General features: G+C 71.4%; 52 protein-coding genes (1 of these 52 running past the window's edge). 10 read left to right on the forward strand and 42 right to left on the reverse strand.

The genetic code is table 11. From position 1 onward, the window contains the following. The first annotated feature begins 472 nt into the window (after positions 1-472). Both ACFV18_RS29105 and ACFV18_RS29110 read left to right on the forward strand, forming a co-directional pair. A complete protein-coding gene (locus ACFV18_RS29105) occupies positions 473-1,216 on the forward strand; it encodes a DUF4166 domain-containing protein (protein ID WP_380488222.1) in 744 nt (247 codons plus the stop codon). A 41-nt stretch (positions 1,217-1,257) separates the two neighbouring features. Next, entirely contained in the window at positions 1,258-1,899 is a 642-nt protein-coding gene (locus tag ACFV18_RS29110; RefSeq protein WP_380488223.1) for a TetR/AcrR family transcriptional regulator, read from the forward strand. A gap of 59 nt (positions 1,900-1,958) precedes the next feature. Here the strand turns inward: ACFV18_RS29110 and ACFV18_RS29115 are convergent, their stop codons facing one another. The 3 genes from ACFV18_RS29115 to ACFV18_RS29125 all read right to left on the reverse strand — a co-directional run bounded on the left by ACFV18_RS29115 (position 1,959) and on the right by ACFV18_RS29125 (position 5,977). After that, complete coding sequence (locus ACFV18_RS29115; RefSeq protein ID WP_380488224.1) at positions 1,959-3,482, reverse strand: CoA-acylating methylmalonate-semialdehyde dehydrogenase; 1,524 nt, start codon at positions 3,480-3,482, stop codon at positions 1,959-1,961. A gap of 106 nt (positions 3,483-3,588) precedes the next feature. Next, a complete protein-coding gene (locus tag ACFV18_RS29120; protein ID WP_380488225.1) occupies positions 3,589-4,380 on the reverse strand; it encodes a hypothetical protein in 792 nt (263 codons plus the stop codon). Between the two features lie 82 nt (positions 4,381-4,462). Then, complete coding sequence (locus tag ACFV18_RS29125; protein ID WP_380488226.1) at positions 4,463-5,977, reverse strand: gamma-aminobutyraldehyde dehydrogenase; 1,515 nt, start codon at positions 5,975-5,977, stop codon at positions 4,463-4,465. A 196-nt stretch (positions 5,978-6,173) separates the two neighbouring features. On the opposite strand from ACFV18_RS29125, the gene ACFV18_RS29130 reads away from it, so the two are divergent. Continuing rightward, positions 6,174-7,820 carry a PucR family transcriptional regulator gene (locus tag ACFV18_RS29130; RefSeq protein WP_380488227.1) on the forward strand — a complete coding sequence of 549 codons (1,647 nt, stop codon included), beginning with the start codon at positions 6,174-6,176 and terminating at the stop codon, positions 7,818-7,820. A 26-nt stretch (positions 7,821-7,846) separates the two neighbouring features. On the opposite strand, the gene ACFV18_RS29135 is transcribed toward ACFV18_RS29130, so the two are convergent. From ACFV18_RS29135 to ACFV18_RS29155, 5 genes are all read right to left on the reverse strand, one after another. Then, positions 7,847-8,467 carry a hypothetical protein gene (locus ACFV18_RS29135; protein ID WP_380488228.1) on the reverse strand — a complete coding sequence of 207 codons (621 nt, stop codon included), beginning with the start codon at positions 8,465-8,467 and terminating at the stop codon, positions 7,847-7,849. Next, positions 8,464-9,492, reverse strand: a complete 1,029-nt coding sequence (locus ACFV18_RS29140; RefSeq protein ID WP_380488229.1) for a WXG100 family type VII secretion target — start codon at positions 9,490-9,492, stop codon at positions 8,464-8,466. Before ACFV18_RS29140 ends, ACFV18_RS29135 begins: the two co-directional genes overlap by 4 nt. Next, entirely contained in the window at positions 9,489-9,803 is a 315-nt protein-coding gene (locus ACFV18_RS29145) for a WXG100 family type VII secretion target (protein ID WP_380488230.1), read from the reverse strand. Before ACFV18_RS29145 ends, ACFV18_RS29140 begins: the two co-directional genes overlap by 4 nt. A gap of 120 nt (positions 9,804-9,923) precedes the next feature. Further along, a complete protein-coding gene (locus ACFV18_RS29150) occupies positions 9,924-11,282 on the reverse strand; it encodes an aspartate aminotransferase family protein (RefSeq protein WP_380488231.1) in 1,359 nt (452 codons plus the stop codon). Between the two features lie 126 nt (positions 11,283-11,408). Beyond that, positions 11,409-12,854, reverse strand: coding sequence for a gamma-aminobutyraldehyde dehydrogenase (locus ACFV18_RS29155; RefSeq protein ID WP_380488232.1), 1,446 nt, complete (start codon positions 12,852-12,854; stop codon positions 11,409-11,411). A gap of 266 nt (positions 12,855-13,120) precedes the next feature. Here ACFV18_RS29155 and ACFV18_RS29160 point away from each other — a divergent pair, with 266 nt between their 5' ends. From ACFV18_RS29160 to ACFV18_RS29175, 4 genes are all read left to right on the forward strand, one after another. After that, positions 13,121-13,594 (forward strand): Lrp/AsnC family transcriptional regulator, encoded by a 474-nt coding sequence (locus ACFV18_RS29160; RefSeq protein ID WP_014138339.1) that lies wholly within the window; start codon positions 13,121-13,123, stop codon positions 13,592-13,594. After that, positions 13,591-14,985, forward strand: a complete 1,395-nt coding sequence (locus ACFV18_RS29165; RefSeq protein ID WP_380488233.1) for an aspartate aminotransferase family protein — start codon at positions 13,591-13,593, stop codon at positions 14,983-14,985. Before ACFV18_RS29160 ends, ACFV18_RS29165 begins: the two co-directional genes overlap by 4 nt. 215 nt (positions 14,986-15,200) lie before the next feature. Beyond that, positions 15,201-15,908, forward strand: a complete 708-nt coding sequence (locus ACFV18_RS29170; RefSeq protein ID WP_380488234.1) for an ABC transporter ATP-binding protein — start codon at positions 15,201-15,203, stop codon at positions 15,906-15,908. A gap of 12 nt (positions 15,909-15,920) precedes the next feature. Continuing rightward, a complete protein-coding gene (locus ACFV18_RS29175) occupies positions 15,921-17,060 on the forward strand; it encodes a hypothetical protein (protein WP_380488235.1) in 1,140 nt (379 codons plus the stop codon). A gap of 74 nt (positions 17,061-17,134) precedes the next feature. On the opposite strand, the gene rlmN is transcribed toward ACFV18_RS29175, so the two are convergent. From rlmN to rpsB, 7 genes are all read right to left on the reverse strand, one after another. After that, positions 17,135-18,235, reverse strand: a complete 1,101-nt coding sequence (gene rlmN, locus ACFV18_RS29180; RefSeq protein WP_380488236.1) for a 23S rRNA (adenine(2503)-C(2))-methyltransferase RlmN — start codon at positions 18,233-18,235, stop codon at positions 17,135-17,137. 51 nt (positions 18,236-18,286) lie between these two features. Then, the gene (locus tag ACFV18_RS29185; RefSeq protein WP_380488237.1) at positions 18,287-18,475 is read right to left on the reverse strand and encodes a hypothetical protein; all 189 of its coding nucleotides are present in this window, start codon (positions 18,473-18,475) and stop codon (positions 18,287-18,289) included. Between the two features lie 98 nt (positions 18,476-18,573). Beyond that, entirely contained in the window at positions 18,574-19,440 is an 867-nt protein-coding gene (locus ACFV18_RS29190) for a phosphatidate cytidylyltransferase (protein WP_380488238.1), read from the reverse strand. A 142-nt stretch (positions 19,441-19,582) separates the two neighbouring features. Continuing rightward, positions 19,583-20,140, reverse strand: coding sequence for a ribosome recycling factor (gene frr / locus ACFV18_RS29195; RefSeq protein WP_380488239.1), 558 nt, complete (start codon positions 20,138-20,140; stop codon positions 19,583-19,585). 82 nt (positions 20,141-20,222) lie between these two features. Beyond that, positions 20,223-20,978 (reverse strand): UMP kinase, encoded by a 756-nt coding sequence (gene pyrH / locus ACFV18_RS29200; protein ID WP_380488240.1) that lies wholly within the window; start codon positions 20,976-20,978, stop codon positions 20,223-20,225. A 286-nt stretch (positions 20,979-21,264) separates the two neighbouring features. Beyond that, positions 21,265-22,104 (reverse strand): translation elongation factor Ts, encoded by an 840-nt coding sequence (tsf, locus tag ACFV18_RS29205; protein WP_380488241.1) that lies wholly within the window; start codon positions 22,102-22,104, stop codon positions 21,265-21,267. A 131-nt stretch (positions 22,105-22,235) separates the two neighbouring features. Continuing rightward, positions 22,236-23,078 (reverse strand): 30S ribosomal protein S2, encoded by an 843-nt coding sequence (gene rpsB / locus ACFV18_RS29210; protein ID WP_380488242.1) that lies wholly within the window; start codon positions 23,076-23,078, stop codon positions 22,236-22,238. 786 nt (positions 23,079-23,864) lie between these two features. On the opposite strand from rpsB, the gene ACFV18_RS29215 reads away from it, so the two are divergent. After that, entirely contained in the window at positions 23,865-24,272 is a 408-nt protein-coding gene (locus ACFV18_RS29215) for a M23 family metallopeptidase (RefSeq protein WP_380488243.1), read from the forward strand. Between the two features lie 7 nt (positions 24,273-24,279). Here the strand turns inward: ACFV18_RS29215 and ACFV18_RS29220 are convergent, their stop codons facing one another. The 18 genes from ACFV18_RS29220 to proS form a co-directional block, all read right to left on the reverse strand. Then, positions 24,280-24,927 (reverse strand): TetR/AcrR family transcriptional regulator, encoded by a 648-nt coding sequence (locus tag ACFV18_RS29220; RefSeq protein WP_380488244.1) that lies wholly within the window; start codon positions 24,925-24,927, stop codon positions 24,280-24,282. Positions 24,928-25,049: 122 nt separating this feature from the next. Next, positions 25,050-25,931 carry an RNA polymerase sigma factor WhiG gene (gene whiG, locus ACFV18_RS29225; protein WP_380488279.1) on the reverse strand — a complete coding sequence of 294 codons (882 nt, stop codon included), beginning with the start codon at positions 25,929-25,931 and terminating at the stop codon, positions 25,050-25,052. Between the two features lie 1,368 nt (positions 25,932-27,299). Beyond that, complete coding sequence (dprA, locus tag ACFV18_RS29230; protein WP_380488245.1) at positions 27,300-28,454, reverse strand: DNA-processing protein DprA; 1,155 nt, start codon at positions 28,452-28,454, stop codon at positions 27,300-27,302. Positions 28,455-29,021: 567 nt separating this feature from the next. After that, complete coding sequence (locus tag ACFV18_RS29235) at positions 29,022-30,674, reverse strand: YifB family Mg chelatase-like AAA ATPase (RefSeq protein WP_380488246.1); 1,653 nt, start codon at positions 30,672-30,674, stop codon at positions 29,022-29,024. Position 30,675: 1 nt separating this feature from the next. Next, complete coding sequence (locus ACFV18_RS29240) at positions 30,676-31,146, reverse strand: YraN family protein (RefSeq protein ID WP_380488280.1); 471 nt, start codon at positions 31,144-31,146, stop codon at positions 30,676-30,678. 293 nt (positions 31,147-31,439) lie between these two features. Next, positions 31,440-31,766: a DUF2469 domain-containing protein gene (locus ACFV18_RS29245; protein WP_030458804.1), complete on the reverse strand. Its 327-nt coding sequence runs from the start codon at positions 31,764-31,766 to the stop codon at positions 31,440-31,442. Between the two features lie 56 nt (positions 31,767-31,822). Continuing rightward, a complete protein-coding gene (locus tag ACFV18_RS29250; protein WP_380488247.1) occupies positions 31,823-32,296 on the reverse strand; it encodes an NUDIX hydrolase in 474 nt (157 codons plus the stop codon). 70 nt (positions 32,297-32,366) lie between these two features. Then, positions 32,367-33,116, reverse strand: coding sequence for a signal peptidase I (gene lepB / locus ACFV18_RS29255; RefSeq protein ID WP_380488248.1), 750 nt, complete (start codon positions 33,114-33,116; stop codon positions 32,367-32,369). 167 nt (positions 33,117-33,283) lie between these two features. After that, positions 33,284-34,207, reverse strand: a complete 924-nt coding sequence (gene lepB / locus ACFV18_RS29260) for a signal peptidase I (protein ID WP_380488249.1) — start codon at positions 34,205-34,207, stop codon at positions 33,284-33,286. Positions 34,208-34,412: 205 nt separating this feature from the next. Beyond that, positions 34,413-35,381, reverse strand: coding sequence for a signal peptidase I (gene lepB / locus ACFV18_RS29265; protein ID WP_380488250.1), 969 nt, complete (start codon positions 35,379-35,381; stop codon positions 34,413-34,415). Between the two features lie 31 nt (positions 35,382-35,412). Next, positions 35,413-36,216, reverse strand: coding sequence for a signal peptidase I (gene lepB, locus ACFV18_RS29270; RefSeq protein WP_380488281.1), 804 nt, complete (start codon positions 36,214-36,216; stop codon positions 35,413-35,415). A gap of 365 nt (positions 36,217-36,581) precedes the next feature. Then, positions 36,582-36,932 (reverse strand): 50S ribosomal protein L19, encoded by a 351-nt coding sequence (gene rplS / locus ACFV18_RS29275; protein WP_030458810.1) that lies wholly within the window; start codon positions 36,930-36,932, stop codon positions 36,582-36,584. Positions 36,933-37,087: 155 nt separating this feature from the next. Beyond that, on the reverse strand, positions 37,088-37,906 hold the full coding sequence (trmD, locus tag ACFV18_RS29280; protein ID WP_380488282.1) for a tRNA (guanosine(37)-N1)-methyltransferase TrmD: 819 nt from the start codon (positions 37,904-37,906) through the stop codon (positions 37,088-37,090). Between the two features lie 5 nt (positions 37,907-37,911). Next, on the reverse strand, positions 37,912-38,679 hold the full coding sequence (gene rimM, locus ACFV18_RS29285; protein ID WP_380488251.1) for a ribosome maturation factor RimM: 768 nt from the start codon (positions 38,677-38,679) through the stop codon (positions 37,912-37,914). Positions 38,680-38,838: 159 nt separating this feature from the next. Continuing rightward, positions 38,839-39,078, reverse strand: a complete 240-nt coding sequence (locus ACFV18_RS29290; RefSeq protein WP_043916171.1) for an RNA-binding protein — start codon at positions 39,076-39,078, stop codon at positions 38,839-38,841. Between the two features lie 2 nt (positions 39,079-39,080). Beyond that, complete coding sequence (rpsP, locus tag ACFV18_RS29295) at positions 39,081-39,509, reverse strand: 30S ribosomal protein S16 (RefSeq protein WP_099902879.1); 429 nt, start codon at positions 39,507-39,509, stop codon at positions 39,081-39,083. A gap of 302 nt (positions 39,510-39,811) precedes the next feature. Then, positions 39,812-40,390: a hypothetical protein gene (locus ACFV18_RS29300; protein ID WP_043916169.1), complete on the reverse strand. Its 579-nt coding sequence runs from the start codon at positions 40,388-40,390 to the stop codon at positions 39,812-39,814. A gap of 422 nt (positions 40,391-40,812) precedes the next feature. Continuing rightward, positions 40,813-42,225, reverse strand: coding sequence for a proline--tRNA ligase (gene proS / locus ACFV18_RS29305; RefSeq protein WP_380488252.1), 1,413 nt, complete (start codon positions 42,223-42,225; stop codon positions 40,813-40,815). A gap of 245 nt (positions 42,226-42,470) precedes the next feature. Between proS and ACFV18_RS29310 the strand changes: the two genes are divergently transcribed. Then, on the forward strand, positions 42,471-43,307 hold the full coding sequence (locus tag ACFV18_RS29310; protein ID WP_380488253.1) for a class I SAM-dependent methyltransferase: 837 nt from the start codon (positions 42,471-42,473) through the stop codon (positions 43,305-43,307). Here the strand turns inward: ACFV18_RS29310 and ftsH are convergent. The 7 genes from ftsH to ACFV18_RS29345 form a co-directional block, all read right to left on the reverse strand. Then, positions 43,294-45,198 carry an ATP-dependent zinc metalloprotease FtsH gene (gene ftsH / locus ACFV18_RS29315; protein ID WP_380488254.1) on the reverse strand — a complete coding sequence of 635 codons (1,905 nt, stop codon included), beginning with the start codon at positions 45,196-45,198 and terminating at the stop codon, positions 43,294-43,296. The two genes, ACFV18_RS29310 and ftsH, sit on opposite strands and share 14 nt — an antisense overlap. A 68-nt stretch (positions 45,199-45,266) precedes the next feature. Next, positions 45,267-45,803 carry a GNAT family N-acetyltransferase gene (locus ACFV18_RS29320; RefSeq protein ID WP_380488255.1) on the reverse strand — a complete coding sequence of 179 codons (537 nt, stop codon included), beginning with the start codon at positions 45,801-45,803 and terminating at the stop codon, positions 45,267-45,269. A 305-nt stretch (positions 45,804-46,108) separates the two neighbouring features. Beyond that, positions 46,109-47,662, reverse strand: coding sequence for a signal recognition particle protein (gene ffh / locus ACFV18_RS29325; protein WP_380488256.1), 1,554 nt, complete (start codon positions 47,660-47,662; stop codon positions 46,109-46,111). A 103-nt stretch (positions 47,663-47,765) separates the two neighbouring features. Next, positions 47,766-50,150 (reverse strand): [protein-PII] uridylyltransferase, encoded by a 2,385-nt coding sequence (locus ACFV18_RS29330; protein WP_380488257.1) that lies wholly within the window; start codon positions 50,148-50,150, stop codon positions 47,766-47,768. A gap of 2 nt (positions 50,151-50,152) precedes the next feature. After that, positions 50,153-50,491: a P-II family nitrogen regulator gene (locus ACFV18_RS29335; RefSeq protein ID WP_380488258.1), complete on the reverse strand. Its 339-nt coding sequence runs from the start codon at positions 50,489-50,491 to the stop codon at positions 50,153-50,155. Further along, on the reverse strand, positions 50,488-51,804 hold the full coding sequence (locus ACFV18_RS29340; protein ID WP_380488259.1) for an ammonium transporter: 1,317 nt from the start codon (positions 51,802-51,804) through the stop codon (positions 50,488-50,490). The genes ACFV18_RS29335 and ACFV18_RS29340 overlap by 4 nt, the downstream gene beginning before the upstream one ends. 172 nt (positions 51,805-51,976) lie before the next feature. Beyond that, a complete protein-coding gene (locus ACFV18_RS29345) occupies positions 51,977-53,431 on the reverse strand; it encodes a hypothetical protein (RefSeq protein WP_380488260.1) in 1,455 nt (484 codons plus the stop codon). A gap of 434 nt (positions 53,432-53,865) precedes the next feature. Here ACFV18_RS29345 and ACFV18_RS29350 point away from each other — a divergent pair, with 434 nt between their 5' ends. After that, positions 53,866-54,531, forward strand: coding sequence for a bifunctional DNA primase/polymerase (locus tag ACFV18_RS29350; RefSeq protein WP_380488261.1), 666 nt, complete (start codon positions 53,866-53,868; stop codon positions 54,529-54,531). A 90-nt stretch (positions 54,532-54,621) separates the two neighbouring features. On the opposite strand, the gene ftsY is transcribed toward ACFV18_RS29350, so the two are convergent. Continuing rightward, on the reverse strand, positions 54,622-55,902 hold the full coding sequence (ftsY, locus tag ACFV18_RS29355) for a signal recognition particle-docking protein FtsY (RefSeq protein WP_380488262.1): 1,281 nt from the start codon (positions 55,900-55,902) through the stop codon (positions 54,622-54,624). A 24-nt stretch (positions 55,903-55,926) separates the two neighbouring features. Continuing rightward, positions 55,927-57,503, reverse strand: the 3' portion of a protein-coding gene (gene smc, locus ACFV18_RS29360) for a chromosome segregation protein SMC (protein WP_380488263.1). The gene runs 2,005 nt beyond the window's last position; the window shows 1,577 of its 3,582 coding nt (coding positions 2,006-3,582); its start codon lies off the right edge, out of view — the gene reads right to left on this strand; the stop codon is at positions 55,927-55,929.

Consider the following 57,503-nt stretch of genomic DNA (forward strand, 5'->3'; position numbering starts at 1 on the left):
CAGCAAATACGAACGGAGACGCGAAAGGACGCGACCCGTCACGGATCAACCGAATGGTTCTCAAGGATTGGCCGCCCCGGGACCGTCCACACAGATGCGTGTCCGGTGCTCCCTGCCGAGCGACCAGTGAACACTACGCCGGATCCGCCCCAGGCGCAAACGCCCCCTTCCCCCGCCTTGCCATCACCCAACGGCGGCGACTCTTGAGCAGTCGCTCAAACCTCTGCCATGATGAACGCGCCAAGCGTTGAGCGATCGCTCAAACTCGCGGCGGGGGGACATCCATGCCTGGTCAGGGGCGGCACCCGACCAAGCCGATCTATGTGGAGCTGTCGGACATCTGCCGTCCGCCCCACCCTCCGGCGCCCCGCCCGTCCGCGCCGTCCGCCCGCCCCTCGACAAGCCAGAGCCACGGAACCCCCTGCCAGACCAGATCAGGCGGGAACCTCGGCGCGATCACCTTGGAGCAGCCATGACCGCCACCGACACCATCACCGTCCCCGACCCGGCCGGCTCCCCCGCCGCCGCGACTCCCACCCGTTCGATCTTCCACGCAGCGCTCGGCGCGGACTTCGAGCGCCTGCATCCGGAACTTCAGCGCCGGTTCGGTTTCTCCAGTGCGGACGGGATCGCCTGCATCGGAACCGGGCGGATGGATCGGGTCGAGCGGGGTTCGCGGCTGCTGGTGCCGTTTCTAAGCGTGGGGGCGCGCCGCAACGTCCTGTTTCCGGACCAGGGACGGGACATACCGTTCACGATCGCCAATTACGCGTACCGGGACGGGTTCGGCCGGGAGACGGTGACCTTCGTGCGGACGTTCCAGTTCACCCGGCCGCGGCGGTTCGACGCGACGATGGTCGCGGCGCCCGGCCGGCCGAGGACGGTGCTCGACTATCTGGGGACGCATCAGCAGCTGGCGGTGGATCTGCGGCTGGGGGTGTCGACGCGCGGCGGGTTGGTGATCTCTTCGGCGGCGCAGCGGGTGGCGTCGCTCGTTGGGGCGCCGGTGGTGCCGGAGTTGCTGACGGGGCGGGCGGAGTTGCACGAGTGGTTCGACGACGAGGCAGGGCGGTTCCGGATCAAGGTGCGGGTGAGCAATCCGCTGGTGGGGCTGGTGCTGGGCTACCAGGGGTGGTTCACGGTGGAGTACCCGCAGGTGGGGGCGGAGGGCATTCCGCGTCATGTCCGTCCGGTGCGCGAGTGTTTCCGGATATAGCGCCTGCGCCCGCACAATCACCGGCGGCTACGCTGCGGCGCATGAGCGACACACGTGAGCGGTTGATGGATGCGGCGATCAGTGCGCTCAAGCGGCAGGGGATCGCGGGGGTGTCGGCGCGGACCATCGCCGGGGAGATCGGGGCCAGTCAGGCGCTGGTGTTCTACCACTTCAAGACGGTGGAGGGGCTGCTCACGGCGGCGGCGCTGCGCGAGACGGGTCTGCGGCTGGGGCGTTACCGCGAGCGGTTCGCGGAGGTGGGGTCGCTGCGCGAGCTGCTGACGGTCGGCCGGGAACTGCACGCGCGGGAGCAGGAGGAGGGGAACGTCGCGCTGCTGGGGCAGTTCCTGGCGGGGGCGACGGGCTATCCGCAGCTCGCGAAGGTGACGGCCGAGGCGTTGCGGCTGTGGACGGTGGAGATCGAGGCCGTCCTGGTCCGGCTGTTCGCCGGGCATCCGCTGGCGGAGTTCCTCGACCTGAAGGGGCTGGCGCAGGCGGTGACGGCCGGGTTCGTCGGTCTGGAGCTGTACGAGGGCGTGGATCCGGCGGGGGCGGCGGGGGCGTTCGGGGCGCTGGACCAGCTGGGGGTGCTGGTGGAGGTGGTGGACGGTCTCGGCCCGGTGGTGTCGCGGGCGGTACGGGCGACGGTGCGCCGGCAGGTGAGGAACAGCGGCGCGGAGTAGCGGAACGCCGAACGGCCGGCCCCGGGCAGGGGGCCGGCCGTTCGAATCACCGTGCGTTCTCAGCTGTTGGTGGGGAAGCCGAGGTTGATGCCACCGTGCGAGGGGTCGAGCCAGCGCTGGGTGACGGCCTTGCCGCGGGTGAAGAACTGGACGCCGTCGGCGCCGTAGGCGTGGCTGTCGCCGAACAGCGAGGCCTTCCAGCCCCCGAACGAGTAGTAGGCGACGGGGACGGGGATCGGCACGTTGATGCCGACCATGCCGACCTCGACCTCGTTCTGGAAGCGCCGGGCCGCGCCGCCGTCGTTGGTGAAGATGGCGGTGCCGTTGCCGTACGGGTTGTTGTTGATCAGTTCCAGGCCCTCGTCGTAGGAGGGGACCCGGACGATCGACAGGATCGGGCCGAAGATCTCGTCGTTGTAGACGGACATGCCCGGCTTGACGTGGTCGAACAGGGTGGGGCCGAGCCAGAAGCCGTCGGTGGTGGGGGCACCGGAGGCGTCCTCGCCGGTGATGGCGTGCTTGCGGCCGTCAACGGCGAGTTCGGCACCGTCGGCGACGCCGGACTCGACGTAAGAGGTGACCTTGTCGCGGTGCTGGCCGGTGACCAGCGGGCCCATCTCGGAGTCGCCGTTGCAGCCGGGGCCGACCTTGAGGGTGGCCATCCGCTCCTTGATCTTGGCGACCAGCTCGTCGCCGATCGGGTCGACGGCGACCAGCACGGAGACGGCCATGCAGCGCTCGCCGGCCGCGCCGAAGCCGGCGTTGATGGCGGCGTCGGCGGCCAGGTCGAGGTCGGCGTCGGGGAGCACCAGCATGTGGTTCTTGGCGCCGCCGAGGGCCTGCACGCGCTTGCCGTAGCGGGTGCCGGTCTCGTACACGTAGCGGGCGATGGGGGTGGAGCCGACGAAGGAGACCGACTTGATGTCGGGGTGCTCCAGCAGGCGGTCGACCGCGACCTTGTCGCCGTGCACGACGTTGAAGACGCCGTCGGGGAGGCCGGCTTCCTTCCACAGGGCGGCGATGAAGTTGGCGGCGGACGGGTCCTTCTCGGACGGCTTGAGGACGACCGTGTTGCCGGCCGCGATGGCGATCGGGAAGAACCACATCGGCACCATGGCCGGGAAGTTGAACGGCGAGATGATGGCGACCGGGCCGAGCGGCTGGCGGATCGAGTAGACGTCCACGCCGGTGGAGGCCTGCTCGGTGAAGCCGCCCTTGATCAGCTGCGGGATGCCGCAGGCGTACTCGACGACTTCCTGGCCGCGGGCGATCTCGCCGAGGGCGTCGGAGTGCACCTTGCCGTGCTCGGAGACGATGATCGCGGCGAGTTCGTCCTTGCGGGCGTTGAACAGCTCGCGGAAGTTGAAGAGCACCTGGGTGCGCTTGGCGATGGACGCCTTGCGCCAGGTGGTGAAGGCCTGGGCGGCCGCGGCGACCGCCTGGTCGACCTCGGCGATCTCGGCGAAGTCGACCTGGCCGGTGGTCTGGCCGGTGGCCGGGTCGAAGATGTCGCCGCGGCGGGGCGCGGTTCCGGCGGTGGCGACGGACTGGCCGCCGATCCAGTGCGTGATGTGCTTGCTCAAGGTCTCTGCCTCCGACTGTCCACGGATGTCCCGCGCTCGTTGTCCAGTCTGCTCCGCGCACCTGGCCCGCTCAACGAGCACCCTGACGGGGAAGCGCGATTCACCCTTACAGGTCGTCGGGAGCGTCGCCGGGATCCTGGTCGGATCTGTCGTCGGCGGCCTCCGCGGCGTCCAGATAGGGATCGTGCAGGCCGTCGGCGAGTTCGGTGGTCTCCAGCAGGTCGAGCCGCAGGTCCTGGGCCCAGGTCTCGGCCCACTGCCGGGTGTCGGCGGCGCCGGACGGGAGCAGCGCGGCGGCGCTCTCCAGCCGGTCGGCGAGCGTCCCGGGGGTGAATTCCTCGTCGAACGCGCCTGCCAGGGCGAGGAGTTGGCCTTCGCGCAGCCGGGCGGTGAGGGCGTGCAGGGCGAACAGGTCGGTGGGCAGGGCGCGTTCGCAGAGGGTGAGGACGGCGAGTGCGGCGGTGTCCTCCAGCGCGGCGACCGGGAGCGGGGCGCGCTCGGGCAGCACGGGCGGGTGGCGCAGCGGTTCGCGCCGGAGTTCGATGCCGAGCGCGGGCCGGGCCGGGCCGGGGAGCCCGAGGCCGGCGGTGTGGCCTGCGGTGACGGCGAGTTGGTGGCGGCGGGCGGTGCCGGGGGCGTCCTCGACGTGGTGACCGGCGGCGCGCAGGGTTTCGGCAAGTCCGGTGGCGAGGTCGGCGAGTGGCGGGCCGCCGGCGCAGACCAGCAGCGGGTCGGTGCCGTGCAGGCGGACGGGCAGGCCGTGCAGGCGGAGCGCGTCGGCTCCGGCCAGTGCGAGGGCGTGCTGCAGGCAGTACGGCTGGGCGTCGGTGAGCAGCCGGGTGCGGTCGGCGTGCGGGTCCAGGGTGGGTGGCCCGGGGTCGGCGGTGCTGGTGTCCATGGGGACAGTGTGGGCCGCCCGGCCTGGGGAGCGCGGGCGGCGCAGGCGCGCGGAGGTGTCGCGCACCTGCGCCGGCGCGGGGTCAGCGGTCGCCGAAGATGGTGCGGTGCCAGTCCTTGCGGGCGACCGCGGTGGTGTCGAACATGACGTGCTTGACCTGGGTGTACTCGTCCAGCGAGTACTGCGACATGTCCTTGCCGTACCCGGAGGCCTTGTATCCGCCGTGCGGCATCTCGCTGATGATCGGGATGTGGTCGTTCACCCAGACGCAGCCGGCGGCGATCTCGCGGGTGGCGCGCAGCGAGCGGTGGATGTCGCGGGTCCAAGCAGAAGCGGCCAGGCCGTAGGGGGTGTCGTTGGCGAGTCGCAGGCCCTCCTCGTCGCTGTCGAAGGGCAGCACGACGAGCACGGGGCCGAAGATCTCGCCCTGGACGACCTCGCTGTCCTGGGTGGCGCCGGTGATCAGGGTGGGGCGGTAGTAGGCGCCGAGGGTGAGGTCGGTGCCGTCGTGGCCCTTGCCGTCGGCGGGGCCGCCGGTGACCACGGTGGCGTAGGAGCGGGCGCGTTCGACGAAGCCGGCGACGCGGTCGCGGTGGGTGAAGGAGACCAGCGGGCCCAGGTCGGTCTGCGGGTTCATCGGGTCGCCGAGGCGGATCGCGGCGTACAGCTCGGCGACGCCGGCCACGAAGGCGTCGTACAGCGGGCGCTGGACGTAGGCGCGGGTGGCGGCGGTGCAGTCCTGGCCGCTGTTGATCAGTGAGCCGGCGACGGCGCCGTGCACGGCGGCGTCCAGGTCGGCGTCGTCGAAGACCACGAACGGGGCCTTGCCGCCGAGTTCGAGGTGGGTGCGCTTGACGGTGGCGGTGGCGATCTCGGCGACCCGCTTGCCGACGGCGGTGGAGCCGGTGAAGGACACCATGGCGACGCCGGGGTGGCCGATCAGGTGTTCGCCGGCGGTGCGTCCGGCGCCGGTGACGACGTTGACGACGCCGTCGGGGATGCCGGCGTCGGTGCAGGCCTGGGCGAACATCAGCGAGGTCAGCGGGGTGATCTCGGCGGGCTTGAGGACGATGGTGTTGCCGGCCGCGACGGCCGGGAGGATCTTCCAGGCGGCCATCTGCAGCGGGTAGTTCCACGGCGCGATGCTGCCGACCACGCCGATCGCCTCGCGGCGCACGTACGAGGTGTGGTCGCCGCTGTACTCGCCGGCGGCCTTGCCTTCGAGGTTGCGGGCGGCGCCGGCGAAGAACGCGGTGTTGTCGATGGTGCCGGGGACGTCGAACTCGGTGGACAGCTTGATCGGCTTGCCGGTCTGCGCGGTCTCCACCCGGGCGAACTGGCCGGCCCGCTCGCTCAGGATGCCGGCCAGCCGGTTCAGCGCCTCGGAGCGGGCGCCGGGGGTGGCGCCGGACCACTCGGGCAGCGCGGCCCGCGCGGCCGCGACCGCGGCGTCGACGTCGGCGGTGCCGGCGAGCTCGACCTGCTGGACGGTGCTGCCGTCGGCGGGGTTGACCACGCTGAACGGCTCGCCGCCCGAGCCCCGGGTCAGGCGGCCCGCGATGTACTGCGCACCGTCGTTGAAGCTGGTCAGGTCCATGAGTTGCCTCCATTGCCTACTCGACCCGGCCGACGATGCCTCGATTCGGGTGCCCGCGGCAAGCGTCACTCAGCAACGGCCCTCTCGACGGTCCTTACACGCTGCAAGGCTTCGTCCGGGCACCCGACAGGGCGACAGGGCGTCGCGGAAAGACGTGATTCACTTGACACCCTGAAACCCCCTGGAGGTGTCCGCGATGCTGCCCACCGTCGCCCGCGTGCTCGATCTCGACGTGATGCGGCGCGGCCTGCCCCAGGTGGTGGCCGGCGCCTCCGCGCTGGAGCGGCCGGTGCGCTGGGTGCACGTCAGCGAGCTGCCGGACCTGGCGGGCCTGCTGCACGGCGGCGAGCTGGTGCTGTCCACCGGCATCGCGCTCCCGGAGGACCGGGACGGCCTGGCCCGGTACGTGCGGGAGCTGGCCGAGGTCGGGGTGGCCGGGCTGGTGATCGAGTTCGGCCGGCGCTACTTCGACTCGCTGCCGCGGGCGCTGGTGGCCGCCGCCGAGCGGCACAACCTGCCGCTGGTGGTGCTGCGCCGGGAGCTGAAGTTCGTCGCGGTGACCGAGGCGGTGCACGCGCTGGTGGTGAACGCGCAGCTGGAGCAGCTGCGGGTGTCCGAGGCGGTGCACCAGGTGTTCAACGAGCTGGCCACCGAGGGCGCGGAGCCCTCCGAGGTGGTCCGGCAGGTCGGCCGGATGGCGGGCGCGCCGGTGGTGCTGGAGAACCTGGCGCACCAGGTGCTGGCGCACGACACGGCGGGGCGCGGCGAGCAGGAGCTGCTGGAGAACTGGGAGCACCGCTCGCGCGGCGTCAACCCGCCCGGCCGCACCGGCTACGACCCGCGCTCGGGCTGGCTGGTCACCACCGTCGGCGCGCGCGGCCAGGACTGGGGCCGGCTGGTGCTGGTCGACGAACCGGCGCCGCTCCCCCCGGACGTCCCGCACCGGCACGCGATGCTGCTGGAGCGCGGCGCGGCCACCCTCGCGCTGAACCGCCTGGTGGTCCGCGACCGCGAGTCGCTGGAGCGGCAGACCCATCGCACCCTGCTGTCGGGCATCCTCACCCACGCGCTCACCGTCTCCGAGGTCTCGCTGCGCGCCCAGGCGCTCGGCGTCCCGTTGGAGGGCCGCCGACTGGTCGGCGTGGTACTGAGGCAGCGTCAGGGCCCGCTCCCCGCCGCCCTGGAGGCGCAGGCCCGACTGCGCGACTTCACCGAGCTGGCCGCCACCGCGATCCGCTCCGCCCGGCTCTCCGCCCTGGTCGGCGCGCTGGACGACGAAGGCGTGGGCGCCTTGATCGCACTGGGCTCGCAGCAGGACGAGCACACCTCGCTGGAGTCCTTCGCCGCGGCGCTGCGCCGGCTGTCCACGGAGGCCGGCCGGGACGGCGCGGCCGCCGAGCCGGTGATAGCGGTCGGCTCCTCGGTCGGCTCGGTCCGCGACGCCCGCCGCGCCCTGCTGGAGGCCACCCAGGTCGCCGACGCGGCCCTGCACGACGCCCCCGGCAGCCGCGCCGCCTACTACCGCCTCCCCGACGTCCGCCTGCGCGGCCTGCTCCACCTGCTGCGCGACGACGAACGCCTGCAGACCTACGTCGAACGCGAACTCGGCCCGCTGCTCGCCCACGACGCCGAACACGGCGGCCAGTTGGTGCAGATGCTGCGGATCTACCTGGAACAGGGCCGCAACAAGTCCGCCGCGGCCGACGCCGCCCACCTGTCCCGCCCGTCCTTCTACGACCGCCTCCACAAGGTCGAACGCATCCTCGGCGTCGACCTCGACCAGGTCGAGTCCTGCCTGTCCCTGCACGTCGCGCTGCTGGCCCTGGACGCGGTGCGCCGCTGACGCGATGTCGGCGGCGCACTCTGCGGTCAGCGCGGGCCGAGGGCGACCAGCGGGTTGAGCTCCTTCTCGGTGATCTCCAGCGCGGCCTTCGAGCCGTCCGCGAAGTGCAGGTCGGCGCGGTTGGAGAGCCAGGTGTGCCGGGGCTCGACCCGGACCAGATGGGCGTAGGGCAGCTCGCCGAGCGCCCGCAGGGTGCGGCTGACGCCGCTGCCGGCCAGCAGGATCCGCCGGTCGGTGAAGACCATCAGCACGTCGTCGTTCTCGTAGTTGCCGTCGGCGGAGCGCACCGCGACGACGAACCCTCCGGCCTGGCTCTGCCATCCGCCGGTCAGGCCGCGGCCGCGGAAGAGCCGGCGGAAGGTGCGGATCACGCCCCAGGTGCAGTCCTCCACCAGGTCGGTGAGGAACTCGCTGAAGCTGACCAGCACGTACAGACAGCCGAGCCCGGCTTCGGCGACACCCCCGGAGTGCGCCTTGCGGTAGCGGCGCGGGGGGCGGCGGATCAGGTCGCAGAGGTCGGTGTCCACGATGCCGCGCACCTGCTCGCCGGGGGCCAGCAGGTGGGCGATCTTCGGCAGGTGCTCGCCGCCGTGCTGGACCGCGCCGGGGAACGACGGGGCGCCGTAGGGGTGGTGGTACTGGCTCATCCGAAGGCCTCCTCGATGCGGGTCCGCGGCACCCGGTAGGGCTGCTGGTGGCCGGGGCCGTTCAGCGCGGCGGTGACGGTGTCGACGTTGTTGTCGTCGCGGAAGGTGTCGCCGAGCAGGCCGCCGTAGTCGCCCGCGCCGATGCCGGCGCCGATCACCGCCTTGGTGCCGCCCTTGATCGGGGAGAACACCTGCTTGACGCCGATCTGCACGCCCGCCTGCACCAGGCGCTCTTCCAGCGCCAGGTTCTCGGGGTTCTTGATCACGCCCAGGCCGGCCTTCCACGGCTTCTTGCCGATCTTGCGGACGACCTTGGCCGCGGCCTTGGCGTCCTTGAAGCCCTTCCAGGTGCGGTTGACGGTGCGCAGTTCCCGGACGGCCTTCATCATGTCGCGCAGCGCGTCGGCGAGTTTGACCGAGACCCGTTCGACCCGCGCGATGTAGATCGCGATCTCCGCCTCCACCACCAGGGCGTCCACGATGGTGGCGAGCCCGACGGTGACGATGTCGATGATCACCATCGCGGCCAGGCTGACGATCAGGGTCTCGATCGCCTCCCGGATGATGCCGATGATCAGGTCCTCGGCGAGCTTGCACTCGGCGGCGGCCTGGCTGATGATCTGCGCGACCTGCTCCATGTCCTTGGCGGTCGCGTCGATGCCCTCGACCACCTGGCCCATGTAGGTGCCGAAGGAGTCGGAGGCGGCGCCCTGCCAGCCGTCGGACAGCGGCGCGGCCCCGCCCCGCAGGTCCGCGGCGATGGCGTGCATCTCCTTGGCCTGGTTCTGCCACTCCTGGGCGGCGGCGGTCAGCTTGGCCAGGTTGCCGGTGACCTTCTCCAGCGCCTCCATCATGCCGGTGGCGTCCAGGGCGGCCTTGACGATGTGGTCGAGCCCCGCGTCCAGCCCGTCGCTCACCGGGTTGCTCAGGTCGGGCAGTGGCGCGGTGAGCGCGTCGACCTGGTCGCGGGTCCACTTGTAGGCCTCGCCGACCTGGCTGAAGTCGCTGAACGCGAGGGTGCTCATCGGTGGCCCCCCAGTCCGGCGGCGATTTCGTGGTCGAGGTCCCGGTAGTTGCCCGCCACCGACTGCAGCGCCTCCCCGGCGCCGTCCAGCAGTTCCGCCAGGTCCCCGAAGTTCTGCTCCTCGGCCTGGGCGTGCTCCCGGTATGCCTCGTAGAGCTCGTCGGCGTCGGGCAGCTTGCCGAAGTCGCGGGACACCAGCGGCACCGCGGCCAGCCGGGAGCGCACCGCCTCCACCCGGGCGACCTGCTCGCGAATCAACTGCCCGTAGCCCTCCAGTTGTTCCGGATGGACCTGAAAGCCCTGTTCCCCCATGACATCCCCAAGATCGCGCCAAGATTCAGCCGATCATCGTACATAACCCCGCGTGCTGTGCTGCTGACAGCACGAAGGCCCCCGGGCGGCCGCCCGGGGACCTCCTTCGCCGACGTACCGTCAGACCGTGTGCGCGTCCGCGAGGGTGAGCACCTCGTCCAGCACGGCGAGGCCGGTCTTGGCGTCCTCCTCGCTGATGTTGCACGGCGGGACCACGTGGAAGCGGTTCATGTTGATGAACGGCCACAGGCCGCGCTGCTTGCAGGCCGCGGCGAGCTGTGCCATCGGGGCGTTGTCGGCGCCGGCCGCGTTGTAGGGCACCAGCGGCTCGCGGGTCTCGCGGTTCTTCACCAGGTCGAGCGCCCAGAACACGCCGAGGCCACGGACCTCGCCGATCGACGGGTGACGCTCCGCCAGCTCGCGCAGGCCGGGGCCGAGCACGTTCTCGCCGATGTGCTTGGCGTTCTCCACGATGCCCTCCTCGGCCATCGCGTTGATCGTGGCCACGGCGGAGGCGCAGGCCAGCGGGTGGCCGGAGTAGGTGAGGCCGCCGGGGAACACCTTCTGCGCGAAGGTCTCGGCGATCGCGCCGGAGATCGCCACGCCACCGAGCGGCAGGTAGCCGGAGTTGACGCCCTTGGCGAAGGTCAGCAGGTCGGGGGTGATGCCCCAGTGGTCGGCGGCGAACCACTCGCCGGTGCGGCCGAACCCGGCCATCACCTCGTCCAGGATGAACACGATCCCGTACTTGTCGCAGATCTCCCGCACGCCCGCCAGGTAGCCGGCCGGCGGCACCAGGATGCCGGCGGTGCCGACGACGGTCTCCAGGATGATCGCCGCGACGGTGCCGGGGCCCTCGAACGCGAGGGTCTGCTCCAGGTGCGCGAGCGCACGCTCGCACTCCTGCGCCTCGTTCTCGGCGTGGAAGTTCGAGCGGTAGGCGTACGGGCCCCAGAAGTGCACGATGCCGGAGACGCCGGCCTCGTTCGCCCAGCGGCGCGGGTCGCCGGTCAGCGCGATCGCGTTGGCGGTGGCGCCGTGGTACGAGCGGTAGGTGGAGAGCACCTTGTGCCGGCCGGTGTGCAGCCGGGCCATCCGGATCGCGTTCTCGTTCGCCTCGGCGCCGCCGTTGGTGAAGAAGATCTTGTCCAGGTCGCCGGGGGTGCGCTCGGCGATCAGCCGGGCGGCCTCGCTGCGCGACTCCTCGGCGAAGCCCGGGGCGATGGTGCACAGCTGGGCGGCCTTCGCCTGGATCGCGGCGACCACCTTCGGGTGCTGGTGGCCGATGTTGGTGTTCACCAGCTGCGAGGAGAAGTCCAGGTAGCGGTTGCCGTCGTAGTCCCAGAAGTAGGAGCCCTCGGCGCCGGCCACCGCGAGGGGGTCGATCAGTGCCTGGGCGGACCACGAGTGGAAGACGTGCGCGCGGTCGGCGGCCTTGACGGCCTGCCCGGCGACCGAGTCAGCGGTGGGAGTGCTCATGCGCCCAGCGTAGGGAGCGACTCCCGGCCGGGGCAGTTGCATCGTGTCACGGAGCTCGTGTCGCACCCTGACAACGTGAAGGGGCGCGAGGAACAGTCTCCTCGCGCCCCTACCGGCTCAGTGCGATCAGATGGCCGTCATGACGTGCTTGATCCGGGTGTAGTCCTCGAAGCCGTACGAAGACAGGTCCTTGCCGTAGCCGGACTTCTTGAAGCCACCGTGCGGCATCTCGGCGACCAGCGGGATGTGGGTGTTGATCCACACCGCGCCGAAGTCCAGACGGCGGGACATCCGCATCGCGCGGGCGTGGTCCTTGGTCCACACCGAGGAGGCGAGCGCGAACTCGACACCGTTCGCGTAGTCGACGGCCTGCTCCTCGTCGGTGAACTTCTGCACGGTGATGACCGGGCCGAAGACCTCGTTCTGGATGATCTCGTCGTCCTGCTTCAGGCCGGAGACCACGGTCGGCGCGTAGAAGTAGCCGACCTCGCCGACCCGGTGGCCGCCGGCCTCGACCTTGGCGTGCGCGGGCAGGCGCTCGATGAAGCCGGTGACCTGCTTCAGCTGGTTGGCGTTGTTGAGCGGGCCGTAGAGCACGTCCTCGTCGTCCACGCCACCGGTCTTGGTGTCGTTGGCGGCCTTGGCGAGCGCCTCGACGAACGCGTCGTGGATCGACTCGTGCACCAGCACGCGGGTGGCGGCGGTGCAGTCCTGGCCGGCGTTGAAGTAGCCGGCGACCGAGATGCCCTCGACGGCCTCGGCGATGTCGGCGTCCTCGAAGACCACCACGGGGGCCTTGCCGCCGAGCTCCAGGTGAACCCGCTTGACGTCCTTCGCGGCCGACTCGGCGACCTGCATGCCGGCCCGGACCGAGCCGGTGATGGAGGCCATCGCCGGGGTGCGGTGCTCGACCATCAGGCGGCCGGTCTCACGGTCGCCGCAGATCACGTTGAAGATGCCGGCCGGCAGCTCCATGTCCTTCAGCACGCCGCCGATGATCTCGGCCAGCAGCACGGTGGAGGCGGGGGTGGTGTCGGACGGCTTGAGCACCACGGCGTTGCCCGCGGCGATCGCCGGGGCGAACTTCCACACGGCCATCATCATCGGGTAGTTCCACGGCGCGACCTGCGCGCAGACACCGACCGGCTCGCGGCGGATGATCGAGGTCATCCCGTCCATGTACTCGCCCGCGGCCTTGCCCTCCAGCAGGCGGGCGGCGCCGGCGAAGAAGCGCAGCTGGTCGACCATCGGGCCGATCTCCTCGGAGAGGGTCAGCGCGCGCGGCTTGCCGGTGTTGCGGACCTCGGCGTCGACGATCTCGTCGGCCCGGGACTCGACCGCGTCGGCGATCTTGAGCAGCAGCTTCTGCCGGGTGGACGGGGTGGAGTCCCGCCAGATCGGGAAGGCGGCGGCCGCGGAGGCCATCGCGGCGTCGACGTCGGAGGCACCGGACAGCGGGGAGGTCGCGTACACCTCGCCCGTGGTCGGGTCGACGATGTCGAGAGTGCGGCCGTCCGCCGCGTCGACGAACTCACCGTTGATGTAGTTGCGCAGCGTACGAAGCTCGCTCACGGGTCTCTCCTCGGTCTGGGCCTGCCTCGTTGCATCCCCGGGCGCCAGATTACTCCGCGCCGGGGCAGACACAGCGTGTCAGCGACAAGCCACGATCGGCGGTGTGCACGCTCGCGCGTGTACGTGGCCAGACTACCTCCGACACTGCCGGAATCGACAGGACCCTGCCCGAACCGCCACGCATTCCGTTCTTGATCACCAAAACGACGACGAAATCAGCAGCACTGCCGCTTGCGAATCCTTCGCCCGTGGGGCACAGTGTCGGCGTGGCCAACCGTGACCGGAACGCCAGCGTTCCCCTCGACGCCGCCTCCAAGGCGATCATCGAGCAGCTCCAGGAGGACGGGCGCCGTCCGTACGCCGCCATCGGCAAGGCCGTCGGCCTGTCCGAGGCGGCCGTTCGGCAGCGCGTCCAGAAGCTGCTCGACCAGGGCGTGATGCAGATCGTCGCCGTGACCGATCCCCTCACCGTCGGCTTCACCCGCCAGGCGATGGTGGGCATCCGGGTCGAGGGCGACATCGAGCCGGTCGCGGACGCGCTGGCCGCGTTCGACGAGGTCGACTACGTGGTCTGCACCGCAGGCTCGTTCGATCTCCTCGCAGAGCTGGTGTGCGAGGACGACGAGCACCTCCTCGAACTGATCAACAAGCGCATCCGCTCGCTTCCCGGCGTGCGGAGCACCGAGAGCTTCGTTTACCTGAAGCTCCGGAAACAGACCTACACCTGGGGCACCCGATGACAGCCGAGCCGGCGCAGAAGGACCTTTCCAAGACCGCCTACGACCACCTGTGGATGCACTTCACCCGCATGTCGTCGTACGAGAACTCCCCCGTGCCGACGATCGTCCGGGGCGAGGGCACCTACGTCTGGGACGACAAGGGGCGCAAGTACCTCGACGGGCTCGCCGGCCTGTTCGTCGTCCAGGCCGGCCACGGCCGCGAGGAGCTGGCCGAGGCCGCTGCCAAGCAGGCCAAGGAGCTCGCCTTCTTCCCGGTGTGGAGCTATGCCCACCCGAAGGCCGTCGAGCTGGCCGAGCGCCTGGCCAACTACGCCCCGGGCGACCTGAACAAGGTCTTCTTCTCCACCGGTGGCGGCGAGGCCGTCGAGACCGCGTGGAAGCTTGCCAAGCAGTACTTCAAGCTGACCGGCAAGCCGACCAAGTACAAGGTCATCTCCCGCGCGGTCGCCTACCACGGCACCCCGCAGGGCGCCCTGTCGATCACCGGCCTGCCGGGCCTGAAGGCCCCGTTCGAGCCGCTGGTTCCGGGCACCCACAAGGCCCCGAACACCAACATCTACCGCGCCCCGTCCTTCCTGGCGGGCCCCGACGGCACCGTCGACCCGGAGGCCTACGGCCGCTGGGCCGCCGACGAGGTCGAGCAGGCCATCCTCTTCGAGGGCCCCGAGACCGTCGCCGCCGTCTTCGTCGAGCCGGTGCAGAACGCCGGTGGCTGCTTCCCGCCGCCGCCCGGATACTTCCAGCGCCTGCGCGAGATCTGCGACCGCCACGACGTGCTGCTGGTCTCGGACGAGGTCATCTGCGCCTTCGGCCGCCTGGGCACCATGTTCGGCGCCGAGAAGTTCAACTACCAGCCCGACATGATCACCTGCGCCAAGGGCATGACCTCGGGTTACTCCCCGATCGGCGCCACGATCATCTCGGACCGCCTGGCCGAGCCGTTCTACAAGGGTGACAACACCTTCCTGCACGGCTACACCTTCGGTGGCCACCCGGTGTCCTCCGCGGTGGCGCTGGCCAACCTCGACATCTTCGAGCGCGAGGGCCTGAACCAGCACGTCCTCGACAACGAGGCCGCGTTCCTGGGCACCCTGAACAAGCTGCGCGACCTGCCGATCGTCGGCGACGTTCGCGGTAACGGCTACTTCTACGGCATCGAGCTCGTCAAGGACAAGGTCACCAAGGAGTCGTTCAACGACGAAGAGGTCGAGCGCGTCCTGTACGGCTTCCTGTCCAAGGCCCTGTTCGACAACGGCCTGTACTGCCGCGCCGACGACCGTGGCGACCCGGTCATCCAGCTGGCCCCGCCGCTGATCTCGGACCAGAAGACCTTCGACGAGATCGAGCAGATCCTGCGGACCAGCCTGACCGACGCGTGGGCGAAGATCTGATCACCTGAGCTTTCTTCCCCACCCTCCACCGAAGGGCGGCCCCGACTCCTCACCGTCGGGACCGCCCTTCGGCGTATCCGGAACCGAATCTGCGACCAACACGCCGCTTTCGCACCGATTCGCCCCCGTTCGGACCAGTGCGGCGCACCCGCGCCACCGTCCGATCGTTCTAATCTGACGACTGTCATATCCCCGTCGGCACCTGGATGGATCACATGTCAGCGGCCCCGCCCGACAACGACGTGCTCTGGGCCCGAGGGATCGTCAAGTCCCACTACGGCACCCCCGCACTGCGCGGCGTCTCCCTCCGCGTCCGCGAGGGCGAGATGCTCGCCGTCACCGGCCCGCGCGGCTCCGGCAAGTCCACCCTGCTCGGCTGCCTGTCCGCGCAACTCCCGGTCGACGAGGGCGAGGTCTGGTTCCACAGCTCCCCCGTGCACACCCTCGGCCGGGCCGGACGCGAACGACTGCGCCGCGAACGCTTCGGCTGGGTCGGCCCCGAACCGCACCTGGTACCGGAACTGACGGCCCGTGAGAACGTCGCCCTGCCCCTGCTGCTGGCCGGCGCCGGCCACCGGGCCGCCCACCGGGCCGCCGTTGAATGGCTCGACCGCCTCGATGTCGCCGCCTGCGCCAAGCTCCGGCCCGCCGACCTTCCGCAGGACATCCGCCAACGGATCGCCGTCGCCCGGGCCCTCGCCCCCGAACCGCCCGTGGTCTTCGCCGACGACCCCACCGCGCCACTGCACCACGACGCCCGCGAACAGGTCCTGCGGATACTGACCAGCGCCACCCGCTCCCACCACCTGACGCTGGTGCTCGCCACCCACGACCCGGAACTCGCCCGCTACGCCGACCGCAACGTCCACCTGATCGACGGCCGGATCGCGACCGAACCCGCCGCCGTCCCCGCCGGGCGCTGAGAGGGCCTCGACGTGTACTACCTCGGACTCGCCCGCGGCTACCGCACCCTCGACCTGGTCCGCTGGCTGCTCACCGCAGTCGCCGCCGCCGTGGTCGCCGCCTTCCTGCTGCGCGCGCTCGGCCGGGCCCTGGCCGAACCCACCGGCGGCGCCGACCGGCTGCTGTGGTGCCTGCCCCCGCTGGCCGCCGTCGCCTGGTTCGCCGCCGTCGCCGCCCGCGCCGTCCCCGCCCAGCACCCCGAGCGGATCACCGGCCTCACCGCCGCCGGCGCCGGCCCCCGCCGGATCCGGCTGCTGATCGCCGGCGAGATCGCCCTCGCCTGCGCCCTCGGCTCCGGCCTCACGCTGGTGCTCTTCCTGGTGCTGCGCAACGACATCGCCGGCCCCTCGCTCGCCGCCGACATCGGCATGGGCATCCCGCTGCCCACCGCCGCGCCCGTCACCCTGCTCGCCGTCCCCACGCTGGTCGCCGGAGTCGCCGCGGCCTGCGCCGTCCGCTTCCCCGACACCCTGCCCGGCCACCCCGCCGAGCCCGCCCCGGCCCGCTGGAGCGCCCGGCGGCTCGCCCTGCCCGGCCCCGTGCTGCTCGCCGGCATCGGCCTCGAACTGTACGGACTGCGGCCCGGCGCCACCGACGCCGAACGCACCCTGCACCTGCCCGGCAGCCTGCCCGCCACCAGCCCCGCCCTGCTGGCCGGCTGGACGCTCGCCGCCCTCGCGCTCGCCCTGTGGACCGGCCCGCTGCTCGCCCTCGCCGGACGGCTGATGGTGATCCACCGGCCCGCACCGCTGCGCCTGCTGGCCGGCCGCGCGCTCACCGCCCAGGCACCCCGCCTCGGCACCCCGCTGGCCGTGCTCACCACGATCGCCGCGCTGCTGCTGGTCGCCGGTCGCGAGTGGGCCCGCGCCGACGCCGAGGCCCCCACGCTCACCCTGGTCGAGGGCCTGCTGATCCTGGCCTGCGCCGTCGCCGCACTCGCCGCCCGCCTGCTGGAACTGCGCGCCGACCGCCGCCCCACCCTCGCCGCCCTGGACCGCCTCGGCACCCCGCCCGGCCTGCTCACCGGCACCCTCGCCCTGCGCGCCCTCGCCGCCGGCACCGTCCTGCTGGTGACCGGCGGACTGACGCTGGCGCTCTGCCCGCTGCCATAGCGCCCACGAACGCGGAACGCCCCGGCGGTTCTCCCTGAACGGGAAACCACCGGGGCGTTCGTGCTGCTGAGGCCTCAGCCCGCCGCGGCCAGCTGACCGCAGGCGCCGTCGATCTCCTGACCGCGGGTGTCGCGGACGGTGGTCGGCACGCCGTGCGCCTGCAGGCGGCGGACGAACTCCCGCTCGTCCTCCGGGCGGGAGGCCGTCCACTTCGAACCGGGCGTCGGGTTGAGCGGGATCAGGTTCACGTGCACCCGCTGGTTCTTGATCAGCCGGCCGAGCAGGTCCGCCCGCCACGCCTGGTCGTTGATGTCCTTGATCAGCGCGTACTCGATCGACACCCGGCGGCCCGACTTCTCCGCGTAGTTCCACGCGGCGTCCAGCACCTCGGCGACCTTCCACCGGGTGTTCACCGGGACCAGCTCGTCGCGCAGCTCGTCGTCCGGGGCGTGCAGCGACAGCGCCAGACGGCAGCTCAGGCCCTCGTCGGCGAACCGGTGCATGGCCGGGACCAGGCCGACCGTGGAGACCGTGATGCCGCGCTGGGAGAGCCCGAAGCCGTCCGGCGCCGGGTCGGTGAGGCGACGGATCGCCGACAGCACCCGGTTGTAGTTCGCCAGCGGCTCGCCCATGCCCATGAACACCACGTTCGACAGCCGGGCCTCGCCGCCGGGCACCGTCCCGGACTTCAGGTCGCGCATGCCCGCGGCGATCTGCTCGACGATCTCGGCGGTCGACAGGTTCCGGGTCAGCCCGGCCTGGCCGGTCGCGCAGAACGGGCAGTTCATGCCGCAGCCGGCCTGCGAGCTGATGCACATCGTCACCCGGTCCGGGTACCGCATCAGCACCGACTCGACCAGCGTTCCGTCGAAGAGCTTCCACAGCGTCTTGCGGGTCGCGTCGTCGTCGCACGACACGTGCCGCACCACCGACATCAGCTCGGGCAGCAGCGCCTCGGTCAGCTTGCCCCGGCTGGCCGCCGGGATGTCCGTCCAGCTCTCCGGGTCGTTCGACATCCGGCCGAAGTAGTGGTTCGACAGCTGCTTCGCGCGGAACGGCTGTTCGCCCAGCTCGGCGACGGCCTCCTTGCGCTCGGCAGGGCTGAGGTCGGCAAGGTGTCGCGGGGGCTTGGCGCCACGCGGCGCGACAAAGGTCAGTTCTCCGGGCTTAGGCATGGTTCATCCAGTGTCGCAGACCGCGGACCCCGCCCCGCCGCCACCTCTTCGCTACCTCTTCGCTGCTCGATGCCGCCTGAGCAGCGCCGTCAGGGTCGGGTGGTCGACTCCGGCGTTCAGGCCCGCCACCAGCTCGTCCGGGCACAGTTCGTACAGGTCGCCCCACCACCGCCGCGATCGGTTGTCCCAGATCCGGTACCCGCCCGGGACGCCGCGCGCCACGTACCGCCGTCTGCTCATCGCGCCCCCTCAGCCGCAGCGGACGGTACCGGGACGAGACTGTGGGCACAACCGAAAAACGGCCCCCGGACACCCGGGGGCCGTGGCGGTCGCGCCCGTCAGTTGCCGACGAAGACCGTGAGCAGCAGCCAGACCACCGGGGCGGTCGGGAGCAGCGAGTCCAGGCGGTCCATGATGCCGCCGTGACCGGGGAGCAGGGTGCCCATGTCCTTGATGCCGAGGTCGCGCTTGATCATGGATTCGGCGAGGTCGCCGAGGGTCGCGGTGACGGCCGCGCAGCCGCCCAGGATCAGGCCCTGCCACCAGGCGCCGCCGTCGATCAGGAAGTGCGTCAGCAGTGCGCCGGCGATCATCGACAGGCCGATCCCACCCGCCAGACCCTCGCGGGTCTTGCCGGGGCTGATGGTCGGGGCGAGCTTGGTGCGTCCGAACTTGTAGCCGACGGCGTACGCGCCGGTGTCCGAGCAGATCGTGACGACCAGGAACAGCAGGATCCGCCAGGCGCCGTCGTCGGCGGACAGCATCAGCGCGACGAAGGTCGCCAGGAACGGCACGTAGAACGCGGTGAACACGCCGGCCGTTATGTCGCGCAGGTAGTTCTCCGGCGGCGTGGACATCCGGGCGACCATCATCGCCAGGCCGGTGAGTGCCAGGATCGCGGCGGCCCACTGGCCGCCCTCGAAGTAGCCGGCCACCACCATGCCGACGCCGCCGATCAGCAGCGGGATCTGCGGGACGTGAATGTCCTTGCGCTCGGCGAGGCGGCTGGTGAGCTCCCGGATGCCGACGGCGACGGCAGCGGCCACCACCACCATGAAGACCGCCTTGACCACGAACAGCGAGGCCGCGATCACCGCCCCGAGGCCGACTCCCACACCTATCGCGGCGGGCAGGTTGCGGCCGCCGCGCGGCTTGCGGGGCTGCTGGTCGGTCTGGGCCACGGAGGTCTCCTGGGCGGGGGGCATGAACTGAGTCTGTGCCGCGCCGCCCCCTGTGCCATGCCGGAGGCCGCCGCGAGTGACCCGTTTGGTGCCGGCCCGGGTCGAGCCGCGCCCCGGGCCGGGCGGACGGGCCGCCGGTCCGGGGCGTACGCGCGGGGGTCTGGGGTCAGACCTCCAGCAGCTCGGCTTCCTTGTGCTTGAGCAGCTCGTCGATCTGCGCCACGAACTTGGCGGTCAGGTCGTCGAGCTCCTTCTCGCCGCGGCGGCCGTCGTCCTCGCCGATCTCCTTGTCCTTGACCAGCTTGTCGATCGCGTCCTTCGCCTTGCGGCGGACGGCGCGGACCGAGACCTTGGCGTCCTCGCCCTTGCCGCGGGCCTGCTTGATGTACTCGCGGCGGCGCTCCTCGGTGAGCTGCGGGAGCACCACCCGGATGACGGAGCCGTCGTTCGACGGGTTGACGCCCAGGTCCGAGTCGCGGATCGCGGTCTCGATGGCCTTCAGCGCGGTCTTGTCGAACGGCGTGACCATGGCCATCCGCGGCTCCGGCACGGAGAACGAGGCCAGCTGGTTGATCGGCGTCAGGGCGCCGTAGTACTCCGCGACGATCTTGGCGAACATCGCCGGGTGCGCGCGGCCGGTGCGGATGGCGGCGAGGTCGTCCTTGGCGACCGCGACGGCCTTCTCCATCTTTTCCTCGGCCTCGAGGAGGGTCTCGTCAATCACTGTGTGCTCCCTGTCCGGTTCATCTGCTGTTGTCCCGTACCGGTGCCCCGGACGGCTGTTGCTACTCAGTGCCCCCGGCGGCCTAGGCCTGGACGGAGTCCTCGCTGATGAGTGTGCCGATCTTCTCACCCTTGACCGCACGGGCGATATTGCCCTCGGCGAGCAGCTCGAAGACCAGGATCGGCAGGCCGTTGTCCTTGCACAGGGTGATCGCGGTCAGGTCGGCGACCTTGAGGTCGCGGGAGATCACCTCGGTGTAGTCCAGCGAGTCGAACCGGACCGCGGCGGGGTTGAAACGCGGGTCGGAGTCGTAGACCCCGTCGACGCCGTTCTTGCCCATCAGCAGGACGTCGGCGTGGATCTCCAGGGCGCGCTGCACAGCGGTGGTGTCGGTGGAGAAGTAGGGCATGCCCATACCCGCGCCGAAGATCACCACGCGGCCCTTCTCCAGGTGCCGGATGGCGCGCAGCGGCAGGTACGGCTCGGCGACCTGGCCCATCGTGATGGCGGTCTGCACGCGGGTCTCCATGCCTTCCTTGATCAGGAAGTCCTGGAGGGCGAGGCAGTTCATTACGGTGCCCAGCATGCCCATGTAGTCGGAGCGGGCCCGGTCCATGCCGCGCTGCTGGAGTTCGGCGCCGCGGAAGAAGTTGCCGCCGCCGATCACGACGGCGACCTCGGTTCCCGCGCGCACCACCGTGGCGATCTCACGGGCGATGGCGTGCACCACGTCCGGGTCGACGCCGAGGCCGCCTCCGCCGGCGAACGCCTCGCCGGACAGCTTGAGCAGTACCCGGCGGCGGGTGCCGTCCGGTGCGGTCTCCTGCGTCTCCTGCATGGACTTTCCCTTCTCCGCCTGCTGGTCAGCAGATCTGCAAGTGCTACTCACGACGCCGGGCGTGCGGGCCCGGTGCCGTGTATACGCGAGGAGGCCACTGCCGCGGGAACCGGTACGGTCTCCTGCACGGCAATGGCCTCCTCGTCGTTCATGGTGCCGACGCCGCCCTCACGGTGTGCTGGAGGGCGTGGTCGGCGTGTTCCTCCGTCCTTACGGACGGGCCTTTCCTCCTACCTTATGTCCGGCCCGGGGCCGGTCCTGGCGGGAAGAACTGCGCGGAACGGTCTCAGGCGCCGACGCGGAAGCGAACGAAGCGCTTGAGGGCGACGCCGGCCTCGTCGAGGACCTTGGCGACGGACTTCTTGTTGTCCTTGGCGAACGCCTGCTCCAGGACGGCGTTCTCCTTGACGAAGCCGGTGACGCGGCCTTCGACGATCTTCGGCAGGGCAGCCTCGGGCTTGCCCTCCTCGCGAGCGGTGGCCTCGGCGACGCGGCGCTCGTTCTCGAGCTCCTCGGCCGGGATCTCCTCGCGGGAGAGGTACTTCGGCGCGAAGGCGGCGATGTGCTGCGCGACGTCCTTGGCGGTCTCGGCGTTCTCCTGGTCGAGCTCGACGAGGACACCGATGGTCGGCGGCAGGTCCGGGTCCGACTTGTGCATGTAGACCGCGACGAAGCCGTCGTTGTCGAACTGCGCGAAGCGACGGAAGACGATCTTCTCGCCCAGGGTCGCGTTGGCCTCGTCCACGAACTGCTGGACGGTCTGGCCCGGGTTGATCTCGGAGGCCAGGGCGGCGTCCAGGTCGGCCGGGGAGGTGGCGGCAACGTGCGTGGCGATCGCGTTGGCGACCTCGACGAACTTGCCACCCTTGGCGACGAAGTCGGTCTCGCAGTTCAGCTCGACCAGAACGCCGGACTTCTTGTCCTCGGCGATCAGCGCGGCGACGGCGCCGTTGGAGGCGTCGCGGCCCTCGCGCTTGGCAACGCCCTTCTGGCCCTTGATGCGCAGGAGCTCGACGGCCTTCTGGACGTCGCCCTCGGCCTCGTCCAGGGCCTTCTTGCAGTCCATCATGCCGGCGCCGGTGAGCTCACGGAGCTTCTTGACGTCCGCGGCGGTGAAGTTCGCCATCGTGTGATCTCTTCTCACGTCTCGCGTGTCTGCGTGGGAAAGTGCCGGGGTCCTGGGTGCGGTACCCCGGCACGGGAGAGAGGGGCACCCACCGGCTCAGCCCGGCCGGTGCCCCTCACCCTGGTGGTACGTCAGGCCTGCTCGGCCTCGGCGGCCGGAGCCTCGGCAGCAGCCTCGGCGGCGGGGGCCTCGGCGGCCTTCTCGCCCTCGAGGATCTCCTTCTCCCAGGCGGCCAGCGGCTGGTCGGCGCCCGGCTCGGCCTTCGCGTCGCCCTTGGCGACACCGGCGCGGGACTTCAGGCCCTCGGCGACGGCGTCGGCGATCACGCGGGTCAGCAGGGTGACGGAGCGGATCGCGTCGTCGTTGCCCGGGATCTTGTAGTCGACCTCGTCCGGGTCACAGTTGGTGTCGAGGATGGCGACGACCGGGATGTTGAGCTTCCGGGCCTCGCCGACCGCGATGTGCTCCTTCTTGGTGTCCACGATCCAGACAGCGCTGGGAACGCGCTGCATGTCGCGGATACCGCCGAGGGTCTTCTCCAGCTTGTCGTACTCGCGCTGGAGGACCAGGAGCTCCTTCTTGGTGAGGCCGGAGCCGGCCACATCCGTGAAGTCGATCTCGCTGAGCTCCTTGAGGCGCTGCAGACGCTTGTAGACGGTCGAGAAGTTGGTCAGCATGCCACCCAGCCAGCGCTGGTTGACGTACGGCATGCCCACGCGGGTCGCCTGCTCGGCGATGGCCTCCTGGGCCTGCTTCTTGGTGCCGACGAAGAGGACGCTGCCGCCGTGGGCAACGGTCTCCTTCACGAACTCGAAGGCGCGGTCGATGTAGTTCAGCGACTGCAGGAGGTCGATGATGTAGATGCCGTTGCGCTCCGTGAAGATGAAGCGCTTCATCTTCGGGTTCCAACGACGGGTCTGGTGACCGAAGTGGACGCCGCTCTCCAGCAGCTCCCGCATCGTGACGACGGCCATGTGCCGTACTCCTCATGTGTCGCCCGGCGCGCCGCGAGGCAGGTGCGCTCTGCGGGGTGCCGGGGCTCTCGGTTTGTCCGTGCCGGTCGGGCGACCGCCACGCCTGACGCCCCGACGTGCCAAGCCGCTTGGCCTGCACGGGGCTTGCGGCCTCGGCAGGCTCGGCGGACCGAGCGGCACTCGCACCGTTCGACCGCTCCCCGGAGGGGGCGGGCCGTCGGTGGCGGGGCGTGCGAAGTCGACCCGGCAGACCGGGTCGCGTGTGAAGTGTACGGGAAGCCCCGAGCGGCGGGCGACTCCGTGCGGTCCCGCCGCCCTGTTCAGCGCCGCTGCGGGCGGCCCGCCGCCCACCGTTCACCCCTGCGGGGGACGGCAGTTGTCCACAGCCCCCGGTTTGTCCACAGCCCCCCGGAATCGGCGGGCGGCACTGGCGCCGCGACCTCCATGGTGGGGGTCGTGCCTGCTGAGCGGGCTTGTCGTGGTTTGTACCAGGTGCTGGCGCTGTGCCGGTTTCATCGCGTTGAGGGAGCGTTGCGGGAGGTTCGCGTGGGGCGAGGACAGGGTTCGTTCCGGCCGGGGCCGTTTGGGCGGGTGGCCGTACGAATCAGCGTGGTGCTGGGGGTGGTGGCGGGTCTTGCGTTCGTGACCATGGGTGGGGGCGGTCCGGGGAGTCCGGCAGTGGCGGTCCCGGCGGGGTTCGCCGCAACGGCGGGGGCGGGGCGGCTCGGGGCGGCGGGGCCGGGGGCTGGGCGGGTGGTCGGGCCGGGGCCGGGGCGGGTGTGGCCGGTGGGTGACCGGTCCGGGTTGCTGCGGCGGTTCGATCCACCGCCGGTGCGCTGGGCGGCCGGGCATCGTGGTGTGGACCTGGCGGCAGCGCCCGGGACGGCGGTGCGGGCAGCCGCACCCGGCGTGGTGACCTTCTCCGGGCAGGTGGCCGGCCGTCCGGTCATGGTGGTCACCCACCCCGAATCGGGCACTCCCCCGCTGCGGACCACCTACCTCCCGGTGGCCGGGTCCGTCCCGGTCGGCACCGCGGTCGCGGCGGGCGACCCGATCGGCGAGCTGACCGCCGACTCCGGGCACTGCCCCGTCGACTGCCTGCACTGGGGCCTGCTCCGCGGCACCCGCTATCTCGACCCACTCGCCCTGCTCGGCTCCGGCCGGGCCCGTCTGTTGCCGCTCGATTCCCCCTGACGCCGGATCAGCCGGCGCCCGGGCCGGAAGCCGCGTCGGCCGGGGCGGTTCCCGCGCCACCAGACCGACCGGACCGAGCCGACCGAGCGGACCGAGCGGACCGAAGGCCGTCCAGGGCGAACCGCACCGCGGCGTCGGCGATCGCCGGCACCTCGGCGGCCTCCCGGGCCCGCTCGATCTGGCGCACCGCCGCTTCCACCACGCCCTGCAGCAGCGAGGCCGCGACGGCCGGCCCGGGGTGGCCGAGTTCCTCCAAGGTGCGCACCACCATCGTGGTCAGGCCGGTGTGCGCGGCCCTGATCCGCGCCCGCGCGGCGTCGTCGAGCTCGTACTCGGCGACTGCCACCAGGGCGCGGTGCACCGGATCGGTGGCCAGCGCCACCTGTCCCCGGACGTACGCCTCGATCCGCTCGGCCGGAGCGTCGCAGGCCGCCATGCCGGCTTCGATCTCGGCGGCCCACAGCGGGAGGTCCACCGTGCACAGTGCTTCCACCAGCTCCGACTTGGACCGGAAATACTCGTACACCGAGGACCTGGCCAGCCCGGCACGCGCAGCGAGGGCACCGAAGCTCAGCGCCTCCCTGCCGCCCTCCGCCAACAGGACGCGCGCGGCGTCCAACAGTGCTGCCTGCTGCAACTGTCGATGCTCGGCCACCGTGGCCGCCCGGATTTTCGGCACGCACCAACTTTACGGACGCCAGCGGCCGGAGGGGCACACACCGCGCACCCACCGATCCACCGGCCCCCGCAGCCGTCCCGCGCCTTCACGCCCCCGTCTCAACGGGCGTCGGACATCTTCGCCCGCAGTTGCAGCACCGACTTGGTGTGGATCTGGCTGACCCGGCTCTCGGTCACCCCGAGCACCTGACCGATCTCGGCGAGCGTCAGGCCCTCGTAGTAGTAGAGCGTCACCACCGTCTTCTCCCGCTCGGGGAGCGTGTTGACCGCCGAGGCCAGCAGGCGGCGCAGCTCGCGATCTTCGGCGATCTCGACCGGGTTGTCGGCTCCGTGGTCCGGCAGCGTCTCCATCAGGGTCAGCCGGTCACCGCCCTCCCCCGCCGAGTGCAGCAGTTCGTCGAGCGCCACCACGTTGGCCAGCGACAGCTGGCTGAAGATGGTGTGCAGCTCGTCCAGCGCGATGCCCATCTCCGCCGCCACCTCTGGATCGTGCGGCGTCCGCCGCAACCTGGCCTCCAAGGTGGCGTAGGCCCGCTCGACCGCCTTCGCCTTCTGCCGCACCGACCGGGGGATCCAGTCCAGCGCCCGCAGTTCGTCGATGATCGCGCCGCGGATCCGGCTGATCGCGTAGGTCTCGAACTTGATCGCCCGATCGATGTCGAACTTCTCGATGGCGTCAATCAGTCCGAAGACCCCGGAGGACACGAAGTCCGCCTGCTCCACATTGGCCGGCAGCCCGACCCCGACCCGGCCCGCGACGTACTTCACCAGCGGCGAGTAGTGCAGGATCAGCTGATCGCGCAGCCCGTGGTCGCCCGTCTCCTTGTACGAACGCCACAGCATCTGAAGCGCCGACTGGTCCGCCCCGCCCTTCGCGCCGCCCCGCTCACCTCCGTCCCGACCGACCGCCGACTCCCCCTCAACCCCCACGCCTCCCAGCCCAGCAGCACCCCCCATTGGCGCCACCGTCGGCGCAGGCACCGCCACGCCAACCGGCACACCCGGCCTTCGCCCAGCGTTCACCGAACCCTCCACGGACGCGAGTGCCGCAGACGCGGGCACCGCCGGTGTCGCGGGCGCGGGTGTCGCCGGTGTCGCGGGCGCGGACGCGAGCCTGAGCACCGGCACGGGGGTCGCAGGCATGGGCCCGGGCGCCGGCGCCGAGGTCGGCCCGGGCAGCGCGACCGGCGACGGCCCGGCCGGGGACGGCCCGACTGGGGACGGCCCGGCCGGCGACGGCTCGGCCGGGGACGGCTCGGCCGGGGACGGCTCGGCCGGCGGCTGGGGCTGCGACTCACCCTGCCCTGGCTCCGACGCCGTTCCCGATACGTGAGCTGCCTCATCCGAGGAACGTTCCGCCTCCGGCCCACCGGCCTGCCGGCGAACCTGCGAGCTCCGGACGGGAGGTTCCCCCGGCTTCACCTTCGAACGCGCGCCACGCCTGGACTGGCTCCGCACCGGCCGAACGTTCGCAGGCGACATGTCGGCGGCGGTGACACCCGCCGCCTGCGCTTCACCTGCGGCCCGCCCGGACAGCGGCCCACCGTCGGCCAGGCCTTCGCCAAGCTGCCCGTCGCCCGGGCGGTCGGCACCTGACCGATCGGCGCACCCACCACCGAACGGCGCCTGCCCACCCGACGGGGTACTGCTGGTCTCCTCGCCGCGCGGCCGGGGTTTGGCCACAGTCGACGGCACTACTTGCGGGCAGGGCAGCCGCTGGCCGGGGCGCTCGATGGACGGGCGCGCCGGAGGCTGCCGGTCCGACGGCCCCTGCGGGACGGGGGGACGGGGAAGGGGCGAGGGCGAGGCGGGACGGGCCTGGGACTGTGGGGTCGCGGTCGGGGACGTGCCCGGCCTCGCCATTCCCACGACTCCCGAGGGCCTGGCCCGCAGCTCCGCGGCGTTGCGGGTCTCGGCCCCGGTCCCGTCCGGGGACCGACCGTCACCGGTCACCCTGTGTCCGGGAATGTGAGTGGGCATGCGTTGGTCTGCGCCGTTCTGCCGAGTCATGTGCTGATAGGGACGCCATAAGGGAGCGTAGCGTGACCAAGTCGCTGCACAGTGCTACCGCCACTCGGGCGTCGCCCGATCCGGTGGCAGTGGCGGGCTCCACCGGCACGTCGCGGAGCGGGCCCCGGCCGGCTGTCGGGCGCCCTGCCTCCGCTGGGCCGCCGACCAGCGGAGACTTCCCCCGACACGTCGGAATCTTTGAGCCACGTCCCCACTTGCGGCTGTCGCCCGCCCGGGCTCACCCGTCTCAGCGGTGCTCTCAACTCACCTGGGGTTCCTTCCTGTTGACGGGATGCTCCGTTCGGTCAACCTTCCATGTCCGCTGTTGCGCAGATCCGATCACTTGCGTCGTACCAACCTCCAGTGCGCTCCGTGCCGTTCGACGAAGCCCAGCGAGCTCAGCTCGTGCAGGTGGTGCACGGTCTCCTGCGGGGAGAGCGCGGCGTACTGGGCGAGTCGCTGCACCGGCGCGCCGTCCGCGCTCGCCGGCACCGCTTCCAGGACTCGGGCCACCGACGGCACCAGCGCGTCCCGAGGCAGGATCGGACCCGCTCGTTCCGGTGCCAGGTCGTTGCCGATGGAGCCGATCAGTTCGCCCACTTCGGCACCGTTGGTGACCAGATTCGCGGCTCCGCTTCTGATCAACGCATGGACTCCGGCCGAGAGTTCGGACGTCACCTGACCGGGAACAGCCATCGTGTGCCGGTTGAGATCCATGGCGCGTCGTGCGGTGCTGAGCGCGCCGCTGCGAGGCGCGGCCTCGACCACGACGGTGCCTCGGGTGAGCGCCGCTATCACCCGGTTGCGCAGCACAAATCTGAACCTGGTCGGGTTCATCCCGAGCGCCAGTTCACTCACCAGCAGCCCGGAGTCCCCGATCCGCTGAATCAGTGCCTCGTTCCCGCGCGGGTAGCAGATGTCGACCCCACTGGCCAGAACCGCGATCGTCATCCCGTTGACGGCCAGCGCACCCGAGTGGGCGGCTGTGTCGACGCCGTATGCGGCTCCGGAGACCACCACCCAGCCACGCTCGGCCAGTTCCGAGCCGAGCTGTCCGGCGATGTGTCGCCCGTATGCGGTGCAAGCCCGGGATCCGACGATGGCGACCGATCTGAGCGCCAGTAGGCGCAGCGAGGGAAGGCGTGTCCGCGGCCGGCCTCGGATCCACAGCCCGACCGGGCGGCTGTCACCAAGGTCGTCCAGCTGAGAAGGCCACTCCGTGTCGCCCGGAATGATGAACTTCCCACCGAGCTTGGCGATTCGTTCAAGGTCGGTGGCCGGGTTGAACTTTCGCAGCCTCTCCTGGTAGGCGGAGATCCGGTCCGCTCCTAGCCCAAGTCTGCTCGGCGACGCTCCACCGTAGAAGCCCTGCACCAGGCCGACCGCACCGAGGCGCTGGATCGCCCGGCCGATGGCCGCGTCGCCCGGTTCGATCAGCCGGGTGAGCGCTGCCCTGGCGACCCGCTCGGGCTCGGGCGGATCCGGCGTGGTCACTGCGGCGGCCCACCAGGTGGGACGGATGACCCGCTGAGTGGAATGGCTTGTGGCGGCCCGTTCGGCTGTGCAGTGCCGACTCGTCACGGCGCTGTGGGCGGCATGGCCTGCGGTAATCGCAGTGTCTGGTACCGACAATCGGGGATCCACCGCGTCCGAGCCCGGTCGGTGGACGGCTGGCGGGCCGGCTCCACGAATCAGGTGGCGCAGCCGGTCCTGGCCGTCACCTGCCGCACGGTCGTCGGGCGGGTGGGGAGGGCAGGGGCTGTCAGGTGGGCCCGGCAGGGTGGGCTCGCCCACCGCTCGGAGTCTTCCCTGCCGGGCCGGGACGCCGTGCGGGTGTGCGGTGTCGGCGTCTCGGACCTGGCTGTCGGGCGCCGAGGTGAGCGGCGCTGGGCCGGCGGTATCGGCGTGCTGATGGGGCATGGGAAGTGCTGCGGTCACGGAAAGGTCCTCCTGCGATGGCTTGTCCGGCGGCTGAGTTGGTGCGCGGGCGGCTTCACGGTTCGACGGGCTGTGGGCCTACTCGGCGAGCCGCTGTTGGGGCGCCGACGAGATGACGGGCGGTCAGAGCTCGGCGCCTAGGTCGGCATCCACGTCGTAGTACGGGTCGGATCTGCGGTCGTTCGGGCGGGTAACGCGCTGAACTCCGGTGCGGAGGGTGAGCGCGGTCTGGACGTCGGCACGGGTGGGGCGGGGCCGACGGGCGAGGTCGGCGACCGTCCAGGCGACGCGGAGGATCCGGTCGAGGCCTCGCGCGGTGAGCAGCCCCCGGTCGAGGTCACGCTCGGCGTCGATGAGCGAGCCGGGCGCGAGTTGCCAGCGCGTGCGCAGTTCGTGCCCAGGCACTTCGGCGTTCGTCCGCCACGGGGTGTCGGCGAGGCGAGCGGCGGCCCGCTCGCGGGCCTCCCTCACGCGTTCGGCGACCGTGGCCGTGCTCTCGACTTTTCCGCCTTGCTGCATCAACTCGGCTCTGCTGACCCCGGCCACCTGTACTTGGAGGTCCACTCGATCCAGCAATGGTCCTGACAGTCTTGCTTGGTAGCGGTTGACCATGACGGGTGTGCATTCGCAGCCTTCTCCTCTCAACGAATAGCGGCCGCAGGGGCAGGGGTTGGCGGCCAGACAGAGCAGGAAGCGGGCGGGCAGCCGCATCGAGCCCGCGGCTCTGGCGATCATCACCTCCCCCGATTCCAAGGGCTGGCGAAGGGCATCGAGGACCCGGACCGGGAATTCGGGTGCCTCGTCGAGGAAGAGCACGCCACGGTGGGCGAGGGAGACGGCACCGGGTCGGGGCAGTCCCGTTCCGCCGCCCACGATGGCGGGCATGGTGGTCGAGTGGTGCGGCGCGCAGTACGGCGGGGTGTCGATCAGCGGACGGTCGGGTGGGAGCAGGCCGGCCACGGAGTGGATCGCGGTCACTTCGAGGGCTTCGGCCTGGGTGAGTGGTGGGAGCAGGGCGGGGAGCCGTTCCGCCAGCATGGTTTTGCCGGCTCCGGGTGGCCCTTTGAGGTACAGGTGGTGGCCGCCCGCCGCGGCGATCTCCAGGGCTTGCCGGGCTTCGTACTGCCCGGCCACGTCGGCAAGGTCGGGTCGGCAGGCCTGGTCCGAGGTGACGTCTCGGACGCCGAGCCCGGGGAGCATGAGTCCGGCGAACGAGGAGTCGGGGCGGCCGATGGACGGGTCAGGTGGTTCGTCGGGAATGGGGGCATTGGTGAGGATGGCGATGAGCTGGCGCAGGCTTCGCACACCGAGGACGGAGACGCCTGGAACCAACTCGGCTTCGGCGGCGGTCTGTTCGGCGACCACGATCTGTCGGTAGCCGGCGTCCGCCGCAGCGAGTACTGCGGGCAGGACGCCTCGCACCGGGCGTACCCGGCCGTCCAGTCCGAGCTCGCCGATGATCAGCAGGCCGTCGATCGACGCGGGGTCGAGCCGTTCGGCGGCCGCCAGTACGGCGCAGGCCACGGCCAGGTCGTACCCGCTGCCGCTCTTGGGTACGGAGGCCGGGGTGAGGCCCACGGTGAGTTTGCGAAGCGGCCATTTCTCGCCGCTGTTGGAGACGGCTGCGCGGACCCGGTCGCGGGCTTCCAGGAGGGCCTTGTCGGCGAGGCCCACCAGGCTGAAGGCTGCGAGTCCGGGTTCGAGGTCGGCCTGGACCTCGACCACGACGCCGTCCACTCCGACCAGGGCGACCGAGCAGGTGCGGGCGAATGCCATCTCAAACCGCCCCGCGCAGGTGCTCGACCGCAGCGGCGCCCTTGAGGGGGTTGACCACGGCGACCAGGTCGATGCGGACTCCGCCCGGCGGCGGGGGTGCCGGTCCGCCGGCCGAGGCTTCGTCCGGCGGTTCGCCGCCGTCGACCCGCTCGGCGGCCAGCACCAGTCGGGAGAAGTGCACGGGCCAGCGTTCGGCGAGCCACCGTTCGGCGAGGTGGCGCAGCCGATCGGCCTTGTTCTGGTCGATCGCTTCGGACGGCTGCTGGAAGCCACGCTCGGACCTGGTCTTCACCTCGCACACCGCGAGGGTGTCCCCGTCCAGTGCGACGATGTCGAGCTCGCCCTCGGCGCAGCGCCAGTTGCGCTCCAGGATGCACAGCCCGCCCTCCGTGAGCCGGCGGGCGGCGACCTCCTCGCCGTAGCGTCCGAGGCCGTTGGTGGAAATCTTGTTGGGATTCTGCACGGCAATCACCTCCGGCCGGAAGGTTGCCGTCACGGCCGGGAGGTGGGCCAGCGAAATCGCCACACCTGTGGATAACTCGGGCCTGTGGATAACTTAGATCGCTCGTTCGAGTGGCAAACCCGAAATGCGCTGGACAGCCGGCGATCTCAGCGACCAGTCTCGGTGGCCCGGGCATCGCCGCAGGTCATCATGGTGCGGCTGCTCGGGTGGAAGGATGCGTGCGGTCGGCCGCGCCATTCCCCGCCCACCCTGGGCAGTCGGGCCTGGGGCACTCCCGGGCCGGCCGTTCAGCCGCAGAACGGTCAGTTCCCGAACGCGGAATCGTCCGAGGGCAGCTCGAGATCGCTCTTGGCCAGTTCCTCGATATTCACGTCCTTGAAAGTCAGAACGCGGACCTTCCGAACGAACCGGGCCGGTCGGTACATGTCCCAGACCCACGCATCCGCCATCGACACTTCGAAGAACACCTCGCCCTGCACCGAATGCACCTGCAGGTCGTAGTCGTTCGTCAGATAGAAACGCCGCTCGGTCTCGATCACGTACTTGAACAGGCCGACGACATCCCGGTACTCCCGGTAGAGCTTGAGCTCCATCTCGGTCTCGTACTTCTCGAGGTCTTCGGCACTCATTCCAAGCGTCCCCTCACTCGTCACGTCCACCCCATTGTGGACCACCGGGCCCGTGCTCAGAGCCGTACTGGCGGTTCTGGCGGTCCTTCCGTCAGAACCTGCTCCATCAGCGCGGCCAGTCCGCGCGGATACACGGTCTCCTCAGTGGTCCTCAACTCCCCCACCGTCCACCACCGGGCGGAGAGCAGCAGTGCGTGCTCCTCCGCCCCGCTCTGCCGAAGTGCCACCTCGCTCCGCCCGATGCGGGCCAGGTGGAACCACTGCTCCTGTTCGTAGTTCCTGCCCCGGAAGGAGAACTCCACCGTGCCGTACGCAATCAGCGGTCCCCACTCCACCTCGGTCAGCCCGATCTCCTCGGCCAGTTCACGCCGGGCCGCTTCGGCCGGGCTCTCGCCCGGCTCGATGCCGCCGCCTGGCGTGATCCACCAATCGACGCCCGGCGCGGCCGGATCGGTCCCCTGCAGCAGCAGGACGCGCCCCTCCGGGTCCAGCAGCAGCACGCGAACAGCCTTGCGACGCTCGACCGCCACCTGGTTCAGCTCCGTCCTGAGGTTCTGCGCACGTTTCCGGGCCGGACCCGAGGTCTGGCCGGCCCCCGATTCAGGCCTTCCGCCGCCTCTGCAGTTTGCGGCCCAGCGAGACCGCCCAACCCGCCGCCGAAGCGAGGACGATCAGGGCTGCCCCGCCGACCGCCGTCCAGCTGGCGGGCACCAACACACCCGCTTGGTGCGCACGCGGCGCACCCAGTTCGTCGAAGGTCGCAGTGCGCCCCTCCAACCCTGCGCGGGACAGCGGCAGGATCACCGCCTCGACCCTCGCCTTCACTCCGGAGGCAGGAACGGAGCCGAAGGCCACATCCAGGTGGCTGCGCGAGTCTATCGAGTTCCCGCGGAAGTCGCCGAGCAGGAACAGCCGTCCCTCGGGCACCGTCACCGAGAATGTCGTGGCGACCACCGTGGCCTTCGCCAGGTAGGGCTCCTCCACCTGGTGGCCGTTGACGGTGATCCGCCCCTCGCGGTCGCCGGAGACGGTGTCGCCACCGACGGCGGCCACCCGCTTGACCAAGGTGGCGTTGCCCCAATCCGGGTCCTGGAAGACCACGATGTCGCCGCGTCCGATCGACTTCTCGTCAGCGGTGTGGGCGAGGACGGTGTCGCCGATCTCCAGGGTGGGACTCATCGATCCGGTGGGGATCTTGTAGGGCCGGTACTGGATGGCGAGCATCGCGAAGCCCCCGATCAGCATCACGAATCCGATCGCGATCACCACGCCCTGCACGATCGACGCCGCGCTCCGACGGCGGGCCGGTTGGACTTCGGTGGGCGGTGTCCGTTCCGCGACGCTGCTCATCGGCTTCGCCCTCTCCTAGCGCTCACGCGCTCCGGGCGAGCGCTCGCTACCTACCTGGGCCTCGCTGTCCTGGGCTGGACAGCACTGCGGGCCGTGGCACGTGCGAGCAGATTACTCACGAGTACCACGGCCCGCGCAAGAGTCAGTCGCGGACGGTCTGCGACCGGTCAGCGACGGCGCTTGCGCACCCACCACACGGCGGGGGCCGCCAGGGCCGCACCGGCCAGCGGCGGAGCGAGCGGCCCGCCGACGGCCAGACCCTTCTGGTCGAAGGTGTCGGGGACGGGCAACGTCGCCCAGTCGCCGATCGGCCAGGCCACCACGAACGCGCGGCCGACAACGTTCCCGACCGGCACGGTGCCGCCGCCCGGCTGGTCCATGTGGAACCGGGAGTCCAGGGAGTTGGCGCGGTGGTCGCCCATCACCCAGATCCGACCCTCCGGCACCTTCACCGGACCGAACGGCTTCTCCCCGCACGGGGTGTTGCCAGGAAAGATGTACGGCTCGTCGAGTGCGATGCCGTTCACCTTGACCGGGCCGGTGCCCTGGCACTCGACGGTGTCACCGCCGACCGCGATGACGCGCTTGATCAGGTCCTTCTCGTCGCTGGACGGCATCAGCCCGATGAAGCTGAAGACATCCTGGATGCCGCGTACGAAGGAGTTGCTGCTGCGCTGGGCAGGCTCGTCGTTCAGCCAGCCGCCCGGGTCCTTGAAGACCACCACCTCGCCGCGCTCCGGCTCCGCGCCGAACCACGGGGTGAGCTTGTCGACCAGTACGCGGTCACCGACCTGGAGCGTGTTCTCCATCGAACCCGACGGAATCGAGAACGCCTGGACGAAGAAGGTCTTGATCACCAGAGCCAGGATCAGGGCGATGCCGACCAGGATCGGCAGTTCCTTCCAGAAGGAACGCTGTTTGGGAGCCTTCTTGGCCCCGGCCGGCGCCGCCGAATCGCTCTCCTCTGCCGCGTCGGACTCGGCCGCCCGCAGGGCGTCACCGTCCTCCACGTGCCGCCCCTCGGAGTTGCCCGAAGGCTCCCCGTCAGGCTCCGGAGCACCTGAGCGGGCACCGATCACCAGATCCCCCACGACATCTCCTCCCTGCTGTGCGGACGCCTGCGCGTCCGCGCTCACCAGTGCCGCACAGCGGGCACCACACTCTGCGATCGACCGACAACCCGCCTCTGGCTTGCCCTACCCGGGCACGCCCGACACCAGGCCGGAACCGAGCACTTCAGCACTTCTCTATCACTCCCGGTCAGCCGACCCGTGTTCCCACGCGCCGACCGAACCGTCAGTCGGACGTCGGCCCGGCCCACCGGTTCGTTCTCCACCGCCGCACAACGACCGGGAGGACGCCCAACACACCCATAACGAGCGGGGGTTCCGCAGGAATCGGCCCAACGGCCGATGATCCTGCCACCTGCACCGGCACGGAGGAGAGTGAATCGGGAACACCCAGTTGACCGAAGTGGGAGAGCGGCCACGCAATCACGAACGCACGACCGACCACGTTCGCCACCGGGACGGTCCCGGCGCCCGAATTGGCCATGTGGTAGCGGGAGTCCGCGGACAGGTCGCGATGATCCCCCATCACCCACAACCGCCCCTGAGGGACTGTCACCTTGAAGGTGATCCGCGAGGGCACGTTGCCGGGCGCAACGTACGGCTCGTCCAGCGGGGTGCCGTTCACGCTCAGCCGGCCCTGGGCGTCACAACACTCCACGGTGTCGCCGGCGACACCGATCACCCGCTTGATCAAGTCCCGCTCGTCATCGGAAGGAAGGAGGCCCACCGCGGAGAACACCGACGTGACCTTGTGCAGCACGGACCCGTCCGTGGACGGCTTGTGGTCCTTCTCCAGCCAGTCGCCCGGGTCCTTGAACACCACCACCTCGCCGCGCTCCGGCTCCGAGCCGAACCACGGGGTGAGCTTGTCGACCACGACCCGGTCGCCGACCTGCAGGGTCGGCTCCATCGAACCGGAAGGAATGACAAACACCTGGACCAGGAAGGTCTTCAGTACCAGGGCAATGACCAATGCCACCAGCACGATCACCGGGAGTTCACGCAGAAAGGGGCGACGGCCACGGCGCTCAGCCCGCTTGGCGGTCCGCCGGCGCTCGGCGCGGCCCCTCGCAGGCCGGCTGCCCGCGGCACCGTCCCCACCGCCTTCGGCCGTCCCCTCGACCTCTTCGGCCCCCTCGGCTACGCCAGGCACGCCTGCAGTGTCAGCAGCCTCGGCGCCATCGGCCTTGGCCACGCTGCCCGCTCCGTCGGGGACGGCCCTGGGTCTACCTCTGCTCCCCATGGCCACCGGTCCCCTCAATCGCGGCGAATGCCGCCGGCCGGTCGAGCGAGGTCGTCCGGCCAAGGGGGAACAGCAGCCAGTCGGCGCGTCCGATCACGCGATCCACGGGCACGGTGCCGCCGCCGGGTTCGCCGAGGTGGTCCCGGGAGTCGCGGGACGCGCTGCGATGGTCGCCCATCACCCACAACTTGCCGGAAGGAACCACGATGTCGAACGGCACCGCCGACGGTGCGTCACCGGGGAGCAAATAGCCGCTCTCATCCAGCGGCACTCCATTGATCCGGAGGCGGCCGTCGGAGCCGCAGCAGGTGATCCTGTCGCCGCCCACGCCGATCACCCGCTTCACGTAGACCGTGTCGCCGGCCGGGGCCAGTCCGGCTTTGGTCAGCAGGTGCTTCACGCCGGACGGTTCGTCCTGGTACGGCAGAAAGGAGCCGATGCCGTCGAAGACCACCACATCGCCCCGCTGCGGGTGCCCACCGAAGGCGTAGGCGAGTTGGTTGACCAGCACGCGGTCGCCCGGCCGCAGGGTGCCTTCCATGGAGCCGGACGGCACCGCGAAGGGCCGGGCCACGAAGGCGTTCACCAACAGCAGCGCCGCCACGCACACCGCGCCGATCCACAGCAGGTCCCGCGACCACCGCCGCCCACCGCCGTCCTCGGACTCGGACTCGGACTCGGCGGCGGCGGCGGCGTCACCCTCGCCCTCGCCCTCTGCGTCGCCTCCGGCGTCCGGGTCGTCGGCCCGGCCCCTACTCGCGGCGTCACCCTCTGCCTCGGCGTCGATCACGGCCCCAGAACCGGCCACGGTCACGGCCCCGGCCACGGCCACAGAGTCGGCATCGGTATCGCTGTCGGCGCCACCACCAGCACCGTCACCAGCAGCCGCAGCCGCAGCGGAGTCCACCACGGGCCCCGCGCCGCCACCGGCAGTGGCTGCCGCGCCGCTGTCGGCTGTGGCCCCGCTGCCGGGTACGGCCCCGCTGCCGGGTGCGGCCCCGGAAACGGCAACGGACCGCGCCGGTGTGTCCGTACCCGTGGGTGCGGGACTGCCGTCGCGGTCCGTCGGTGGCTCGTGCGTGCTCATCGGGGGTGAGCTTATCCTCCCGGTCTAAACCGGTCGGAAGACCTTACCCCGTCGAGCCTGCGCGATCACGCGTCGCGCTTCTCCTTGATCTTCGCGGCCTTGCCGCGGAGGTCACGCAGGTAGTACAGCTTGGCGCGGCGAACCGCACCGCGGGTCACGACCTCGATCTTCTCGACGACCGGGGTGTGCACCGGGAAGGTGCGCTCGACACCGACGTTGAAGCTGACCTTGCGGACGGTGAAGGTCTCACCGATGCCGGCGCCGTGACGACGGATGACAACGCCCTGGAAGACCTGGACGCGCGAGCGGTTGCCTTCGATGACTCGGACGTGCACCTTCAGGGTGTCGCCGGGGCGGAAGGCGGGGATGTCGGTGCGCAGCGAGGCCGCGTCGACAGCAGCGAGCTTGTTGCTCATCGTTGCTCTCCATCGCAGGCGCCACGGGCCGCCCACGGAAATTCGTCTCAACTGGGTGATGCTGCGGGCCGCTTCGGTTGACGATGAACCCCCCGTGGCGGAGGCACCGGTCCACTGACCCCCACGAGGGGAGCCGGGCGACAGACAGCAGTCGCCTATTCTTCCACAGGCTCTACCGCAGACCGAAATCGGCCGGCGGCGTCGTCCCAGGCCAGGCCGAGGACGCTGAGTGCTTCACGTTCCTTTTTGGTGAACGCGTCACGCTGCCAACGGGCCACCAGGTCGGGCCGGTTGGCAAGCGTGCGGGCGAAGGCCTGCTCGCGCCGCCACTGGGCGATCTTCCCGTGGTGGCCGCTGAGCAGGATCTCCGGCACCTCGCGGCCGCGCCACTCGGCGGGCTTGGTGTACACCGGGCCCTCCAGCAGGTCGGCCATGGCGCCGGGGGCGAAGGAGTCGTCCCGGTGCGACTCGGCGTTGCCGAGCACGCCGGGCAGCAGCCGGGCGATCGCCTCGACCATCACCAGGACGGCGACCTCGCCACCGGCCAGGACGTAGTCGCCGATGGAGGCTTCGACCACGGGCATCCGGGTCGCGGCCTCCTCGATGACTCGGCGGTCGATGCCCTCGTAACGGGCGGGCGCGAAGGCCAACCAGTTGCGGGCGGCCAGGTCCTGGGCGAGTTCCTGGGTGAACGGCCGGCCGCTGGGGGTGGGCACCACCAGGGTCGGCACCTCGCCCTCGGGTCCGGCCGCGAGGACGGCGTCCAGCGCCGCGCCCCAGGGCTCGGGCTTCATCACCATGCCGGGGCCACCGCCGTAGGGGGTGTCGTCCACGGTGCGGTGAATGTCGGTGGTCCACTGCCGCAGGTCGTGCAGGTGCACGTCGAGCTGGCCGCGAGCACGGGCCTTGCCGACCAGCGAGACGTTCAGCGGTTCCAGGTACTCGGGGAAGATCGTGACGACGTCGATCCGCATGTCGGTCACGCCGCACCCCCGGTCGAGTCGTCAGAGCCCTCAGAGTCCGATCCCTCAGAGTCCGAGCCCTCGGCGGCGGCCGGTCCCTCGGAGCCGTCAGAGCCCTCGGCGCCGGGGCCTTCGGAGTCGGAGCCCCCGGAGTCCAAGCCCTCGGCGTCGGCTGGTCCCTCGGAATCGTCCGAGCCCTCGGAGCCGTCAGCGCCTTCGGCGTCGTCGGCAGCAGCACTCCCCGCGTCCTTGCGCGAGGAGGCGACCACCGCGTCGGCGGGGTCGATCAGGCCGGGCGGCGGGGTGATCACGGCGCGCTGCTCGTCCAGGTCGATGGTGGGGACGATCTGCTCGACGAACGGAATGAGCACCTCGGTACCGTCGGGGCGCTGGACGGTGAGCAGGTCCTGGTAGGGGAGGTGGACCACCTCGGTGAGTTCGCCGATCAAGGTGCCGTCGGTGAGGACGACGTCCAGGCCGATCAGCTGGTGGTCGTAGTACTCGTCGGGGTCCTCGGGGGTCTCGTCCGGGTCGACCTCGGCGATCAGGAAGGTGCCGCGCAGCGCCTCGGCGGCGGTGCGGTCCTTGACTCCGGCGAAGCGCAGCAGCAGGCGTCCGCTGTGCACCTTGCCGGACTCGACGGTCAGTGGTCCGATGCCGGCCGGGTCGGTGAGGAGGACCGCGCCGGGGCCGAGCCGCAGTTCCGGCTCGTCGGTGCGGACCTCGACACTGACGTCCCCTCGGATGCCGTGGGCGCGGCCGATCTTGCCGACGACGAGCTGCACGGTGATCGTTCTCCTGAGATGAGCCTGGGTGAGGCGAGCGAGGTGGTGAGGTACAAAAAGCCGGAAAACGGGAAGGACCGGCCGGGACGGATGCGTCCCGGCCGGTCCGGAAACCCGGTGGTCGACCTGTCGGTTGACGTTGCCGGTCGATCGAGGAGGTCAGCGAATGCTGTCCACGTCGACCAGGTCGACCCGGACGTTGCGACCGCCGAGGGCGCCGACCACGGTGCGCAGTGCGCGTGCCGTGCGGCCGCCCCGGCCGATCACCTTGCCGAGGTCGTCGGGGTGCACCCGCACCTCGATGGTGTGGCCGCGGCGCAGGTTCCGCGAGCGGACCTGCACCTCGTCCGGGTGCTCGACGATGCCCTTCACCAGGTGGTCGAGGGCTTCCTCGATCATGCTCAGGCCTCGGTGGAAGCGGCCTCGGCCTCGTCAGCCTTGTCCGACTTCTTGGCCTTCGGGGTGATGGCGACACCGGTGGTGGCGTCCTCGAAGCCGGCGACGGCCTTGGCGAACAGGTGCGAGAAGTCCTCGACCTTGGGCTCGGCGACCTTCAGCGGCGCCGGAGCCGGCAGGCCCTTGAACTTCTGCCAGTCGCCGGTCAGCTTGAGGATGGCGAGCACCGGCTCGGTCGGCTGGGCGCCGACGGACAGCCAGTACTGGGCGCGGTCGCTGTCGACCTCGATCTTCGAGGGGTTGTAGGTCGGCTGGTAGATGCCGATCTCCTCGATCGCGCGGCCGTCACGCTTGGTGCGCGAGTCGGCGACGACGATGCGGTAGTGCGGGGAGCGGATCTTGCCCAGACGCTTCAGCTTGATCTTGACAGCCACGGTTGTGGATTCTCCTGGTCTTGACGTGGGTGAGCAGCGCTCCGCCGCGTGGGGCTGCGGCGCGAGGTGCCGTTCAAGGGACACGCCAGCCGTTAGGAGAGAGGGTCCTGCCTGGCTGCCGAGTACTCAGCTGTCCATTCTGCCACATTGCCGAGGCCCCCCGAACCGCGCCCCCGCACGCCCCCGAGCACCATCAGGGCCGGAAAAAGCTGTGTCGACCGCCCCCCGAAGGGGCCGGCCGACTCGTGGCCGGTCCGCGGACACCCCGCCCGCGGCCCGGATCAAGCGTTCTTCAACGGCTGTCAAGCGATCTTGAAAGGCTGCTGGCAGGCGCCGCAGACGATCGAGGCCTGCGCCAGCACGGACGGGACGACGCGGACGTTGCGGCCACAGCCGCACACCGCCTTGACCCGCACGCCGCCGCCCGAGGAACCGTGCCGGGCGGCCGGTCCGCGGAAGGCGCGGTGGTTGCCCTCGCCGGCGACGGCGAGCTGATGAGCCCCGAGCGCGCGGTCGAGACGCTCGATGGTCTCGGCGTAGCGTTCGCGGGTCTCGTGGCCCATCGTCACCTGGGAGAAGCCGCTGCTGGCGTGCGGCTCGACCGGGTGGGCCAGGCCCAGCTCGGAGGCGAGCAGCAGGAAGCGGCGGTTGTGGTAGCGCCCGGCCCGCGAGGTGTCGCGGATCTCCCGGGCAGCGGCCAGGCCGTGCGCGGCCTCGTGCAGCAGGCGCTCGAAGTTGAGCCGGGTGCCGCAGGCCGACGAGGACTCGCCGATCAGCGCCTCGGGAGACGCCAGGTCGGGCAGGTCCCGGTGGTGGGCCTGGATGTCGCTCCAGGCGGCGGCCAGTTCGGCCGCAAGGACGAGGGGCTGTGTCGTGCTCACGCTGTACCAACGATGGGGAGAGAGCCGATGTTCCGCTGGACCCGGTGGTTCGGGAATTCCCAGCGAACTCTCAGGAATGTACTTTCGCACGCGAATTGCGCGGTTCCGAACTGACGCAAGACCAACCCCCTGCACGTTTGGGCCCGGCGCCTTCGCCGGGCTCTCGGCACCCGTCGCGGAGCCCAACATCCCCACGGCGGACGGCCCGCGACCTGTCCGAAAATTGACAGGGCCACGGGCCGTATACCGTACCGCTTGTCAGGTACTCCCGGGAGTTGACTGGTCAGTAGTCTCAACTACCAACACCCGAGCCGGGGTTCGGGTTCGGCAGCGGCCGACCGGGACACCCGCAGCTCATCGCGGTGATCACGCTCCGCACAGGGTCCCCGGGCCGGAGCCCCGGGACGCCTGCGGCGGTCGGATCAGTACGCGCGGGCCACCAGGGCGAGGTTGCCTTCCTGGTCGTCGGCGGCCGGCACGGTGCCGTCCGCAGCGACGATGCAGCGCACCGACACACCCTGCTCGGCCAACTTGGCCTCGCCCTCGGGGCCGAGGTCGGCCCAGGAGATCCGGCCCCAGCCGGTGGCGGCGGCCTCGACGGCCTCGTCGATGGTCTTGACGTCCACCGTGCGGGCCTCGCGGCGCTCGCGGGACTCACGCAGCAGCTGCGCCTGGTCCTCCTCCAGGATGCCGGGGACGATCGCGGCCAGGGAGTCGACCTGGACCGGCGACTTGCCGCCGGCGATCCGGCGGGCCAGCATCGCGGTGCCGGCCTCCAGGTCGCGCGGGCCGACCTCGATGCGCAGCGGCACGCCCTTGAGCTCCCAGTCCACGGCGCGGCGGCCGAACGGGGTGTCGGTGCGGTCGTCGACGACCACCCGGACGCCCGCGGCCTCCAGCTGGGCACCGATCTCGCGGACCTTGGCCAGCACCGCGTCCTCGCCCTTGATGGCCAGGACCACGACCTGGACGGCGGCCAGCCGCGGCGGGACCCGCAGACCGTTGTCGTCGCCGTGGGACATGATCAGGCCGCCGACCATGCGGGTCGAGACGCCCCAGGAGGTCTGCCAGACGAACTCGCGCTCGGCGCCCTGGAGCTGGTAGGTGGTGTTGAAGGCCTTGGCGAAGTTCTGGCCCAGCTCGTGGCTGGTGCCCATCTGCAGGGCCTTGCCGTCACGCATCATGCCTTCGAGCGTGAGGGTGTTGATGGCACCGGCGAAACGCTCGCGGGCGGTCTTGCGGCCGAGCACCACGTCGATGCCGAGCACGTTGGTCATGAAGTCGCCGTAGACCTCCGTGTGGATGCGCGAGGCGTAGTCGCGGGCGTCCTCGTAGGTGGCGTGGGCGGTGTGGCCCTCCTGCCAGAGGAACTCGGTGGTGCGCAGGAAGACGCGCGGGCGCAGCTCCCAACGGACCACGTTGGCCCACTGGTTGATCAGCAGCGGCAGGTCGCGGTGGCTCTGCACCCACTTGGAGAAGTACTCGTTGATGATCGTCTCGGAGGTGGGCCGGACGACCACCGGCTCCTCGAGCTCCTTGCCGCCGCCGTGGGTGACCACCGCGAGCTCGGGGGCGAAGCCCTCCACGTGCTCGGCTTCCTTGGTCAGGTAGGACTGCGGGATGAACATCGGGAAGTACGCGTTCTGGGCGCCGGCCTTCTTGATCCGGGCGTCCATCTCCTGCTGCATCCGCTCCCACAGGCCGTAGCCGTACGGTCGGATGACCATGGTGCCCCGCACCGGACCGTTGTCGGCCAGCTCTGCCTTGTTGATGAGGTCCTGGTACCAGCGCGGGAAATCTTCCGCCTGGGGGGTGAGAACGGGTGCCTTAGCCATGGGCCGAATGGTACGGGGAGCGGCGGCCGGACCGTGAATCCGTTTCGCCGCCCCGGCCCGCAGACGGGGCGGGGAGCACGCCCGCGCACACCCCGGGGCGCACACCTGTGGCGCGCGGAGACCTGCTCGCACCCCTCTGGACGACGGCGGCGACCCGCTGTTCGCTGAGAGGGGCCGGGGGGGTGCCGGGCTGCGGCACACGCAGCCGATTCCGAGGACCGACGTGGACCGATTGGGAGGCCGTGATGGCTTCAGCGCGAGTGACCGGCAGCACCGTGGACCGGGTCCGGGCGGACGGTCCGGCGGAGCGGCGCGGTCGGGCGCGGGACTGGGCGGAGATCCAGGAGCGCATGCTCGTCCCCCTCTACCAGGACGTTTACCGGCGGCTTGAGGTCGGCGCGGCGACCAGCCTGCTCGGGGTGGGGTGCCGGTCCGGGCTGGCGCTGCTGCTCGCCGAGGGGCGCGGGGCGCAGGTCGCGGGGGTGGAGTGGGACGAGGAGCTGCGGGAGCTGGCGGTGGCCCGCGGGCTGGAGGTGGCGCCCGGTGGGAGCCTCGCCCGTTCGGCGCACTCCGTCCCCCGGCCGGCGCACTCCCTGGTGACGGTTTTCGAGCAGTCGCCGACGCCCGCGCTGGTCGCCTGGTCGGCGCAGCGCACGCTCCCCGGTGGGCTGCTGGTGCTCGCGGACCGGGGCCCGGCGGAGTGCTGCGAGAGCACGGCGGTGCTGGAGGTGGCGCACCGGCACACCCCGTCGGAGGACCGGGAGGAACCCGCGCCCGCAGCACTGGAGTCGCTGCTGGTCTCCGCCGGTCTGCGCCCGTCGATGGCCGGCCGGGTGGTCTGCCCGTTCGCGTACGCGGACCTGGACTCGGCGATCCGCGGTCTGCTGGCCACCGGCCTGTTCGACCGGGCGGAGCAGCAGGCCGGGGCGGCGCTGGTGGCCAAGGAGCTGGAGGAGGCACTGCATCCGTACCGGTGCCCGGACGGCTCGGTGCGGATGGTGAACGAGTACCGCTGGGTGGCGGGCGCCCGGCCGGATCCGGATGACGAGAACCTGGGCCGGAGCGGCCCTAGTCGCGGCTGAGTCCGGCGGCGGCGTAGGCGGCGTCCTCGTCCAGGGTCTCGGCCTCCAGCAGGGCGGTGGCGAGGGCGTCGAGGCGGTGGCGGTGCCGGTTCAGCAGGACGATCGCCTCCTCCCAGCATTCGGCGACGATCCGGCGGGCCTCCTCGTCGACCGCGTCCAGGGTGGTGGGGGCGGCGGACAGGCCGTACGGGGACTGGCCGTCGTTGGGGATGGCGGTGACCCGGCCGACCAGGCTGCTCATGCCCCAGCGGCCGGCCATCGAGCGAGCGATGGTGGTGAGCTGTTCGAGGTCGCTCTCGGCGCCGGTGGTGACCACGCCGTACACCACCTGCTCGGCGGCCATCCCGCCGAGCGCGCCGATGATCCGGCCGCGCAGGTAGGGCTCGGTGTAGGAGTAGCGGTCGGTGTCGGGGGTGGAGAGCGTGACGCCGAGGGCGCGGCCGCGCGGCACGATGGTGACCTTGCGGACGGGGTCGGCGCCGGGCTGGAGCATGCCGAGCAGGGCGTGCCCGGACTCGTGGTAGGCAGTGCGTTCGCGTTCCTGTTGGGGCATCACCAGCGGTCGCACCGCACCGAGTTGGACCTTCTCCAGGGCCTCGGACAGGTTCTCCTGGTCGACCGCGTCCTGCTGGCGCTTGACCGCCAGCAGCGCGGCCTCGTTGACCAGGTTGGCCAGGTCGGCGCCGGTCATGCCGGGGGTGGTGCGGGCGACGATGTCGAGGTCGGTGCCCTCGGCCAGCGGGACTTCGCGGCTGTGGATCCGCAGGATCTGTTCGCGGCCGGCCCGGTCGGGCGGGCTGACGGTGATCCGCCGGTCGAAGCGGCCGGGACGCAGCAGCGCGGGGTCGAGGATCTCGGCCCGGTTGGTCGCGGCGATCACGATGACGCCCTCGGAGCCGGAGAAGCCGTCCATCTCGGTGAGGATCTGGTTGAGCGTCTGCTCGCGTTCGTCGTGGCCGCCCATGCCGCCACCGCCGCCGCGCTGGCGGCCGATGGTGTCGATCTCGTCGATGAAGATGATCGCGGGGGCGACCTTGCGGGCCTCGGCGAACAGGTCGCGGACCCGGCTGGCACCGACGCCGACGATCATCTCGATGAACTCGGACGCCGAGGCGGAGAAGAACGGGACGTCCGCCTCCCCGGCGACCGCGCGGGCGAGCAGGGTCTTGCCGGTGCCGGGCGGACCGGACAGCAGGACGCCGCGCGGCATCTTCGCGCCCAGTCGGCGGTAGGCCTGCGGGTTCTTCAGGAAGTCGACGACCTCGCTGAGTTCGGCCTCCACCTCGTCGATGCCGGCCACGTCCTGGAAGGTGCTGCGGCGGCCCTGGCTGGTGTCCACCGGCTTCGGCGGGGCCTTGCGGCCGAGTGCGCCACCGCCGAGCCCGCCGGCCATCCGGCGGGCCAGGAACACCCAGACCGCGATCAGCAGCAGCATCGGGGCGAGCGAGATCAGCAGGTTGGCCAGGAAGCTGCGCTGCTGCACCACCGGGCGGGCGATCACCTCGACGTTCTGCGCCTGGAGGGTGCCCCAGAGGTTGTCGGTGGCGAACGCCGGGCGCTGGGTGGTGAATTCGCTGTAGTCGCCCTTGCCGCCGTCCGGCTTGGGCTGCTTGTTCCTCAGGGTGCCCTCGATGGAGTCGCCCTTGGAGTAGATCTTGGTGATGTTGCCGCTGTTGAGCTGCTTGCTGAACTCGGTGTACGAGATGGTGGTGGAACCACCGCCACCGAAGAAGCTCAGCAGCAGGTCGGACAGCAGGAACACCACCAGGGCGGTGAGAATCAGGCCCGTCCACCCGCCCGGCATCTTCTTCTTCGGCGGCGCGGGCGGCGGCGCCCCCTCGGAGCGCCAGGGCTGGTCGGGGGTCTGACGCGGCGGCACGGGGTTGCTCACCAGCCGGACGATACGGACATTCCGTCCGCTGGTCGGCGCGCAACGCCGCGACGCCGCGACGCCGCCCGTCAGCGCACGGGGGTCGGCCACTCCTCCGCCGTCAGCGCGAACCGCTCGTGATCCCGCCAGGCGCCCTGCAGGAACAGCATCCGCGGCGTGAACCCCTCGTGCCGGAAGCCCAGCCGGCGCGCCATCGCCACCGAACGCTCGTTGTCCGGCTGCACGTTGATCTCCAGCCGGTGCAGCCCCAGCCCGCCCTGCTCGGCCGGCGTGAAGCACCGCTCCACCACCAGCCGCATCCCCTCCGACATCCGGCCCGTCCCGGCGAACGGCACGTACGAGTCGTAGCCCAGCACGCCGTTGCGGAACCGGGCCATCACGATGTTCGCCACATTGCACTTGCCGACCATGCCGCCGGTCTCCTGATCGAAAATCAGGAACGTCCGCAGGCCCGCCCCCTGACGGCTCAGCAAATCCGGCAGACCGTCCGGCTCCACCGGGTTCCACCGCCCGATGTGTTCGGCGGAGCGCCGCACCGCATCGGCATAGGGAACGACATCATCGGGGCGAGGGGCTCGGATGGTTACGCGCATGCCAGCCATCATTGCGCAGGCGGGTGCGAAAACAGGGGCGCGGGGAACTGCGCGAAGCGGAAGGCACCCACCAGCAAGATCGCGACGCGGGCAATGACTTGCCATTGATCGCGACCTTGCGGACCGGTGCATGGCTGGTCGCGCAGTTCCCCGCGCCCCTGTTTGTGCACCCAACCGCTCGTGCAGGTCTCCCCGCACCCCTGTCTTCGCATCCCAACCGCTCGCGCAAGTCTCCCCGCGCCCCTCCTTTCGCACCCAACTATTCGCGCAAGTCTCCCCCGCGCCCCGGGTGCGCTCTGCCTGGTCCGGCACCCGCCTTACAGCAGGTCCTTGAACTCCTTGGGCAGCTCGAAGTCCGCCGGCCCCTTGCCCGCCGGGAGGCCGAACGCGTTGCCGTCGGCCTGGCCCGGCCCGAGGGCCTTGCGCTCGGCGGCCGCCGCCTCCTCCTGGGCCCGCTTGAGCGGGTTGCCGCTCTTGCGCTTGCCCTTGGCGACCGGGGCCTTCTTGCCGGAGCGCTTGCCGCCGCCACCCATGCCGGGGATGCCGGGCATGCCCGGGATGCCCTTGCCGGAGGCCATCGCGGACATCATCTTGCGGGCGTCGAAGAACCGCTCGACCAGGCTGGAGACCTCGCCGACCTGGACGCCGGCACCCTTGGCGATGCGCAGGCGGCGCGAGCCGTTGATGAGCTTCGGGTCGGTGCGCTCGGCCGGGGTCATCGACTTGATGATCGCGCCGACCCGGTTGACGTCCTTGTCGTCGATGTTGTTGATCTGGTCCCGGATCTGGCCCATGCCGGGGAGCATGCCGAGCAGCTTGGAGATCGAGCCCATCTTCTGGACCTGCTCCAGCTGCGACAGGAAGTCGTCGAGCGTGAATTCCTTGCCGCCGCCCTGCAGCTTGGCGGCCATCTTCTCGGCCTCGGCCTGCGAGAAGGTCTGCTCGGCCTTCTCGATCAGCGAGAGGACGTCGCCCATGCCGAGGATGCGCGAGGCCATCCGGTCGGGGTGGAAGGCGTCGAAGTCGTCGACCTTCTCGCCGTTGGAGGCGAACATGATCTGGCGGCCGGTGACGTGCGCGACGGAGAGCGCGGCACCGCCGCGGGCGTCGCCGTCGAGCTTCGAGAGCACCACGCCGGTGAAGTCGACACCTTCGAGGAAGGCCTGCGCGGTGGTGACCGCGTCCTGGCCGACCATGGCGTCGACCACGAACAGGACCTCGTCCGGGTTGACGGCGGCGCGGATGTCCGCGGCCTGCTGCATCAGTTCGGCATCGATGCCGAGGCGGCCGGCGGTGTCGACGATCACGACGTCGTACTGCTTCTGCTTGGCGTACTCGATGGAGTCGCGGGCGACCTGCACCGGGTCGCCGACGCCGTTGCCGGGCTGCGGGCCGTAGAAGGCGACGCCGGCCCGTTCCGCCACGACGCCGAGCTGGGTGACGGCGTTGGGGCGCTGGAGGTCGCAGGCGACCAGCAGCGGGGTGTGCTTCTGTGCCTTGAGCCAGTGGCCGAGCTTTCCGGCCAGGGTGGTCTTACCGGCGCCCTGGAGACCGGCCAGCATGATCACCGTCGGGCCGGTCTTGGCGTACTTCAGGCGGCGGGTCTCGCCACCGAGGATGCCGATCAGCTCCTCGTTGACGATCTTGATGATCTGCTGGGCGGGGTTCAGCGCGCCGGAGACCTCGGAGCCGAGGGCGCGGTCCTTGACCTGCTTGATGAAGGCGCGGACCACGGGGAGCGCGACGTCCGCCTCCAGCAGGGCGATCCGGATCTCACGCGCGGTGGCGTCGATGTCCGCCTCGCTGAGACGGCCCTTGCCCCGGAGGTTCTTGAACGTCGCTGCGAGGCGGTCGGAGAGAGTGTCGAACACGTCGGTCGCGGGTCCCTTGCGGCATCGAGTACGGGTACTGTCGTCGCCCCCAAGGGTAGCCGTACGCCCGATGGACGGTCTGCGCCCCTGCGTGAACGGGCTCTCAGCCGGTCTTCAGAGCGTCCCGCACGGCCTGTGCCACCTGCTGTGCGCGCTCCGGCTCCAGCGGCCGGCCGTCCTCGGTGGTCAGGTAGAACGCGTCCACCGCCTCCGCGCCCAGGGTGGACACCTGCGCGGTGCGGACCCGTACGCCCGCGGCGTCCAGGGCCCGGCCGATCCGGTGCAGCAGGCCGGGCGCGTCGTGGGCGCGCACCTCCAGGACGGTCGCGGAGTGGGACGCCGTGCCGGGGGCGACGGTGACCACCGGCGGCGGGGTGCGGATACCGGGACGGCGCGGGGCGGCGGCGTCGCGCTCGGCGAGTCGGCGGGCCACGTCCAGCGAGCCGTCCAGGGCGCGGCGCAGGTCGGCGCGCAGCCGGGCCGTCTCGGGGACGTCGCCGTACTCGGCGGCCACTGTCCAGGAGATCAGCAGGACGGGGCCGGCGCCGGCCGGGTCGAGTTCGCGCAGGACGGCCTTGCGGACGGTCAGGCGGTGCACGGCGAGCAGGCCGGCCACGGTGCCGAGCAGGCCGGGGCGGTCGGGGACGGCGAGGGTGAGCTCGACGCCGACGGACTCGGTTCCGTCGGCGTCGAGTTCGGCGCGCAGGGCGAGCGCGGGGCCGCCGGTGCGGGCGGCCTCGACGGCGAGGCGTTCCTGTTCGGCGGTCGGGGTGCCGGTGGCGGGCGGCCGGGGGGCGCCGGCCAGGCGGGCGGCGGTGCGGTCGACCAGCTGGTCGACCAGCGAGGCCCGCCACGCGGACCAGGCGGCGGGGCCGGTGGCGGTGGCGTCGGCCTCGGTGAGCGCGTGCAGCAGCTCCAGGTGGGTCCGGTCGCCGACGGTCTTCGCGATCAGGTCGGCGGTGGCCGGGTCGTCGGGGTCGCGGCGGGTGGCGGTGTCCACCAGCGTCAGGTGGTGGCGCACCAGCAGCGCCAGGGTGTCGGTGTCGGCCCGGTCGAAGCCCATCCGGGCGGCCAGCTCGCGGACGATCGCCTCGCCGGCCTCGGAGTGGTCGCCGGGCAGGCCCTTGCCGAGGTCGTGCAGCAGGGCGGCCACCAGCAGCAGGTCGGGGCGGGCGGTGCGGCGGGTCAGTGCGGCGGCCCGCACCGCGGTCTCGATCAGGTGCCGGTCGACGGTCCAGCAGTGCACGGCGTTGCGCTGGGGGCGGCAGCGGACCCGTTCCCAGTCGGGCAGCAGCCGGGCGATCAGCCCCTCGGTGTCCAGTGCCTCCCACACCGGCAGGCAGGCCTCGCCGGCGCCGAGCAGGCCGACCAGCCTGTCCCGGGCCTCGTCGGGCCAGGGAACCGGCAGCGGTCCGGTCTCGGCGGCCAGCCGACGCACCGTGGCGTGGGCAATGGGCAGCCCGGCCTGGGCGGCCGCGGCGGCGGCGCGCAGCGGCAGCACCGGGTCGGTGGCGGGCCGGGCGGCCGGTGCGAGCACCGCCTCGCCGTCCTGCTCGACCACGCCCTCGGCCAGCGGGCGGCGTTCGACGGGCGTGCCTCGGCGCGCTCCGCGGAAGAGGCGGCCGCGCCGGGTGCGGGCGGCGAGCACCCGGTCGACGGCCCGCCAGGTGACGTCGGAGGCGTAGGCGACGGTGCGGGCGGCCTCGTAGACCCGGCGCAGCAGGGTGTCGGCGTCCGGGACGCCGAGCTGTTCGGCGACCTGGTCGTGGTCCTGCAGGGCGAGCCGTTCGGTGGCCCGGCCGGTGCTGAGGTGCAGGGCGTCGCGGACGTCGGCGAGGGTGCGGGCGGCGGCGTCCAGGCCGTCGCGGGGGGCGTCGGCGAGCCAGCTGGCGGCGATCGCGTCGAGTGCGGCGAGGTCGCGCAGGCCGCCGCGGGACTCCTTGAGGTCGGGTTCGAGCAGGAAGGAGAGTTCGCCGTGGCGTTCGGCCCGGGCCCGGCCGAGGGCCCGCAGCTCGGGCAGCCGGGCGGGGGCGGCGGCGCGCCAGTCGGCGAGCACCTGGGTGCGCAGCCCGGCGGTCAGCTGCCCGTCTCCGGCCAGGTGGCGGGCGTCCAGCAGGCCGAGGGCGGCCTTGAGGTCCTCGGCGGCGACCTGGCGGGCCTCGGCGGGGGTGCGGACGGCGTGGTCGAGGGCGATGCCGCTGTCCCAGACGGGGTACCAGATCCGTTCGGCGACCTCGGGGTCGAGCGGGCCGTCGTGCAGCAGCAGCACGTCCAGGTCGCTGCGCGGGGAGAGTTCGCCGCGGCCGTAGCCGCCGACCGCGACCAGGGCGGTGCGGGCGGGGGCACCGGCCGTCCGGTGGAGGCCGGTCAGCCAGTGGTCGGTGAGCCGGGCCAGGGCGGTGCGCCGGTCGCGGCCGGTGCCGGCGGAATCGGCCAGCAGCCGGGCGCGTTCGGCGAGGTGGCCGCGGTCGCCGGGGTCGGTCGTCATGGTCAGAGCGCGTCGGGACCGCGTTCGCCGGTCCGGACCCGCACCACGGTCTCCACCGGGACCGACCAGACCTTGCCGTCGCCGATCTTCCCCGTGCGGGCGGCCCTGACCACCACGTCGATCAGCTGCTCGGCGTCCTCGTCCTCGACCAGTATCTCGACCCGGACCTTGGGCACCAGGTCGACGGTGTATTCGGCGCCCCGGTAGACCTCGGTGTGGCCGCGCTGCCGCCCGTACCCGCTGGCCTCGGTGACGGTCAGCCCGTGCACCCCGAACGCCTGCAGGGCCTCCTTGACCTCGTCCAGGCGGTGCGGCTTGATGACGGCGGTGATGAGCTTCATCGGGCGTCGACCTCGGTCTTCTCGGTGGTGGTGAAGCTGGCGGCAAGGCGGGCCGGGCCGGCCCCGAGGGTGGTGAAGTCGTAGGCGGACTCGGCGTGTTCGGCCTGGTCGATGCCGGCCACCTCGACGTCCGCGGCGACCCGGAAGCCGATCGTCTTCTGGATCGCCGTGCCCAGCAGCCAGGAGAGCACGAACGAGTACACCAGCACGGCGGCCACGCCGAGCGCCTGCCGGCCGAGCTGGCCGAACCCGCCGCCGTAGAACAGGCCGGCCGCCTGCTGCCCGACGTGGCCGGTGGCGAACAGGCCGACCAGCAGCGAGCCGATCACGCCGCCGACCAGGTGGACGCCGACCACGTCGAGCGAATCGTCGAGCCCGAAGCGGTACTTGAGGCCGATCGCGGCGGCGCACACCGCGCCCGCGACCAGGCCGAGGGCGATCGCGCCGAGCGGCGACACCGAACCGCAGGCCGGGGTGATGGCGACCAGCCCGGCCACCGCGCCGGACGCCGCGCCCAGGGTGGTGAACGCGCCGTGCCGCAGCCGCTCGTACGCGAGCCAGCCGAGCATCGCGGCGGCGGTGGCGACCTGGGTGTTCATGAACGCCATCCCGGCGACGCCGTTGGCGGCCAGCGCCGAGCCCGCGTTGAAGCCGAACCAGCCGAACCACAGCAGGCCGGAGCCGAGCATCACCAGCGGCAGGCTGTGCGGGCGCATCGGATCCTTCCGGAAGCCGATCCGCGGGCCCAGCACCAGCACCAGGGCCAGGCCCGCCGCTCCGGCGTTGATGTGCACGGCGGTGCCGCCGGCGAAGTCGATCACGCCGGCCCGGTCGCCGAGCCAGCCGCCGTGGCCGCCGTCGAAGAAGAACACCCAGTGCGCGACCGGGAAGTAGACGATCGTCACCCAGAGCGCCACGAACAGGCTCCAGGACGCGAACCTGGCCCGGTCCGCGATCGCGCCGCTGATCAGCGCCGGGGTGATGACCGCGAACATCAGCTGGAACGCGGCGAACGCGGTGACCGGGATGCTGCCGGTGAGCGCGTTCAGGTCGATGCCGCGCAGCCCCACGAAGTCGAGGTTGCCGATCAGCCCGGCGCCGGCGTCCGGCCCGAAGGCCAACGAGTACCCGTAGAGCACCCAGAGCACGCTGACGATCGCGAGCGAGACGAAGCTCATGGCGAGCATGTTGAGGGTGCTCCGGACCCTGACCATGCCGCCGTAGAAGAAGGCCAGACCCGGGGTCATCACCATGACCAGGGCCGCACTGATGAACACGAAGGCGGTGTCGCCCGCGCTGAAGCCGTCCGGCATCGGCGTCTCCTCCCAGCTGGAAGCCGCTCCGTGCCGGGACGTGTGCCTGTCCCGGCATGGCGGCGATGGGAGGAGCGTGCCGAAGGCGGGTTTCCGCCGATGCGGCCTGGTGTTTCACCGCAGTGACGTGGTTGACGCGTCCGTTACGAGCGCGTGAACCGGGAGGGCGGGATCAGATCACCGAGACGAACTCCGGGATGTCCTGAACCACCCGCTCGGCCAGCCGGTCCACCCCGGGCACGCCGCGGAAGTCCCTGGTGGCCGCCTCGGAGGTCTTGCGGACCCGGGTGTTCAGGCGCTCCGAGCGGACCTTGCGGGCGATGTCCACCGCCGCCTCGCAGTACTCCGCGGCCTCCTCCGGCTCCCGCTGGAGCAGCCGCACCGAGGCCATGCCGACCAGGTTGAACGCGTAGGTGCGGACGTGGTCGCCGTCCTTGCGGAACAGGTCGACCGCCTTGGTGATCATCGGCTCGGCGGCCTTCGCCATCGCGGTGCTCCGGTCCGAGGTGTACGCCAAGTCCCGGTAGGAGTGCCCGTTCTCCGCGTTGAGCTCGGCCGCCGAGAAGAACCGCAGCCAATTCGGCGTCTCGTCACCGGTGTTGATGTCGCTGAAGGTGTCCTCCGAGAGCCGGATCGCCCGGGCGCAGCGGTTGACCTCGCCGATGGTGGCGTACGCGCGGGCCTCCATCGCGTACAGCAGCGACTGCTGGCGGGTGCTGGCGGTGTCCCGGCTGCCGTACTGGGCGAGGTGGATCAGCTCCAGTGCGTCCTCGCCGCGGTTCAGGTGGATCATCTGCCGGCACATGTCGGTCAGCACGTGCGCGCCGAACGGCCGGTCCCCGGCCTCCTTGGCGGCGTGCAGCGCCAGCACGTAGTACTTCTGCGCGCTCGGGTGCATGCCCACGTCGTAGGACATGAAGCCCGCCAGGTGGGCGAGTTCGGCGGTGAGCCGGAACAGCCGCTTGGTGGTGGCCTCCGGGTAGGTCTCCTGCAGCAGGTCGGTGACCTCGTGCAGTTGGCCCACCACGGCCTTGCGGCGCAGGCCGCCGCCGTTCTGGGCGTCCCACTTCCGGAACATCTCGGTGGTCTGCTCCAGCAGTTGCATCTCCGGCTCGGACAGCCGCCCGGAGAACTGCTCGCCGCCGTTGGCCGCCGCCAGGATCGGGGTGGGCTCACCGTTCGGGCCCGGCGTCAGCCAGCGCTGCATCGGCTCGATCAGTGCCGCGCCCGCCGTCAGTGCCAGTGAAGTGCCCAGAAAACCACGGCGGTTGAGCATCAGGTCGCTGCGTGAGTACTCGCTGATCGCCTGCACGGTCTGCTGCGGGCTCCACGGCAGATCCACCCCGGCGCCGACGGTGGTCACCGGGATGGCGGCGCGCAGGCCGAGATCCTCGATCGACACCACCGAGCCGAAGCGCTCGGAGAACAGCTCGGACATGATCTTCGGGATCGGCTCGCGCGGCTGCTCGCCGTCCAGCCAACGGCGCACCCGCGAGGTGTCCGTGGAGACGTGGTGCGCGCCGATCTGGCGTGCCCGCCGGTTCACTTGGCGCGCCAGCTCGCCCTTCGACCAGCCACTGCGCGCGAACCAGGAGCCCAGCTTCTCGTTCGGCTGCTTCTCACCCATGGGACCGTCCCCATCCCGCCCCGGACCGGGGCTCCCGCTCGCCTTGACGACTCGTCATTCCGCGGCACCGCTGTGACCGGTCCGCTGCATTCCGTATCCAGAACGTAGCGTCCCTCCGCCATCCGAGGGAGCAACGTCGCGGAAACGCCACCTTTCGCCACCCCCACGAGTGAACTACCGGGCGTGGAGCCACGATTCACTGGGTGTCAGCCCGGCATGACCACGGCACATGCCCGGACCCGACGGAGGCACGCGTGCGGCAACGACGATCCGGCATCCGAACCAGCGGGGCAAGGCGCTTGCTCGCCCAAGCCGCCCGAATCGGTGTGCGCCGGTCCGCGCGCGCCTCCGGCGCACCACGCAGCACACGCCCACCGGGCGACGCACTGTCACCATCCCGTAACCACCGGCAACCGGAGCCTGTTGGAGGAGGCATGGACAAGCTGTTCGGCACCCTGCGACTCGCGCCCCTCGGCGCCCGTCGCCGCACCCGGCCCACCGCGCTCCGGGCCGCCACCGAGTACTCCGGGCGCTGGGGCTGGACGCTCGCCGCCGGCAGCCCGCCCCCGCACCCCTCGGTCCGCTGCGAGTGCGCCGTCCCGCTCTGCGCCGCGCCCAACCTGCACCACGAGGTCGGCCCGCTGATCGCCCCCGGCACCGGCGCCGCCGAACTCGCCGCGAGCTGTCCGGCGGACGCGCCGCTGCTGCTCCCCACCGGCCACCAGTTCGACGTGCTGGACGTACCGGCCCGGCCCGGCCTCCAGGCCCTGGTCCGGCTCGAACGGATGGGCACCCAGGTCGGCCCCGTCCTCGCCTCCCCCACCGGCCGGCTGCTGCTCTTCGTCGCCCCGCGCACCGCCGAGCGCCTGCCCGACCTGCTCTACCGGATGGGCTGGGACGACGCCTCGCTCGACCTCACCTGCCACGGCCTCGGCTCCTACCTGGCCGCGCCCCCGGTCGCCCTCGGCACCCTCGGCCCCATGCGATGGCTGCGCCGCCCCACCGCGGACAACCCCCCGCCGGAGGCCCGCCTGCTGCTGGGCACCCTGGCGTACGCCTGCCACCGCGCCCGCGACCGGGCGACGCTGCTCGCGAGCTAGGGCCCGTCCGGAGACTCACACACAGCAAGGCCCGTTCCAGGAGAGAACGTCCCTCCTCGAACGGACCTTGCGGGTGGATCAGCCGGGCGGCTAGCCGAGCAGCGCGTCCACGAACGCTCCCGGCTCGAACGGAGCCAGGTCGTCCGCGCCTTCGCCGAGGCCGATCAGCTTGACGGGCACGCCGAGTTCGCGCTGCACCGAGATCACGATGCCGCCCTTCGCGGTGCCGTCCAGCTTGGTGAGGGCGATGCCGGTGATGTCCACGACCTCGGCGAACACCCGGGCCTGCACCAGGCCGTTCTGGCCGGTGGTGGCGTCGAGCACCAGCAGGACCTCGTCCACCGGGCCGTGCTTCTCGACGACTCGCTTGACCTTGCCGAGTTCGTCCATCAGGCCGGTCTTGGTGTGCAGTCGCCCGGCGGTGTCCACCAGGACGGTGTCGACCTTCTCGGTGATGCCCTGCTTGACGGCGTCGAACGCGACGGAGGCCGGGTCGCCGCCCTCGGGGCCGCGGACGGTGTGCGCGCCGACCCGTTCGCCCCAGGTCTGGAGCTGGTCGGCGGCGGCGGCGCGGAAGGTGTCGGCGGCGCCGAGCACGACCCTGCGGCCGTCGGCGACCAGGACGCGGGCGAGCTTGCCGGTGGTGGTGGTCTTGCCGACGCCGTTGACGCCGACCACCAGGACCACGGCGGGGCCGCCGTCGGTCTTGACGGAGTGGACGGTGCGGTCCGTGTCGGGGCCGATCAGCTTGACCAGCTCTTCGCGGAGCAGTCCGCGCAGCTCGTCGGGGGTGCGGGTGCCGAGCACCTTGACCCGGGTGCGCAGGTTGTCGACGAGCTCCTGGGTGGCGCCGACGCCGACGTCGGCGGTGAGGAGGGTCTCCTCGATCTCTTCCCAGGTGTCCTCGTCGAGGCGGTCGCGGGAGAGCAGGGTGAGCAGGCCCTTGCCGAGCGTGGACTGCGAGCGGGAGAGCCGCGAGCGCAGGCGCACCAGGCGGCCGGCGGTGGGTTCGGGGACCTCGATCGCGGGGGCGGCCTCCGCCTCCTCGATCCGCACCTCCTCGGCGGGCTTCTCGACCGCCGGTTCCTCGACCGCCGGCTTCTGCGCCGCCGGCTTCTGCGCCGCCGGCGTCTCTGCCGCGGGCTTCTCGACCGTCGGCTCTGCGGCCGCAGGCTGCTCGGCGGTCGGCGGGGCGGCGGTCTCGGCCGGCTTGGCGGGCGCGCTCGTGGTGTCCGCGGTGGGCGGCGCGGTGATCGTCGGGGTCTGGCTCGGCTTGTCGAGCTCTTTGCGTCGTTTGCCGGAAACGACGAGTCCGGTGATCGCGCCGATGGCGACCACCGCGATGACAACGGCAAGGATCACGTATTCCATAACCCGTCCAGTATCACTTAGCGCCTATGCCGGCCCGGGTTGTGCGGGCTCCAGCCTTTTCGTCCTGTGCTGTGGCGGTCTCTCGGGCATCCGCAGGCGCTGGCTGATCACCTGGGAGATGCCGTCCCCCTTCATGGTCACGCCGTACAGGGCGTCGGCGGATTCCATGGTGAGCTTCTGGTGGGTGATGACGATCAATTGGGAGCTTTCCCGCAGTTCTTCCATGATCGCGATCAGTCGGCGCAGATTGGTTTCGTCCAGCGCGGCCTCGACCTCGTCCATGACGTAGAACGGGCTGGGCCGGGCCTTGAAGATCGACACCAGCAGTGCCACGGCGGTCAGTGAGCGTTCGCCTCCGGAGAGCAGCGAGAGCCGCTTGACCTTCTTGCCGGGTGGGCGGGCTTCGACCTCGACGCCGGTGGTGAGCATGTTCTCGGGGTCGGTGAGGACGAGCCGGCCCTCGCCGCCCGGGAACAGCCGGGCGAAGACGTCCACGAACTGGGCGGCGGTGTCGTGGTAGGCGGCGGTGAACAGCTGCTCGACCCTGGCGTCGACGTCGCGGACGATGTCGAGCAGGTCTCGTCGGCTCTTGCGCAGGTCGTCAAGCTGTTCGCCGAGGAACTGGTGGCGGGCCTCCAGGGCGGCGAATTCCTCCAGCGCGAGCGGGTTGACCTTGCCGAGCTGCTGGTAGGCGCGTTCGGCGGCCTTGAGCCGCTTCTCCACCTCGGCCCGGACGTACGGGCGTTCCTCGCCCACGCTCTCGCCGTCCTCGGAGGCCGGCGCGGGAACGGGCCGGTCGGGGCCGTAGCCGTTGAGCAGTTCGGCGGCCTCGATGCCGAACTCCTCCAGTGCCCTGGCCTCCAACTGCTCGATCCGCAGCCGCTTCTCCGCTCGCAGCACCTCGTCGCGGTGGCCGGCGTCGACCAACCGGTCGAGTTCGGCCTGGAGTTCGCGGCCGTGTTCGCGGAACTGGCGCAGTTCGCTCTCGCGGGCGGCCCGGTCGGCCTCGACGGCGGCGCGGTCGGTCTCGGCGGCGGCGAGGGTCTCCTCGATCCGGCCGAGCAGGTGGCGGGCGGCGGTGGCGACGGCCCCGGCGACGGCGGATTCCCGGCGGGCGCGGGCGCGGCGTTCGGCGGCGCGGGCCCGGGCTTCGCGTTCGGCGCGGGCGGCGCGGTCCAACTGGTCGGCGCGGCCGGCCAGTCCACGGACCCGTTCTTCGTGGGTGCGGACGGTGAGCCGGGCTTCCATCTCGGTCTGCCGGGCGGCGGCACCGGCGGCGGCCGTCCGGTCGCGTTCGGCGCTGTCGGGTTCGTCCTCGCCGCTGTCGGCCAACTCCTGGACGGTGGCCAGGCGTTCGGCGAGTTCCTCGGCGGCGGCGCGGGCCTCGGCGAGGCCGCTCTCGGCCTTGGCGGCGGCGGTGGCGGTGCGTTCGGCCTCACCGGCGGCGGCGCGCGCGGCCCCGCCCGATCGCCCGAGCGCTCCGGCGAGTTCGGCGCGCTGCTTCTCGCCCTGTCGGCGCAGCACGGCCAACTGTTCGACTTCGGCGGCACGTTCGCGCAGCTGTTCCCGCGCCTCGGCCAGCCGGTGGGTCAACTCTTCGC

This window comes from Kitasatospora sp. NPDC059673 (assembly GCF_042734215.1).
Lineage (GTDB): Bacteria > Actinomycetota > Actinomycetes > Streptomycetales > Streptomycetaceae > Kitasatospora.

Bases quoted from the DNA above. Each gene is read 5' to 3' on its own strand.
- ACFV18_RS29105 (WP_380488222.1), top strand. From the start codon at position 473: ATGACCGCCACCGACACCATCACCGTCCCCGACCCGGCCGGCTCCCCC.
- ACFV18_RS29110 (WP_380488223.1), top strand. From the start codon at position 1,258: ATGAGCGACACACGTGAGCGGTTGATGGATGCGGCGATCAGTGCGCTC.
- ACFV18_RS29120 (WP_380488225.1), bottom strand. From the start codon at position 4,380: ATGGACACCAGCACCGCCGACCCCGGGCCACCCACCCTGGACCCGCAC.
- ACFV18_RS29125 (WP_380488226.1), bottom strand. From the start codon at position 5,977: ATGGACCTGACCAGCTTCAACGACGGTGCGCAGTACATCGCGGGCCGC.
- ACFV18_RS29130 (WP_380488227.1), top strand. From the start codon at position 6,174: ATGCTGCCCACCGTCGCCCGCGTGCTCGATCTCGACGTGATGCGGCGC.
- ACFV18_RS29135 (WP_380488228.1), bottom strand. From the start codon at position 8,467: ATGAGCCAGTACCACCACCCCTACGGCGCCCCGTCGTTCCCCGGCGCG.
- ACFV18_RS29140 (WP_380488229.1), bottom strand. From the start codon at position 9,492: ATGAGCACCCTCGCGTTCAGCGACTTCAGCCAGGTCGGCGAGGCCTAC.
- ACFV18_RS29145 (WP_380488230.1), bottom strand. From the start codon at position 9,803: ATGGGGGAACAGGGCTTTCAGGTCCATCCGGAACAACTGGAGGGCTAC.
- ACFV18_RS29150 (WP_380488231.1), bottom strand. From the start codon at position 11,282: ATGAGCACTCCCACCGCTGACTCGGTCGCCGGGCAGGCCGTCAAGGCC.
- ACFV18_RS29165 (WP_380488233.1), top strand. From the start codon at position 13,591: ATGACAGCCGAGCCGGCGCAGAAGGACCTTTCCAAGACCGCCTACGAC.
- ACFV18_RS29170 (WP_380488234.1), top strand. From the start codon at position 15,201: ATGTCAGCGGCCCCGCCCGACAACGACGTGCTCTGGGCCCGAGGGATC.
- rlmN (WP_380488236.1), bottom strand. From the start codon at position 18,235: ATGCCTAAGCCCGGAGAACTGACCTTTGTCGCGCCGCGTGGCGCCAAG.
- ACFV18_RS29185 (WP_380488237.1), bottom strand. From the start codon at position 18,475: ATGAGCAGACGGCGGTACGTGGCGCGCGGCGTCCCGGGCGGGTACCGG.
- ACFV18_RS29190 (WP_380488238.1), bottom strand. From the start codon at position 19,440: ATGCCCCCCGCCCAGGAGACCTCCGTGGCCCAGACCGACCAGCAGCCC.
- pyrH (WP_380488240.1), bottom strand. From the start codon at position 20,978: ATGCAGGAGACGCAGGAGACCGCACCGGACGGCACCCGCCGCCGGGTA.
- tsf (WP_380488241.1), bottom strand. From the start codon at position 22,104: ATGGCGAACTTCACCGCCGCGGACGTCAAGAAGCTCCGTGAGCTCACC.
- rpsB (WP_380488242.1), bottom strand. From the start codon at position 23,078: ATGGCCGTCGTCACGATGCGGGAGCTGCTGGAGAGCGGCGTCCACTTC.
- ACFV18_RS29235 (WP_380488246.1), bottom strand. From the start codon at position 30,674: ATGGCATTCGCCCGCACCTGCTCGGTCGCCCTGGTCGGAGTGGACGGC.
- ACFV18_RS29245 (WP_030458804.1), bottom strand. From the start codon at position 31,766: ATGAGTGCCGAAGACCTCGAGAAGTACGAGACCGAGATGGAGCTCAAG.
- lepB (WP_380488248.1), bottom strand. From the start codon at position 33,116: ATGAGCAGCGTCGCGGAACGGACACCGCCCACCGAAGTCCAACCGGCC.
- rplS (WP_030458810.1), bottom strand. From the start codon at position 36,932: ATGAGCAACAAGCTCGCTGCTGTCGACGCGGCCTCGCTGCGCACCGAC.
- trmD (WP_380488282.1), bottom strand. From the start codon at position 37,906: ATGCGGATCGACGTCGTCACGATCTTCCCCGAGTACCTGGAACCGCTG.
- ACFV18_RS29290 (WP_043916171.1), bottom strand. From the start codon at position 39,078: ATGATCGAGGAAGCCCTCGACCACCTGGTGAAGGGCATCGTCGAGCAC.
- proS (WP_380488252.1), bottom strand. From the start codon at position 42,225: ATGGCTAAGGCACCCGTTCTCACCCCCCAGGCGGAAGATTTCCCGCGC.
- ACFV18_RS29310 (WP_380488253.1), top strand. From the start codon at position 42,471: ATGGCTTCAGCGCGAGTGACCGGCAGCACCGTGGACCGGGTCCGGGCG.
- ACFV18_RS29320 (WP_380488255.1), bottom strand. From the start codon at position 45,803: ATGATGGCTGGCATGCGCGTAACCATCCGAGCCCCTCGCCCCGATGAT.
- ACFV18_RS29330 (WP_380488257.1), bottom strand. From the start codon at position 50,150: ATGACGACCGACCCCGGCGACCGCGGCCACCTCGCCGAACGCGCCCGG.
- ACFV18_RS29335 (WP_380488258.1), bottom strand. From the start codon at position 50,491: ATGAAGCTCATCACCGCCGTCATCAAGCCGCACCGCCTGGACGAGGTC.
- ACFV18_RS29340 (WP_380488259.1), bottom strand. From the start codon at position 51,804: ATGCCGGACGGCTTCAGCGCGGGCGACACCGCCTTCGTGTTCATCAGT.
- ACFV18_RS29345 (WP_380488260.1), bottom strand. From the start codon at position 53,431: ATGGGTGAGAAGCAGCCGAACGAGAAGCTGGGCTCCTGGTTCGCGCGC.
- ACFV18_RS29350 (WP_380488261.1), top strand. From the start codon at position 53,866: ATGGACAAGCTGTTCGGCACCCTGCGACTCGCGCCCCTCGGCGCCCGT.
- ftsY (WP_380488262.1), bottom strand. From the start codon at position 55,902: ATGGAATACGTGATCCTTGCCGTTGTCATCGCGGTGGTCGCCATCGGC.